The 55,412-nt window shown below is 40.8% G+C and carries 42 protein-coding genes and 2 tRNA genes (1 of these 44 running past the window's edge); 26 read left to right on the top strand and 18 right to left on the bottom strand.

Annotation, left to right across the window (positions count from 1 at the left end; genetic code table 11):
* Positions 1–1,158, bottom strand: a 1,158-nt coding sequence (locus tag SFU91_12345) for a hypothetical protein (protein ID MDX2129814.1), incomplete at its 3' end; no start/stop codon positions are given.
* 69 nt (positions 1,159–1,227) lie between these two features.
* On the opposite strand from SFU91_12345, the gene SFU91_12340 reads away from it, so the two are divergent.
* Positions 1,228–2,682 (top strand): FAD-linked oxidase C-terminal domain-containing protein, encoded by a 1,455-nt coding sequence (locus SFU91_12340; GenBank protein MDX2129813.1) that lies wholly within the window; start codon positions 1,228–1,230, stop codon positions 2,680–2,682.
* Positions 2,666–2,890: a DUF167 domain-containing protein gene (locus SFU91_12335; protein ID MDX2129812.1), complete on the top strand. Its 225-nt coding sequence runs from the start codon at positions 2,666–2,668 to the stop codon at positions 2,888–2,890. Before SFU91_12340 ends, SFU91_12335 begins: the two co-directional genes overlap by 17 nt.
* Before the next feature lie 41 nt (positions 2,891–2,931).
* Here the strand turns inward: SFU91_12335 and SFU91_12330 are convergent.
* A tRNA-Asp gene (locus SFU91_12330) sits at positions 2,932–3,005 on the bottom strand.
* Positions 3,006–3,170: 165 nt separating this feature from the next.
* Between SFU91_12330 and gltX the strand changes: the two genes are divergently transcribed.
* Positions 3,171–4,691 (top strand): glutamate--tRNA ligase, encoded by a 1,521-nt coding sequence (gltX, locus tag SFU91_12325; protein ID MDX2129811.1) that lies wholly within the window; start codon positions 3,171–3,173, stop codon positions 4,689–4,691.
* A gap of 88 nt (positions 4,692–4,779) precedes the next feature.
* Here gltX and SFU91_12320 read toward each other — a convergent pair whose 3' ends face one another.
* The gene (locus SFU91_12320) at positions 4,780–5,214 is read right to left on the bottom strand and encodes a hypothetical protein (protein ID MDX2129810.1); all 435 of its coding nucleotides are present in this window, start codon (positions 5,212–5,214) and stop codon (positions 4,780–4,782) included.
* A gap of 789 nt (positions 5,215–6,003) precedes the next feature.
* Here SFU91_12320 and SFU91_12315 point away from each other — a divergent pair.
* The 11 genes from SFU91_12315 to gap all read left to right on the top strand — a co-directional run bounded on the left by SFU91_12315 (position 6,004) and on the right by gap (position 21,100).
* Positions 6,004–7,143 carry a DUF4263 domain-containing protein gene (locus SFU91_12315; protein ID MDX2129809.1) on the top strand — a complete coding sequence of 380 codons (1,140 nt, stop codon included), beginning with the start codon at positions 6,004–6,006 and terminating at the stop codon, positions 7,141–7,143.
* A 348-nt stretch (positions 7,144–7,491) separates the two neighbouring features.
* Complete coding sequence (locus SFU91_12310; protein MDX2129808.1) at positions 7,492–8,352, top strand: Bro-N domain-containing protein; 861 nt, start codon at positions 7,492–7,494, stop codon at positions 8,350–8,352.
* 734 nt (positions 8,353–9,086) lie between these two features.
* The gene (gyrA, locus tag SFU91_12305; protein ID MDX2129807.1) at positions 9,087–11,582 is read left to right on the top strand and encodes a DNA gyrase subunit A; all 2,496 of its coding nucleotides are present in this window, start codon (positions 9,087–9,089) and stop codon (positions 11,580–11,582) included.
* Between the two features lie 85 nt (positions 11,583–11,667).
* Positions 11,668–12,516, top strand: coding sequence for an undecaprenyl-diphosphatase UppP (gene uppP, locus SFU91_12300; GenBank protein MDX2129806.1), 849 nt, complete (start codon positions 11,668–11,670; stop codon positions 12,514–12,516).
* Between the two features lie 21 nt (positions 12,517–12,537).
* Complete coding sequence (locus SFU91_12295) at positions 12,538–13,695, top strand: glycosyltransferase (GenBank protein MDX2129805.1); 1,158 nt, start codon at positions 12,538–12,540, stop codon at positions 13,693–13,695.
* Positions 13,692–14,996 (top strand): thymidine phosphorylase, encoded by a 1,305-nt coding sequence (locus tag SFU91_12290; protein ID MDX2129804.1) that lies wholly within the window; start codon positions 13,692–13,694, stop codon positions 14,994–14,996. The genes SFU91_12295 and SFU91_12290 overlap by 4 nt, the downstream gene beginning before the upstream one ends.
* 33 nt (positions 14,997–15,029) lie before the next feature.
* The gene (locus SFU91_12285; protein ID MDX2129803.1) at positions 15,030–16,307 is read left to right on the top strand and encodes a sodium:proton antiporter; all 1,278 of its coding nucleotides are present in this window, start codon (positions 15,030–15,032) and stop codon (positions 16,305–16,307) included.
* 170 nt (positions 16,308–16,477) lie between these two features.
* Positions 16,478–17,005 carry a peptidylprolyl isomerase gene (locus SFU91_12280; protein ID MDX2129802.1) on the top strand — a complete coding sequence of 176 codons (528 nt, stop codon included), beginning with the start codon at positions 16,478–16,480 and terminating at the stop codon, positions 17,003–17,005.
* Between the two features lie 24 nt (positions 17,006–17,029).
* Positions 17,030–17,527, top strand: a complete 498-nt coding sequence (locus SFU91_12275) for a peptidylprolyl isomerase (protein MDX2129801.1) — start codon at positions 17,030–17,032, stop codon at positions 17,525–17,527.
* 174 nt (positions 17,528–17,701) lie between these two features.
* Positions 17,702–19,891, top strand: a complete 2,190-nt coding sequence (gene glgP / locus SFU91_12270) for an alpha-glucan family phosphorylase (GenBank protein ID MDX2129800.1) — start codon at positions 17,702–17,704, stop codon at positions 19,889–19,891.
* Between the two features lie 165 nt (positions 19,892–20,056).
* Complete coding sequence (gene gap / locus SFU91_12265) at positions 20,057–21,100, top strand: type I glyceraldehyde-3-phosphate dehydrogenase (GenBank protein ID MDX2129799.1); 1,044 nt, start codon at positions 20,057–20,059, stop codon at positions 21,098–21,100.
* A 26-nt stretch (positions 21,101–21,126) separates the two neighbouring features.
* On the opposite strand, the gene SFU91_12260 is transcribed toward gap, so the two are convergent.
* Positions 21,127–22,068 carry a YegS/Rv2252/BmrU family lipid kinase gene (locus SFU91_12260; GenBank protein MDX2129798.1) on the bottom strand — a complete coding sequence of 314 codons (942 nt, stop codon included), beginning with the start codon at positions 22,066–22,068 and terminating at the stop codon, positions 21,127–21,129.
* 416 nt (positions 22,069–22,484) lie between these two features.
* On the opposite strand from SFU91_12260, the gene SFU91_12255 reads away from it, so the two are divergent.
* From SFU91_12255 to msrB, 4 genes are all read left to right on the top strand, one after another.
* Positions 22,485–23,516: a photosystem P840 reaction-center cytochrome c-551 gene (locus SFU91_12255; GenBank protein MDX2129797.1), complete on the top strand. Its 1,032-nt coding sequence runs from the start codon at positions 22,485–22,487 to the stop codon at positions 23,514–23,516.
* 64 nt (positions 23,517–23,580) lie between these two features.
* A complete protein-coding gene (thiO, locus tag SFU91_12250; GenBank protein MDX2129796.1) occupies positions 23,581–24,774 on the top strand; it encodes a glycine oxidase ThiO in 1,194 nt (397 codons plus the stop codon).
* Positions 24,775–24,979: 205 nt separating this feature from the next.
* Positions 24,980–26,557, top strand: a complete 1,578-nt coding sequence (locus SFU91_12245) for a glycosyltransferase family 2 protein (GenBank protein ID MDX2129795.1) — start codon at positions 24,980–24,982, stop codon at positions 26,555–26,557.
* 38 nt (positions 26,558–26,595) lie between these two features.
* Complete coding sequence (msrB, locus tag SFU91_12240) at positions 26,596–27,132, top strand: peptide-methionine (R)-S-oxide reductase MsrB (GenBank protein MDX2129794.1); 537 nt, start codon at positions 26,596–26,598, stop codon at positions 27,130–27,132.
* 367 nt (positions 27,133–27,499) lie between these two features.
* Here msrB and SFU91_12235 read toward each other — a convergent pair whose 3' ends face one another.
* Positions 27,500–27,886 (bottom strand): hypothetical protein, encoded by a 387-nt coding sequence (locus SFU91_12235; protein MDX2129793.1) that lies wholly within the window; start codon positions 27,884–27,886, stop codon positions 27,500–27,502.
* A gap of 462 nt (positions 27,887–28,348) precedes the next feature.
* Between SFU91_12235 and gatB the strand changes: the two genes are divergently transcribed.
* The 3 genes from gatB to SFU91_12220 are packed head-to-tail and all read left to right on the top strand — an operon-like array spanning position 28,349 to position 30,639.
* Positions 28,349–29,785 (top strand): Asp-tRNA(Asn)/Glu-tRNA(Gln) amidotransferase subunit GatB, encoded by a 1,437-nt coding sequence (gene gatB / locus SFU91_12230; protein ID MDX2129792.1) that lies wholly within the window; start codon positions 28,349–28,351, stop codon positions 29,783–29,785.
* Positions 29,782–30,249, top strand: a complete 468-nt coding sequence (locus SFU91_12225) for a RidA family protein (GenBank protein ID MDX2129791.1) — start codon at positions 29,782–29,784, stop codon at positions 30,247–30,249. The genes gatB and SFU91_12225 overlap by 4 nt, the downstream gene beginning before the upstream one ends.
* Before the next feature lie 9 nt (positions 30,250–30,258).
* Complete coding sequence (locus tag SFU91_12220; GenBank protein ID MDX2129790.1) at positions 30,259–30,639, top strand: hypothetical protein; 381 nt, start codon at positions 30,259–30,261, stop codon at positions 30,637–30,639.
* Positions 30,640–30,696: 57 nt separating this feature from the next.
* Here SFU91_12220 and SFU91_12215 read toward each other — a convergent pair whose 3' ends face one another.
* From SFU91_12215 to SFU91_12200, 4 genes are all read right to left on the bottom strand, one after another.
* Positions 30,697–31,896 carry an aminotransferase class I/II-fold pyridoxal phosphate-dependent enzyme gene (locus SFU91_12215; GenBank protein ID MDX2129789.1) on the bottom strand — a complete coding sequence of 400 codons (1,200 nt, stop codon included), beginning with the start codon at positions 31,894–31,896 and terminating at the stop codon, positions 30,697–30,699.
* Between the two features lie 4 nt (positions 31,897–31,900).
* The gene (locus tag SFU91_12210; GenBank protein MDX2129788.1) at positions 31,901–32,083 is read right to left on the bottom strand and encodes a hypothetical protein; all 183 of its coding nucleotides are present in this window, start codon (positions 32,081–32,083) and stop codon (positions 31,901–31,903) included.
* Between the two features lie 15 nt (positions 32,084–32,098).
* On the bottom strand, positions 32,099–33,517 hold the full coding sequence (gene mtaB, locus SFU91_12205; GenBank protein MDX2129787.1) for a tRNA (N(6)-L-threonylcarbamoyladenosine(37)-C(2))-methylthiotransferase MtaB: 1,419 nt from the start codon (positions 33,515–33,517) through the stop codon (positions 32,099–32,101).
* Between the two features lie 90 nt (positions 33,518–33,607).
* Positions 33,608–35,116 carry an acetyl-CoA carboxylase biotin carboxylase subunit gene (locus SFU91_12200; GenBank protein ID MDX2129786.1) on the bottom strand — a complete coding sequence of 503 codons (1,509 nt, stop codon included), beginning with the start codon at positions 35,114–35,116 and terminating at the stop codon, positions 33,608–33,610.
* 141 nt (positions 35,117–35,257) lie between these two features.
* On the opposite strand from SFU91_12200, the gene SFU91_12195 reads away from it, so the two are divergent.
* A complete protein-coding gene (locus tag SFU91_12195) occupies positions 35,258–36,391 on the top strand; it encodes a lipocalin-like domain-containing protein (protein MDX2129785.1) in 1,134 nt (377 codons plus the stop codon).
* A gap of 29 nt (positions 36,392–36,420) precedes the next feature.
* Here SFU91_12195 and SFU91_12190 read toward each other — a convergent pair whose 3' ends face one another.
* The 3 genes from SFU91_12190 to SFU91_12180 all read right to left on the bottom strand — a co-directional run bounded on the left by SFU91_12190 (position 36,421) and on the right by SFU91_12180 (position 43,000).
* Positions 36,421–37,038: a hypothetical protein gene (locus SFU91_12190; protein ID MDX2129784.1), complete on the bottom strand. Its 618-nt coding sequence runs from the start codon at positions 37,036–37,038 to the stop codon at positions 36,421–36,423.
* Between the two features lie 30 nt (positions 37,039–37,068).
* Complete coding sequence (locus tag SFU91_12185) at positions 37,069–41,643, bottom strand: S8 family serine peptidase (GenBank protein MDX2129783.1); 4,575 nt, start codon at positions 41,641–41,643, stop codon at positions 37,069–37,071.
* A gap of 121 nt (positions 41,644–41,764) precedes the next feature.
* The gene (locus SFU91_12180; GenBank protein MDX2129782.1) at positions 41,765–43,000 is read right to left on the bottom strand and encodes an aminotransferase class V-fold PLP-dependent enzyme; all 1,236 of its coding nucleotides are present in this window, start codon (positions 42,998–43,000) and stop codon (positions 41,765–41,767) included.
* A gap of 177 nt (positions 43,001–43,177) precedes the next feature.
* On the opposite strand from SFU91_12180, the gene SFU91_12175 reads away from it, so the two are divergent.
* A complete protein-coding gene (locus tag SFU91_12175) occupies positions 43,178–44,758 on the top strand; it encodes a radical SAM protein (protein ID MDX2129781.1) in 1,581 nt (526 codons plus the stop codon).
* Between the two features lie 87 nt (positions 44,759–44,845).
* Positions 44,846–45,142 carry a hypothetical protein gene (locus tag SFU91_12170; protein ID MDX2129780.1) on the top strand — a complete coding sequence of 99 codons (297 nt, stop codon included), beginning with the start codon at positions 44,846–44,848 and terminating at the stop codon, positions 45,140–45,142.
* A gap of 71 nt (positions 45,143–45,213) precedes the next feature.
* Here the strand turns inward: SFU91_12170 and SFU91_12165 are convergent, their stop codons facing one another.
* The gene (locus tag SFU91_12165) at positions 45,214–48,525 is read right to left on the bottom strand and encodes a hypothetical protein (GenBank protein MDX2129779.1); all 3,312 of its coding nucleotides are present in this window, start codon (positions 48,523–48,525) and stop codon (positions 45,214–45,216) included.
* 220 nt (positions 48,526–48,745) lie between these two features.
* Here SFU91_12165 and SFU91_12160 point away from each other — a divergent pair, with 220 nt between their 5' ends.
* Both SFU91_12160 and SFU91_12155 read left to right on the top strand, forming a co-directional pair.
* The gene (locus SFU91_12160) at positions 48,746–50,032 is read left to right on the top strand and encodes an acetyl-CoA hydrolase/transferase C-terminal domain-containing protein (protein MDX2129778.1); all 1,287 of its coding nucleotides are present in this window, start codon (positions 48,746–48,748) and stop codon (positions 50,030–50,032) included.
* 212 nt (positions 50,033–50,244) lie between these two features.
* A tRNA-Gln gene (locus tag SFU91_12155) sits at positions 50,245–50,316 on the top strand.
* Positions 50,317–50,380: 64 nt separating this feature from the next.
* Here the strand turns inward: SFU91_12155 and SFU91_12150 are convergent.
* From SFU91_12150 to SFU91_12130, 5 genes are all read right to left on the bottom strand, one after another.
* Positions 50,381–50,848 carry a transposase gene (locus SFU91_12150; protein MDX2129777.1) on the bottom strand — a complete coding sequence of 156 codons (468 nt, stop codon included), beginning with the start codon at positions 50,846–50,848 and terminating at the stop codon, positions 50,381–50,383.
* Positions 50,849–51,150: 302 nt separating this feature from the next.
* Entirely contained in the window at positions 51,151–51,375 is a 225-nt protein-coding gene (locus tag SFU91_12145; GenBank protein ID MDX2129776.1) for a hypothetical protein, read from the bottom strand.
* Between the two features lie 62 nt (positions 51,376–51,437).
* Positions 51,438–51,905, bottom strand: a complete 468-nt coding sequence (locus SFU91_12140) for a hypothetical protein (protein ID MDX2129775.1) — start codon at positions 51,903–51,905, stop codon at positions 51,438–51,440.
* Between the two features lie 127 nt (positions 51,906–52,032).
* Positions 52,033–53,538: an ATP-binding protein gene (locus SFU91_12135; GenBank protein ID MDX2129774.1), complete on the bottom strand. Its 1,506-nt coding sequence runs from the start codon at positions 53,536–53,538 to the stop codon at positions 52,033–52,035.
* A 124-nt stretch (positions 53,539–53,662) separates the two neighbouring features.
* Positions 53,663–55,412, bottom strand: partial view of a DNA methyltransferase gene (locus tag SFU91_12130; GenBank protein ID MDX2129773.1) — the 3' portion only. The gene runs 1,502 nt beyond the window's last position; the window shows 1,750 of its 3,252 coding nt (coding positions 1,503–3,252); its start codon lies beyond the right edge, outside the window — the gene reads right to left on this strand; its stop codon occupies positions 53,663–53,665.

Here is a 55,412-nt window from a genome sequence, read left to right as displayed (position 1 = left end):
TGTTTTTCCTTCAAGCAATTTGCCGAGCGTGTGTTCAACAATGTATTCCACAATGTATTCGGGCGTGTAGTAAACGCCGCCTGCTTTTCGCACTTCGGGTTTTTCTTCCACTTTGGCTTTGTGCCCTTGGGTAATGCGGATGACTTTTCCCAGAAATTGCTCATAAGCACTCCCCAAAATTTCCACACTAATCACCGAAAATTCATAAGGGCATTTGGGGTAATACAGGGCTTCGAGAATACCTTCTAAAGTTTTGTTTTCGATGATGAGGTTTTTGCTGAGTTTATCCTTCTTAAAATCAAACAGCCCGGAATTGTATTTCGCATCGGCTTCTAAGAAGAGGCGGTAAAGCCCTTCGTAATGAGTTTTTGCCTTTAAGGCTGTTTTCAGGCGTTCATATTCCTCTATCCCACGGTCTTCGGCAATGCGAAGGAAAATGATACGGTCGAGCGTTTGTTGAACGGCGAAGTTGATTTCATCTTCATTGAGCATTTTGTTGTGCTTGCTGATATCAATGGCAAGTGCGGTTCGCCAAGTATCGAGTGAGGCCAAAAAGTCTTTATCAACGGTTGCCGTTCCCTTTTTGTGTTTGTTGCCTTTTATGAATTGGTCGAAACTGCCTTTTAAGACGCGCTCCTTGCTAAAGACATCCCAAAGAAAATCGAATTTCTCAAGGTAGTTTTTGTAGGTAAGGTATTCGATGCGGGCTGTCGCGGCTTTATCAGTAGCATTGGGTTTTATGGTGCAGTCATAGACGGCGAATTCTTCAAAGTCGGTAATCACACTGATGGGGAGTTTCGCGCTCCAGCCATAGCGGCGAACTTGATAAGCGGGGTCGATAGCTTCTTTGACATGAACGGAGGGTTTTTTTGCTTCAACAAAAAAAAGTCTTTTTCCACCGCTCAGCCGGAAGGAATAATCGGGTGCCTTTTTTGCACCTGCAACAATGACTTTATCTTCATGAATGACTTCGCGGTAGGCTTCGGCATAACCGCCTTTATTGCTCACATCCCAGCCTAAGGCTTCAAAGAAGGGGTCGATAAAGTCGCGGCGGGTTTGGGTTTCGTTGTATTCACCGCGTTTGTAGCTTTCGTATTGTTCATCAAAGCGGGTAACGAGTTCCGAAATTAGGGCTTTGGCAGTATCTTTTGTTATCATTGTGTGAATTGGATCAGTCTATTCCCGCTTTAGCAGCAAGGGGATTCATTATTTAGTATCTAAATTATTGTGTTAAGTGTCTTAAACAAAATCAAATCCATCGTTGGGAGTGAGAATTTTCTCGATTCAGCACTCGATAAACACCTTTATTCCTACGACGCCACCCCGCTTTTTCGCGAACTCCCCGAAGCTATTGCTATTCCCCGCTCTGCGGAACATGTCTCCGCTATTCTAAAACTTGCGACGGAATCCGGCTTGCCCATTGTTCCTCGTGGTTCGGGCTCGGGACTTTCCGGCGGCAGCATTCCCAGCAAAGGTTCGCTTGTGCTGCTCTTCCCGCCAATGAATCGGATCTTAGAAATTGACGAAGTGAATATGACCTGCACGGTTGAACCCGGTGTCATAACAGCCGTATTGCAAAACGAGGTGGAAAAACACGGTTTGTTTTATCCGCCCGACCCCGGCAGTGCCACCATTTCAACGCTTGGCGGAAACATTGCGGAAAACGCCGGCGGCTTACGAGGACTGAAATATGGCGTTACCAAAAATTATGTCATGACTCTCGATGTCGTGCTCCCAAGCGGCGAACTTATCACACTTGGCAATCACTCCATCAAAGATGTTCAAGGCTTGAATTTGAAAGATGTTTTCATTGGCAGCGAAGGCACTTTGGGAGTTATTACAAAGGCTACTCTGCGGCTGCTTCCAAAGCCAAAGACCTCGCAAGTGATTCTCTTTCATTTCGATTCGATTGCACGCGTCGGCGAATTTGTCGCGTCGCTCGCACTTTCAAAAATCACCCCCGCGATGTTCGAATTTTTAGATAACACCACGATTCGAGCGGTGGAATCTTATACCAAAATCGGATTGCCGGAATCACTAACCGCTTTGGTACTCATCGAACTCGACGGTCATCCTGCTGAGGTTCATGACGATACCGCCACCACGCTCTCCATTGCAGAAAAAGCGGGTGCAACCTTCAGTAAATTGGCTGAATCGAACATCGAAGCCCAAAAACTTAAGCAAGCCCGGAAATCCGCCTTCTCCGCACTTGCACGGCTTAAGCCAACCACCATCCTTGAAGACGCGAGTGTTCCCCGAAGCCATCTTCCTGAAATGCTGTTATTCACCATTGAAAAAGCGAGCGAATTGAATTTGCTTGTCGGGAATTTCGGCCATTTGGGCGATGGAAACCTTCACCCCACTTGCTTGATAACCGAGCGCGATGCCAATGAAATCAAGCGAAGCGAGCAATTCTTCGAACAAATATTTGATAAAGCCGTCTCGCTCGGCGGAACTATAACAGGAGAGCACGGAACGGGAATCGCGAAAAAGAAGTATCTCGAAAAAGCGGCCGGACATACGCAAGTAGAACTCATGCGCCGATTCAAGGCCTCGATTGATGAAGCGAATATTCTTAATCCGGGGAAGATTTTCGACACTTCACATTTCTTTAAATCGAAATGCGAACGCCATATTCCGGCTTCAGGCGGTTATTCACCCCATCATGATCATCACCATTAAGGTAAAACCGAACGCGAAAAAGCAGGCTCTTTTTCCGCCCACAGAAACGGATTCGGTTTGGAAAGCCGCGCTGAAATCGCCGCCCGTTGATGGAAAAGCCAATGATGAATTGATTGAGTTGATCTCAGAACACTTTCATGTTCCAAAAGGGCATATTTCGATTAAAAAAGGAATTTCGGGGCGGATGAAAGTCGTGGAGATTAATTAGGAAAGATGATTATGGGGAAAGGCTTTAACGATGGGGATTTGCGGAGCTGACGGGGCTCGAACCCGCGACCTCCTGCGTGACAGGCAGGCGCTCTAACCAACTGAGCTACAGCTCCACTTATCCAAAAACTTTCAAAACAAAGGAATTCAGAAAGTTTCTTCAAAAAAGGAGTGCAAATATAGCGGTCAAGCGTTATTTTGCAAAACTTTTTCCAAAATTTTTCTTAACACAATCACATCTTGTCTTAAACGCGCGTCCATATCAAGCGCCACGGACACTTATGACTATGTCGAAACCGATTCGAACTCGATTTGCGCCGTCGCCAACCGGCTATGTTCATGTTGGCGGATTGAGAACCGCTCTTTACAACTATCTCTTCGCCAAAAAAAATGGCGGCACCTTTATACTTCGCATCGAAGACACTGACCAAACGCGGTTAGTAGAAGGCGCGGCCGAAAACATTGAAAAAGTCTTGGCTTGGGCAGGCATTGCCCCAAGTGAAAGCCCGCTCAACGGCGGAAACTATGGTCCTTACACACAGTCTCAGCGTTTAGAGATTTACAAAAAATATGCCCTTCAACTTGTCGAAGAGAAAAAAGCCTATTACTGTTTTATGCCTCCGGAAGAGCTTGAAGAGATTCGCAAACTTCAGCAAAAGCAAGGCATGCAACCCAAGTATAACCGTAAGTGGTTGCCTGAAGATATGGGCGGCTCAATGCCTGCAAGCATGACGCGCGAAGCCTTGGAAAGCGGTAAACCATTTGTCATCAGAATGAAAGTGCCGGATAATATCACCGTGAAAGTCGATGATGTGGTGCGCGGCTCGGTTGAGTTTGAATCAAGCACTTTGGATGATCAAGTGCTGCTCAAAGCCGATGGCTTCCCAACTTATCATTTGGCCGTGGTGGTGGATGATCATCTCATGCAAATTTCGCATGTGATTCGCGGTGAAGAGTGGCTTTCCTCAACGCCGAAACATGTTTTGCTCTACGATTTCTTCGGTTGGGAAAAGCCCGTTTTCGCTCACTTACCATTGCTCTTAAATCCAGATCGGACAAAGCTTTCGAAGCGGCAAGGTGATGTAGCGGTTGAAGATTACCGCGCGAAAGGTTATAGCAAAGAAGCGTTGATTAACTTTGTAGCACTTTTGGGGTGGAACCCGGGCGAAGGATCAACGCAAGAGATTTTTTCAATGGAGGAACTTGTTGCGCAATTTTCGCTTGAACATGTGGGAAAATCGGGCGCGATTTTCAATCTCGAAAAACTGGCGTGGATTGAAAAGCAGCATATTCGCCGCTCCACGAATGAATCGCTTGGAGAGCGGATTCTTCCCTTCTTGCAAGCGGAACTTGAAAAGAAACCGACTTCGTTGCCAAAAGAAACCATCACTTCAATACCCTATTTGGCTGAGGTGGCACACCAAATGAAGGAGCGCGTGGATTTTGTGCACGATTTTGTTTCATTTAGCAATTACTATTTCTTTGACCCCGAAACCTACCCCGCCGATGCCATCAAAAAAGATTGGACACCCGAAACGAACGCGTTGATTCTTGCCTCCGCGGAAACCTTGGAAGGATTGACCACTTTTACTGCGGAAAGCATTGAAACGGCCTTAAAGGCATTTGCAGAGGAAAAAGGCGTGAAGTTGGGGAAATTCTCCAAGCCGCTTCGCCTTGCCGCAACAGGCAGCACGATTGGTTCTTCGCTTTTCCACATGATGGAACTCGTCGGGAAAGAAGCAATCGTCAGGCGATTGAAACGAGCGGCAAAGGAGATTGAAATTTCGGGCGTGAATGTTTGAGAGATTGAATTTTTTGGCAAAATTAAATTGGGGCTTAGCGCCCCATTTCTATTTCAGTAATTATTAGGACGATTTACATTTAAACATTTTATTTTTTTCTTGAATACCGCATATAGGTAACATTCCAGCAATTCCAAAATTGAATTAAGCCGTCATAAGGAACAAAACCAAATTTATCTAAAACTATTGGCGATGAAGAAAAAGTTTTGATAACAAGCCTAGGGAAGACAATAACTTGAAGAGAACCACACTCACTTTCTCCCGACTGTACCCAAGCGGTATCAAATTTAACTGAAGCATTTGTTAATTCTGTGATAATTGAATCGGCTGCGCGTTTCGCATACGAAGAACCAAAATTAATATTATCAAAATTATCCAAGACATAAAAACCTGAATCAGCCTTAATTGGCAATTGAGAGAATGAAATTGTCTCAAAATGATAAATCATATCCGTTTCTGTATTGCAACTCATAAAAATGGTTACTATAAACACAAGAATAATGTCGTACTTTCTATTCTTCATATTATTTCTCCAATTTTAAAAAAATTAAAGAGTAAATTTAAAATTTCTAAATCTTGATTTGTAAGAATTTTTGCACAAGTTTGTCTACAATCACTCGATTAACCTACGCCGCAATTTCCAATACTCTTTCCGCATGACTATGAATGTAGGATTGATTTTAGAGAAATGGTCGCGAACTGTTTGGATTCCTTCTTTGGCAGACATAAGATTGTTTTTGTTCAATAAAGAATCACTTTGGATAGTAAGAAGTTCTTTAAGTATTTCCTCCTTACAAAGCAAACATTTCACAACTGCTTTGGACCCAAGCGAATCAACACTATTCAACATTCCGAGGAAACTTGTATAAAACGAAAAAATGATGTAGAACTTAAAGTAACCAATCGGCTCGTATTTACATTGATAATACTTGATGCGTGAAGTTAAACATAAATTGTATGAACATCTTTTGAAGATTCAAACGCCCTCAAAAATCCTCTTGCAAAATACTTTCCCCTTTCTTAAATTCTAAAATCCTTGTTCCTTCAATCGATTCTATACTGAAAAGCCTTAACCAATGAACACTGCACTTCATTTCGGCTATAAAGCAAATTCTTGTTTTAACAGCGTATCATTTTTGAGACAATTTAAGATATTGGTGTGAGTGCGAGATAAGAAGCGGTTTTACGAATGTTTCAATTTTATTTCATATTAACATTATAAACTGGGTGGTTATACGAATGTTTTTTGGGGATTTTGAGGTGATTTGTTTATCCTATTGCTAGCAGTAAGCCTAAACCAACACGAAAATAGATGGATAATTATAAAACTGTAAGCACTTCTCTTTACTCTGCTAGACTTGCAGAACCCATTGTTATTGAAGAAAACACAACGACAAGAAAGGTTCTTATTGTTGACCTAAATGACAAGAAAAAAGATGTTGGTGAAACAGTTGGAATTACAATAGTTCACCAACGTAAAAAGAGAAATGACGAATGGGAAAACATTGAAAGTATCAACTTAAACTCGTTAAAAGGTGGCGAAGGTGTTAAGATAAACCTTGATAGTAAAAACACAAGAAAGATTTATGACGAACTCACAAAACTTTACGCGTTAGTTGACAAAGAAGGCGTGAAATATGGTATTCAGGAGTTTTCAATTGCGAAAGCTGATGAGATAATAAAAGTCCCAAAAGACAGAAAAACGGTTATAGAAAGACTTTTAAAAGAAAATTACGGTCAAGAAGTTTGGAATGAGCTAATCTCTTCAAATCCTAACTTAGCAACAAAATTATCATTGGCAAGAATTCAGACAAACAGAAGAGCATCACTTAATACATTTAGAGAAAACTTAGAATCAAATAATGCGGTCGAATCTTTTTGGCAAGAGTTTTTTACAAATAATGTTTGGATTTTTGGATATGGATTAAATTACCAATTTCTGCACCTATTAGAAGACCAGCCAGACTACGGCGGCAGAACTTTTAAAGGAACTGGAAGCCAGAAGGGCGACTTTTTAATGCGGACTGATGCAGATTCGCATTTTACCGTTTTAGTAGAGATTAAAACACCCGCTACAAAACTTTTAAGCTACACTAAATCAGATCCAAGACAAGTAAAAAATCCAAGAAACGATGTTTGGTTACTTAGTTCCGACCTATTGGGAGCAATTTCTCAAATTCAAGTGAATTGTAGGACTTGGAGCATAGACTCTCAAAGAAGTGAAAACACAAGAATATTAGATAAAGACAACACATTTACAGTTGAACCTAAAGGTATTCTAATAATTGGCAATACAAATGAGTTGGTAAAGAAAGAAAGCATTGTAAGTTGTTTTGAAAGTTACAGACGAAACACAAAAAATCCTGAAATAATTACATTTGACGAGTTGTATAAGCGGGCGGAGTTTATTGTTAACAACAAGACACAAACAAAAACTGACAAAAAAATATAATTGATGAAGAAGGTAACCTCCCATTCAGAAATAAGGCCTACTGCTAACACGGGTTATGCGTCAGGCGGGCTGACGTGCAAACTTGGAGTTTTGTGTTCTTAATAGAAAATGAATTTAACAATATTATACATCTTTTTTTTATTTTATTTTAAATACATTCCGGTTTTGATTTTCATTTATTATTATATTTTAATTTTGATTTTCGTAGATCAAATTTTATCAATAATGAAACAAAATCTATCGGCCGACATTTTTGACTTAAAGACCAAATCGACCAATTGGTTTATCAGCTTACGAATTGACACAAGAAGAAATAAAAATTATTGAGAACGCATCCCATTAAATCACATGAGTAAAGAAACTGCAATCAAAATTTTTGAAGAAAAGCAGGTGCGCACCCTTTGGGATGCCGAGCAAGAGAAGTGGTATATTTCTATTGTGGATGTAATTGAAATATTAACCGGAACTGACCGACCAAGAAAGTATTGGAGCGACCTCAAAACCAAGTTAAAGAAGGAAGGCAGTGAGTTGTCCGAAAAAATCGGACAACTGAAAATGCAATCTTCAGATGGTAAATTTTACCAAACCGATGTAGCCGACACAGAGCAACTGTTCCGCTTAATACAATCCATTCCATCACCCAAAGCAGAGCCATTTAAATTGTGGTTAGCGCAAGTCGCAGCCGAGCGTTTAGACGAAATTCAAGACCCTGAATTAAGTATAGACAGGGCTTTGGAGCAATACCTGAAATTAGGGTATTCTGAAAATTGGATAAACCAACGGCTAAAAAGCATTGAAATACGCAAAGAACTAACTGATGAATGGAAAAAGAGAGGACTAAAAGAAGGCATACAATTTGCTACACTCACCGATATTATTATCAAGGCTTGGAGCGATAAAACCACTAAAGAGTATAAGGTTTTGAAAGGCTTGAAAAAAGAGAATTTAAGGGATAACATGACCAATACAGAGCTGATTTTGAATATGCTGGCAGAGGCTTCAACAAAAGATATTTCTGCCGCAACCAACCCAAAAGATTTTGAAGAAAGTAAAAAGGTAGCTAAAGAAGGCGGTAATGTGGCTAAAGTGGCAAGGATGGAACTGGAAGCGAAAACAGGAAAAAAAGTGGTGTCTGAATTAAATGCCAAAGATGTTTTGAAAGCACTCCCTCAAGCGAAGCAAATAGCCAAAAAGAAAAATGGGGATTAGCAATAAACGAAAGCCAATGCACAGACCAAATCTTGGCAAGGAGTGCGTCTGTCCCAACGTACAACCAAGAGACAATAAGGAAAAAAATAGAAGGATAGCCGCCAACATCAGTTTTCGTCAAGCTGGTGCTGTGCATTTTTGGTGCTTTATGCTTCTATTGATCTTTAATATGAATATGAAACTTTGTGCACCGAACTGAAAGTTAGCGAAGCTAAACACACCCGAGCGCATAGCCGATTCACCGCTATCAAAGAACGCATACCCTTTTGAAAATTGAACGAGAGTAATTTTTACCTTCGTTTTAAGAACGAGAGTAATTTTTTAGTATTTTTAGCCTCGTTGTGAGAACAAGAGTAAAATGATTTGCCTTTGCTACCACCCTAAACAGACACAAAATTCAAACTATTGTGAAATCTTCAAAGATTTGCCGGTGTGGATGTTTCGAGATTGGCTCAAAATAAATGACAAGGAGGGTTAACCAAACCTCTCTCTAAACTTAAAACCTATAACTTAAATAAAATCAAACCACCTCATTCTCTTAATCCAATTCTAGAGTCTTTTGGTTATAGTCCAACCCGTTTCTGCATTGCGAATTTCACTGAGAAGAAAATCATACTTTTTTTATTCTTCCGGTTTTCAAGACCTGCTTATTCCCCATTCTTCTTGTATATTTGCCGCTTGAAATTTTTATCGCCCAAGTGCTTTTTTTGGGCCTAACCTTTTGCACTTTTCACATGCAACGCGAAAGAATTGTACCGATTACAATCGAAGACGAAATGAGAGATTCGTACATCGATTACTCGATGTCCGTCATTGTTAGCCGCGCCCTTCCCGATGTGCGCGACGGCCTAAAGCCCGTTCATCGCCGAGTCCTTTTTGGCATGAGCGAATTGGGGCTTCAAGCCGGAAGGCCATATAAAAAATCGGCGCGTATCGTTGGAGAGGTTCTCGGAAAGTATCACCCGCACGGCGACACCGCCGTTTATGATACCATCGTTCGAATGGTTCAAGAGTTTTCGCTCCGCTATCCGCTTATTGACGGGCAAGGAAATTTCGGCTCGGTTGATGGCGATGCGCCCGCAGCAATGCGTTACACCGAAGTCCGCTTAAAGCGAATCACCGCTGAAATGCTGCGCGACCTCGATAAAAATACGGTTGACTTTGCACCCAATTTCGATGATTCACTCGAGGAGCCAACGGTAATGCCTTCGGCCTTCCCGAACCTTTTGGTGAATGGTTCATCGGGGATTGCCGTCGGTATGGCCACGAATATTCCACCTCATAATTTAACCGAAGTCATCAATGGACTCATTGCTTTCATCGATAACCGTGAGATTACGATTGAAGAATTGATGAAGCATGTCAAAGCGCCCGACTTCCCTACGGCCGGAATTATCTATGGATACGGCGGCGTAAAAGAAGCGTTCACAACCGGTCGTGGAAAAATTACGCTCCGTGCCAAAGTGAAGATCGAAGTCAATCAAAAGAACGACCGTGAATCGATTATCATCACCGAGCTTCCTTATCAAGTCAATAAAGCGCGGCTTTTAGAAAAGATTGCTGATTTGGTGAATGATAAAAAATTGGAAGGCATCTCCGGCGTCAATGACGAGAGCGATAAAGATGGCATGCGCGTGGTGATTGAATTGAAGAAAGGGGCTGTCACGCAAGTGGTGCTGAATAATCTTTACAAGCATACGCAAATGCAAGAAACATTTGGCGTGATTATGCTTGCGCTTGTTGATGGTGTGCCTCGCGTGCTTAATCTGAAAGAGATGATGCACTATTACATTCGGCATCGCCACGAGATTATTATTCGCCGCACGAAGTTTGATTTATCCGAAGCCGAAAAACGCGCCCATATTCTCGAAGGGCTTAAAATTTGCTTAGATAATTTAGACGAAGTCATTAAAACCATTCGTGCCGCAAAAGACGGCGACGATGCCCGCACCACCTTGATGGAAAGGTTCAAGCTCTCCGAAATTCAAGCAAAAGCAATTTTGGATATGCGCTTGCAACGCCTCACAGGACTTGAACGCCAAAAAATCGAAGACGAATATCGCGAAGTGCTTAAGCTCATCGGCGAATTGAAAGAAATTTTGGCGAACGAAGCACTTCAGATGAAGATCGTAAAAGAGGAATTGATTCAAGTGAGAAAAGACTTTGGCGATGAACGCCGCACAGAGATTATTTATCAGACCGATGAATTTTCGATGGAAAGCCTTATTAAAGAAGAAGATGTGATTATCACCATCACGCATAACGGCTTCATTAAACGCACGCCGGTGGACACCTATCGCCGTCAAGGTCGGGGCGGAAAAGGCATTTCAGGCGGTGCCACCAAAGAAGATGATTTTATCGAACATCTTATTATTGCCTCTACTCATCACTACATTCTCTTTTTTACGACAAAGGGAAAATGTTATTGGCTGAAGGTGTATGAAATCCCCGAAGCAAGCCGCACCGCGCGAGGCCGTTCGATAACCAATATTATTCAATTGGAAGAAGGGGAATCGATTTGCGCGTTTATCAGTGTGAAAGAATTTGTGGAGTCGCAGTTTATTTTGATGGCAACGAAGAACGGCATCATCAAAAAAACGCCTCTTACGGAATATTCAAACCCACGAAAGACGGGCATCATTGCCATCAACATTGAAGATGGCGATTCGCTCATCGAAGCCAAGCTCACGGATGGAAACCATCAAGTTATCTTAGCTAAAAACTCCGGCTATGCGGTTCGTTTCCACGAGTCCGAAGTTCGCCCGATGGGAAGAAATTCGATTGGCGTGAAAGGTGCAGAACTTGATGATAAGGAAGCCATCGTTGCAATGGTGACAACGCGCCACGAAGACATTACGCTTCTTACGGTAACGAATCTCGGCTACGGAAAACGCAGTGCGCTCGAGGAATACCGCATGACACGGCGCGGTGCAAGCGGCGTGATTACACTTAAGGAAAATGATAAGGTCGGCAGCCTTGTCACGATGCTTGAAGTCGCGGATTCCGATGATCTGATTATCGTGACCAACAACGGGATTGTCAATCGGCAGCATGTCGCGGATATTCGGGTAATGGGTAGAAATACCAGCGGCGTGAGATTGGTCAGATTGGAAGATGGCGATACCATCGCTGCTGTTGCTCGAGTTCCGAAAGAGGAAGAAGACGGCAATGAAACGCCTTCTGCTGCACCTGCACCCGAACCCGACGACTTATTTGGAGGAAAGGAATAACCTTCACCAAATTGTTTGAAAGGGGCTTCGTGCCCCTTTCTTTTTTGAACAAATGAATTGAGAATTTTAAGATAAACTCATTTTTATGAGCATTTGGCAAGCAATCATTCTTGGCATTATTCAAGGCCTTACTGAGTTTCTCCCGATTAGCAGCACCGCGCATTTACGCATCATTCCTGCGATTTTGGGGTGGGATGACCCGGGTTCGGCGTTTACGGCGGTCATTCAAATTGGCACGCTTGGTGCGGTCTTCATTTATTTTTGGAAAGATATTCTAACGATTGGCACGGCTTCGCTTCAAGGCGTCGCAAAGCGAAATCTCTTTTACAATCAAGATGCCACGCTTGGTTTTATGATTGTGATTGGTACCATTCCGATTGTCCTTGCAGGCCTTCTTTTCAAAAAACAGATTGATACAACGCTTCGATCACTTTATATCATTAGTTCTGCGTTGATAGTTCTTGCTTTGCTTTTGTGGCTTGCAGAGCAGCTTTTGGCAAAGAAATTGAAAGCGGGAGTTGAACTCAAAAGCTTGGCCTCTCTTGATTGGAAAACAGGATTTTTGATTGGGCTGGCGCAATGTATCGCGCTGATTCCGGGTTCTTCTCGCTCTGGCGTAACCATTACGGCAGGCTTGTATTTGGGGCTTTCGCGCGAAACGGCGGCGAGATATTCATTTCTTTTGTCATTGCCATCGGTATTTGCCGCTGGCATTTATCAACTTTACAAGGAGCGTGAGAGCTTGCTACACTCTTCGGAGAATATTACAGCATTGGTGATTGCTACGGTGGTTTCTGGGGTTGTTGGTTATCTTTCAATTGCATTTTTAATTCAATTTTTGAAAACGCGCACCACCCTTGTGTTTGTCGGCTACCGACTCTTCATTGGCTTTGGGCTTTTAATCCTTTTGAGTTTTGGCACCCTTCAACCCTAACGCTTTGTTTACCAAATTGCAATGGCACAATTGAGGTTTAGTTTTCAAGATCCAAAACCATTTGATGTTGATATCTGCTTTGTTTTTTTTGGCGATATCCGTTTTGATTCAAGGCTTCAAAATATTGTTCGATCATTCACCAAAAATTCCTTTCGCGTTCGGGTAGTACAAGCCGGGGATGAAGACGGGGCGTGGCGATATGAACAAGCTGAGATAATTTCAGTGAAGGTTCCCACGGAGCGGCGAGGCGTTGCGAAGTTTGGTTCATTCTACTTTTCAATTCTCCCGAAAGTCTCTTCAATACTCGCGAAAATTTATTGTGCCGAAGATGTATTCTCGTTGCCGGTTGCGGCACATGCGGCAAAAAAACATCGAGGGGAATTGTTCTATGATTCGCGAGAGATTTACTCGGCGATTGGCGCTCTTTTAGGGAAAAAGGTTCGTCAAAAAATTTGGAGCACGATTGAAAAAAGGTATATCCACAAAGCCTCTGTTTTTTGTACCGGCGATCTCGATGCCGACCTTTTAGCCACGAGCCTTTCCATCGAAAAACCCGAGGTCATCTACAATTACCCGAATCTTCAACCCATCAAGCGAACAAACTTACTCCGTCAGAAATTATTTTTGGAAGACTCAGCTACCCTTCTAATTTATCAAGGCATGATTTCCGACGGGCGTGGGCTTGAGATAATGATTCGCGCAATGCAATCGCTCCCTTCAACTTATTATTTTGTGCTCTTCGGTGATGGCAATTTGAAATCTTCGCTTCAGCAATTGGTTGAATCTCTTTCGCTTTCGGAGCGAGTTTTCTTTGCCGGTAAAGTCCCGTATGAAGAATTGCTTGATCATACAGCTTCCGCCGATATTGGCATTTCACTTATTGAGCCGATTTCAAAAAGTTATGAACTCGCGCTACCCAATAAGCTCTTTGAATATACTTTGGCAGGAATTCCATCGCTTGTGAGCAATTTACCTGCACTAAAAGATACTGTTGAAAAGTATAAGATTGGCAAGGTTGCAGAACATGATTCACCAACTTCAATTATTGAATCGATTCTTCATCTCAACAAAGAAAAAGAATATTACCGCGCCAACTGCCAGAGAGCATCTCGAGTATTAAATTGGCAGGCACAAGAAGTGCGCTTGATTGATTTTTTTAAATCCAAATTACCGCAATGAACCCGGTTGAATTAATTCGAAAAAAACGCGATGGCGGAAAACTAACCGCTGAAGAAATTTCATTTTTCTTTACCGAGTGCCAAAAGAAAAATATCGCTGAATACCAAGCCTCTGCAATGCTGATGGCAATTTTTTTCAATGGGCTAAACGAACTTGAAATGACGGCGCTTTGCCGCACAATGGTTCATAGCGGCAAAGTGGTTGATTTATCATTTCTGAAAATCCCAAAGGTGGATAAGCACTCCACAGGCGGTGTGGGCGATAAAACTTCACTCATTCTTGCGCCTATCGTTTCGTCGCTTGGTGTTGCGGTGCCGATGATTTCCGGCAGAGGGTTGGGTCACACGGGTGGAACGCTTGATAAATTAGAATCGATACCGGGCTTTCGAATAAACCTCTCTGAAAAGGAATACAAGGCGCAGCTCAAAAAGCTTTCGTGCAGCCTTATCGGTCAAACGGAGTCGATTGCCCCGCTTGATAAACTTTTGTATTCACTACGCGATGTAACCGCCACGGTTGAAAGCATACCGCTCATTGCGTCTTCGATTATGTCAAAAAAAATTGCATCAGGGCTTGATTCTCTTGTGTTAGATGTCAAGACGGGTCGTGGAGCGTTTATGCAAGAGTATGCGAAGTCGAAAGAACTTGCAGAGACCCTGATTAAGATTGGAAAAAGTTACGGGAAAAAGGTTTCTGCATTTATTACCGATATGAATGAACCATTGGGCTTTGCCGTTGGCAATTGGCTCGAAGTCCGCGAATGTGTTCGCGCTTTGCAAGGCGAAGATATTGCTGATTTGATGGAAGTGACTTACGCACTTTCCGGTGAAATGCTTCGTTTGGCAGGCAAATGCAAAACCCTTGAAAAAGGGATTGAACTCTCTAAAGACGCCATTCAAAGCGGAAAAGCGTTCGATCAATTTCTCAAAATTGCAAAAGCACAAGGTGGTGATATTTCGCCGCTGATTGATGAAAAAACCTATCCGAAATCTAAGTACACTTCTACGATTTATGCTTCGAAGACAGGTTTTATTGCTTCAATGGATTCGCTTGAAATTGGGCTTGCAGCCATTGAATTAGGCGCAGGTCGCATAAAGAAAGAAGATGCCATTGAGCCAAAAGCCGGAATCATGTTTCTCAAAAAATGCGGTGATAAGGTTCAAGTCAATTCCCCAATCGCTGAAATTTATTCTGATAAGAAATCATCGCTTGAATCGGTCTCGAAGAGAGTTCAAACAGCAATTGCGTATTCAAACAAAATGGTGGCCCCAAAATCCAAGATTTTGGAATACCTGAAGTAAACCTTTTCGTCAACTGAAATTCAAATCAAAAAAATGCCTGTTTGGTCGCTCATACCCTTTATAGTGATGCTCGGTTCAATCGCTGTATTACCACTCATTGCGAATCATTTTTGGGAATCGAACCGGAATAAGCTTTTCATTTCTTTGATTCTTTCATTTCCCATTGCGATATTCCTCATCCTACACGGCGAATTCGTTGCGCTTGAACACGCGGTGCTCTTTGATTATATCCCATTCGTGATTCTCTTGGGAGCGCTTTTTGTCATCACCGGCGGGATTCGAATCACCGGCGATATTGAAGCAACTCCGCAAGCGAATACCGCATTTATGGCTATCGGCGCTTTGCTTGCTTCCTTTATTGGAACCACAGGCGCGTCAATGCTTCTTATACGCGCATTGCTTCAAACCAATCAAGAGCGAAAGTTTAAGGTTCACACGGTGTTATTCTTTATTGGGATTGTGGCCAATTGCGGCGGGCTGCTCACGCCTTTGGGAGATCCGCCGCTTTTCGTGCTTTATCTTCGCGGAGTTCCTTTCGATTGGTTTTTTAAGCTCTTTCCCCTTTGGGGAATTGCGAATGGCGCATTGCTTCTTCTTTACTTTATCATCGATTCCTATTTCCACTCCAAAGAACCGCTCAGCGCAATTCAGCGCGATAGAACTCAGATTCAACCCATCCGTGTGAAAGGAGTGTTGAATTTTGTGTGGCTCTTGGGAGTCGTGCTTTCTGTTGCATTTTTTAACGAGCAATTTCTTCCTCACCTTAAAGCGCTGCTTGTTCTAAAATTTGGCCGCGAGTTTCTTATTCTTCTCTTTGCAGGTCTTTCGATGTATTTCACTGAAAAAAAGCTGAGAATCGATAACAACTTTTCTTGGGCGCCAATCTTAGAAGTTGCCTATTTATTTCTTGGAATCTTCATTACAATGATTCCCTGCATTCTTTTTCTTGAGGCCAACGCGAAGTCGATAGGCGTAGAAAGCGTTCGAGCTTTTTATTATGCGACGGGCTCGCTTAGCGCAGTTTTAGATAACACCCCAACGGCAGTGACATTTTACTCATTAGCCTTAGGTCTCGGGTTGCAAGATGCTTCGATGATTGCAGGCGTACCAGACAAAATTCTAGAATCCATAGCAGTGGCATCGGTTTTATTTGGCAGTTTAACTTATATCGGGAACGGACCCAATTTTATGGTGAAAGCAATTGCAGAAGAAAATGGCATTCGAATGCCCGACTTTTTCAGTTATATTTATCGCTTCTCGTTGGTGGCCTTATTACCAATTTTCATACTTTTGCAACTCATATTTTTTTGATTTTTAAGTTTAGAGTGTCTCTTTCCATTTTGCCGATTTTTTCCTTGAAGTGTTTCAACCGCGGGAGTTTCAACAACTCGAAATCGACTCCTTTTTTAATTCTAAAAGGTTTCCTTTTGGTTTTGTTTTTGATTATCGTTACAGGCTCAGGGTGTAATCGAAAAAATTTAATGACCTCGAGCAACAGTACCACGACTGCCGACTCAACCATTCTTCGAAAGTTTGAAATCAGTACCCGAGAAGGCGATATCATTATCGAACTTTTCAACGATACCCCCATTCACCGAGATAACTTCATCAAAATTGCCAATAGCGATTGGTACACGAATACGCAATTTCACCGCGTCGTTCCGGGATTAATTATCCAAGCCGGCGATCCAAAACTTCGTGACCCGCTTGATGAAGAGTTTTTGAAAATGGATAAAATGACTCTGCCGCCCGAAATTAAACACACCCATTTTCGTGGCACACTCGCCGCCGCAAGACGAGATGATGATGTAAACCCTAAGCGTGAATCCTCGGCGACGCAATTTTTCATCAACTTGAACGACAATCGATTTTATGATGGAAGTTATACCGTATTTGGAAGAGTTATTGAAGGAATGGAAATTGTTGATAAAATCAGTATGCTTCCCCGTAATGGTCTCGATAACCCATATAATCCAGTTTATCTGAGCATCAAAGAAATTGAAAACTAACTTTTTTAATCAAATCAAATCACTATGCCAAGTCAATTTGTAATTGAAACCAACCTCGGAAACATCGTCATTGAACTCTTTGATGATACCCCATTGCATCGCGATAATTTCGTGCGGCTTGTTTCTGAAAAGTTTTATGATGGGATTACCTTTCACCGCGTCATTTCAGGGTTTATGATTCAAGGTGGAGATCCGCTTTCGAAAGATCAAACCAAAAAGCACCTTCACGGTACAGGTGGACCAAGCCAAAGAATACCCGCAGAATTTAAACATAAGAATAAACGTGGCATGCTTGCCGCCGCACGCGATGGAAACCCCGCGAAAGCCTCATCCGGCAGCCAATTTTATATCAATGTTGCTGATAACGACTTCCTTGATTTACCGAGCAATGGCTATACCGTTTTTGGAAGAGTTCTTACCGGAATGGATGTTGCAGATAAAATCTCCGTTGCCAAAAAAGATTCTCGCGATAATCCGCTTGAACCGATTACGATGAAAGTTTATCCTTTTGTACAAGCGTAACTTCGCAAAGATTCTCTGAAAATCCTCCTAATTTGGGGGATTTTCATTTTATGAATCTTATCACGATTTTTGAATTGATTTTGAAAATTCAAATAATTATTGTTTTTAGCGTCCCAACCTTTTGAAGCACTTTGAGATTTTTCTAAACAATTATTAACCTTTTTTTTCAAAGTTATGGCTTCTAAACAAACCAAGTCTTCATCAAAACCGGTTAAATCCGTTTCTAACAAGTCGAAACCAAAGGGAACAGCATCGAGTGTTGCAGATCTTATTTCAGGCTTAAAGTCTTTAGCCAAAAATATGTGGTGGTCTTGGAATGTTGAAGCCCAAGAAGTATTTGAAGCGCTTTCACCACGGTTTTGGTCGCTCGATAATCACAACCCTTCTGATATTCTTAACAATGTTTCTGAACAAGAATTACAAGCCCGTTTAAGGGACCCTGATTTTGCAAAAAAAGTTGAAACCACCCTTAAAAACTTCAACGCCTATCTTTCCGATAAAAACACTTGGGCTTCTAAGAATGCAAAGGAATTCTCTAAAAACCCTGTTGCTTACTTCAGTGCCGAATTCGGGTTACACGAAAGTTTACCGATTTACTCAGGTGGATTGGGTGTACTTGCCGGAGACCATATCAAATCGGCTAGCGACCTCGGCTTAAATTTTGTTGGTGTCAGTTTATACTATCGTGAAGGGTATTTTCAACAAAAGCTTTCACACGACGGTTGGCAACAAGAAAATTATCCTTTGTATGCACCGAAAATTCTTCCGTTTGAACTTGTCACCGATTCTCTCGGCAAACCTTTAATCGTGAGTGTTGAAATCGGTCATAGCACCGTTTATTTGCAAGCGTGGGCTGTCCGTGTTGGAAGAGCAACTTTGTATCTATTGGATGCAAATCTCGAGCAAAACGAACACCACTACCGCGACATCACCAGCCGTGTTTATGGTGGCGATTCTACCACACGCATCAATCAAGAAATCGTTCTTGGCATTGGCGGCGTTCGATTTCTTCATGCGATGGGAATCAAGCCCGCCGTTTATCATATGAACGAAGGTCATTCAGCGTTTCTCACACTTGAATTACTTCGCGAAGAAATCCTTTCTGGAAAAGGGTTTGAAGCCGCGAAAAAAGCAGTGAAAGACCAATGTGTCTTTACCACGCATACACCGGTTCCGGCAGGTCATGATCGATTCTCATCCGATTTGATGCACTACTCGTTAGATCTATTTCTCAAAAAGCTCAACATCGGCTTTGAAACATTAATGGATCTCGGCCGAGAAGTTCAAGGCGATAAATCTCAACTCTTTACGATGACGGTTTTGTGCTTGAACCTTTCACGAACTGCAAATGGTGTTTCTGAATTGCACGGCGAGGTTTCTCGTAAAATGTGGAAATCACTTTATGGTGTAAGTGATCAGAAAAAAGTTCCAATTGGTCATATCACCAATGGAATCCATACCTACACTTGGATGGGCGAAAAATCTGTGCATTTTTGGGCGAGAAAATCAAAAGGCGATTTGGCGTTTTTCACTGATCGAAAAAAATTGAAATCGTTGCTTGATTCCATTAGCGACGAAGAGTTATGGGCTCATCGTTATACACTTCGCCGCGATGTCGTGGAGTTTGTTCGTCAAAGGCTCGATATGCTAAATCATAACCATATTCAGCAGCTTAGTTTAGGTGAAGAGCGAGTGATGTCTCCGGATGTACTCACCATTGGTTTTGCAAGACGCTTTGCCACCTACAAACGCGCCCCGCTCATTTTTTCAGATTTAAAACGCATTGCTGCAATTATCAATAATCCACAGCGTCCGGTTCAGATTATCTTTGCCGGGAAAGCCCACCCCAAGGATAATGGCGGAAAAAAATTCATTCAAGATATCTTCAACATCACCCGAATGACTCCGTTTTTGGGAAAAGTCGTTTTCCTTGAAAATTATGACATGAATGTCACTCGTCAGTTAATTTCAGGGGTTGATGTTTGGCTGAATAATCCCCTGCGCCCACTTGAAGCAAGCGGCACTTCTGGGCAAAAGGTCATCGCTCACGGTGGATTAAATTTCAGCGTCCTCGATGGTTGGTGGCGAGAAGGATACAATGGCAAAAATGGATTTTCAATCGGTAAGGATGAATCGATTGAAGATCAAGAGGCACAAACTCACCTTGATGCACTTTCTCTTTACGATACGCTCGAAAATCATTTGGTACCAACATTTTACAATCGTGATAAGAATGGAATTCCAAAAGAATGGATAAAAATGATTCGCCAATCCATTGAAACACTTCTTCCGGTTTACAACACCCATCGGATGGTTTCGGATTATATTATGAAATACTATAAATCAGGAGCTTCAAAGAAGTAAGTTGTAAGTTTCATTCTATAAAAAAGCGCGTCGATTCGATGCGCTTTTTGACTTTAAAGCTTTACAGCGCTTTCCTCCCGTGAAGCCAAAAAACTTTTGTATTTTTGCTTGCCCAAAGTGGGAAAAAAACAATATTCAATATCCTTAAAAGTTGAGGAACCAGTTATGTCAGTAAAAGTTGGAATTAATGGCTTTGGCCGTATCGGCCGCCTCGTGTTTCGCGCAATTGCCGAGCAGGGCTTGCTTGGAAAAGAGGTCGACGTCGTTGCCGTCAATGACCTTGTGCCGGCCGATAATCTCGCTTACTTGGTAAAATATGATTCAACGCAAGGCGGTTACAAAGGAACCGTAACAAGCGAAAAATCAAAACCCGAATTAGCAGAAGATGATACCCTTGTTGTAGATGGTCACAAAATTAAATGCTTGGCCGTCAAGGAAGGACCAGCCGCACTCCCTTGGAAAGACTTGGGGGTTGAAATCGTCATCGAATCAACAGGCCTATTTACCGAAGCCGAAAAAGCAAAAGGTCACATTACCGCAGGCGCAAAAAAAGTCATTATTTCAGCACCTGCTAAAAATGAAGACATAACGGTTGTTATGGGTGTTAATCATGAAAAGTATAACAGTGCCAATCATACCATTATTTCAAATGCAAGCTGCACCACCAATTGCTTAGCCCCGGTTGTTCATGTGCTCTTGAAAGAAGGCTTTGGTGTTGAAGAAGGATTAATGACAACGGTTCACTCTTATACTGCCACTCAAAAAACTGTTGATGGTCCTTCCAAAAAAGATTGGAAAGGCGGAAGAGCAGCATCCATTAACATTATACCTTCAACAACTGGAGCTGCTAAAGCAGTTGGTCTTGCAATTCCGGAAGTCAAAGGAAAACTTACTGGGATGAGTTTCCGTGTACCAACACCGACAGTATCGGTGGTTGATCTCACAGTTCGCACGGTAAAAGAAACATCGTATAAAGAAATTTGTGCAGCAATGAAGCACGCCAGCGAAACTTATTTGAAAGGAATCCTTGCCTATACTTCTGACGAAGTGGTTTCATCCGATTTTATTCACGATACCCACTCAAGCATCTTTGATGCCGGTTCAGGAATGGAATTAAATAGCCGCTTCTTTAAGCTTGTCAGCTGGTATGATAATGAATGGGGCTATTCAAATCGTGTGGTTGATTTACTGAAATACATTACAAAATAAACAATGGTATTGTGTTGAAGGCAGGTTTACCTGCCTTCTTCCATTTTCAGAACCCCGCATATTTTTACTTTTTTTTCCAACACACTTACTTCGATCTCATTTTCAACTTCATTTATTACCTCTCCATCAAAATGGATTCGATGCTTTGCTGAACTCATGACCTTTACCGACTTTACTTGATGATAGTGAAGTCCTTTATGAAAGAGATGCGTTCCTTTAAGAAATCGAATAATCCAAAGTGGGAGTTTCCAGAGTGGAAAATGAAGCAAGATTGATACATCTACAACGCCATCATCAATTTTTGCTTCCGGCGCAATCCTAAACTTTCCTCCTTCAGTATGTCCATTCCCAATACAAATCGCATAAACTTTTTCTTTGATCAACACCGTCTCACCTTCTTTTGTGGTTAATAGAATTTGCATCTCTTGCGATTGGTGCTTCCAAACCGTTTTCAGTAAGGCATATACATAAATCAATTCTCCTCGTAAATATAGCTTTGCCTGATTAGCATAGAATGCAATCTCCCCGGTCAATCCTATTCCCATCGAGTTTATAAACCGGCGATCATGTGACTTTCCATTCACAAAAAACTTTGCCTCTCCTAAATCACAATGTTTCCCATTTATCAATTTTTCTGGATCGATACGGGTATGAATAGATTCCTTTTGATGAAAATTTTTTGCGAAATCATTGCCTGAACCAATCGGCATCAAGAGTATTCCTGTCGTAAGATTATTGACTTCCCATTTTTGAATTGCTTCACTAATTGTCCCATCACCCCCTGCCACACCAACCAACATAATTCCTTCAGACTTTTGAGAGATTTCTTTCATCAATGTCGTTGCGTCACCCACGTTTTTCGTAGGAAAAAGTTCAACTTCCTCATTTTCACTTAACTTTTGAATTTTACCAATTGAATGGCCTCCGTTCGCAGTGGGATTGACAATAAATGGAATTCTTTTTTTCACTTATTTTTGAATGAATTCGATTGAAATAAGCTTCTTTAGGTTTGTTGATTAATCATTCTTAGAAACCGAAACAGCCGTTTTAATAGCTAATTATCAGTCTTTTGGGGTTTTAAGTTAATGTGTAAGTCTTAACATATTCAAAAGGAATATCATAAAAGCCACTGAAAGATGAGTAATTTTAAGAGATGGTACAAGCCCATTGAAAGTCTTATCAAAAATGAACAGTAAATCAAAATTCCTTTCGTTAGTGAAATGGCTTTTTGATTCATTTTTGAAGGAATCAAAACGAAAATAATTTTATCGCTGTTGTTTGTAACTGTTTAGTAGTTCTCGATTGAGTAAGTTCACCAATCGATGTCTTTTCATACATCAGGTTCCCTTTTGGGGTTCATTAACAATAAATTTCTACACATATTATGGATAAATCATCGCTTAAGCTTGCGGGTGCAGCAATTGGTGGTGCATTGGTTCTTTTCGTTTTGTACCTCGTCTCAGGGCTTTCTCTTGCTCCGGAAGGTCAATCCGTAGGCATCGTGGTTAATAAAGTGGGAGGTTCATTTTTCCGATGGGTATTGCTCTTAGCGGGTGCTGGTTGCACGCTTTGGGTTATGGGAAAAATGTCTCAACAAATTAACTCTGGTTGGTTTTTGCCAATCATTTTAGGAGCTGTTTTTTCGGTGTTCGCTGCTTGGATTTTCATCGCTACTTCAACTCGTCCGGCAGAAGCCGATGTACGTCTTTTGAAGAATGGCGATTTCGCACCAAGAACAATGAAGCAATTTAATGGTGAAGAAGAAACTCCTGCCGCGGTAGAAACGAAAGCCGAAGTAAAAGCGCCTGAGTCACTTTCTTCTGTTGATGCAGCTAAAAAGGAATTTGATGAAATCGTTTCAAAGTATGATTTCACCGAAAAGTATCGCTCTTTTGATGCAACCATTAATTCAGAATCAAAGGTAACTGAGTTTGTTACGGCAATGCTCAATTCAAAAAATTCAAAGGGTGAAGCGATCAAGGTTTCTGATGAAGATGCTTTCAAAATACGAAACTACTTTGTTCAAGAATTCCGCAAACGAGAAGAGTCGAAATCAGCACCGGCAGCTGAACCAACTTCTTCAGCCGACCCTGCACCGGCTCCTGAAGCTCCCGCAAGTGAACCTGCAACCGTTGAGGCACCGGAAGCAGAGCCTGCCACGGCTGTTACTGTCGCATCAACCGAAGCTGGTGCAGATGATGCCGCTCTATATAAAAAGAAATGCGCCGCTTGTCATTCTCTTACCGCAAATATGGGGAAAATGAGACAAAAGCACATGAAATCAGATGAATCAGCACTTAAGCTTGTTCAATGGATGCAGAAGCTCGCAAAAAATGATCGCTCCAAATCAATTTCTGATGATGAAGCGAAAAAAATTGCCGCATTTATTCGTACACCCGGCGCAAAATTGAACTAATTTTCACACTTAAAGCGGGTTTTCTTGTCAGGAAGCCCGCTTTTTATCTTCTACTTTTTTTGTAGTGAGTTTATCATCGAACCTTTCCTCCGTTTCCCCAAAAGTTTCCATTATTGGAGCCGGTGTTATTGGACTTTCAATTGGATGGAGACTCCAAAAAATTGGACTTCATACGCAAATTTTTGATACTTCCGAACACGGAAAAAATGCTTCTTGGGCAGCCGCAGGGATGCTCGCGCCACAAGCAGAAGTTGGATTCGAAGAAATTCCTTTCCTGAAATTGGGGGAAGAAAGTTTATCACTTTATCCAAAGTTTTTAGCGGAATTGTATTATGACTCGGGAATCTCGGTTGATTTTGATACTCGCGGAACTTTAATGGTTTCGCTCGACCGTGATGATAACCAATGGCTAAAGCGGCTTTTTCAATTTCGTCAAGAAATCGGCCTGCCCGTTGAGTGGCTTTCAGGTGAGCAAGCAAGGGAAAAAGAACCGTTGCTCTCTCCAAAAGCAGTCTCGGCAATATGGTTCGAGCGTGATGGACAAATAGATAATCGCCAACTTCTTGATGCATTACGAATTGCTTACTTGAAACTTGGTGGGATCATCAATTCCAATGCCAAAGTCACCAAAATTCTTCTTGACAGAGATCAACAACTGAAAGCTCTTGAAGTTGCTCGTGGAACAAATGAAAAAGAAGAAATTAGTACTTCTTCCGTCATTCTTGCTGCTGGTGCTTGGTCAAACCTTATCGATGGTTATGAATTCAAGTTCCGTCCTCCGGTTAGACCGGTAAAAGGTCAAATCCTCACTCTTAAAATGAATTCCGATTCAACGCTTTCGAAAGTTATCCGCACTGCTCGTTGTTACTTTGCTCCTAAGTTAGATGGACGGTTGGTACTTGGTGCCACGACTGAAGATAAAGGCTTTGACACAACAAAAACAGCAGGAGCTGCTCTTACATTGCTTGAGGAGGGATTCGCAGCAATACCCGCCATTTATGAAATGGAACTCATTGAGCATTTAACGGGCTTTAGACCCGGAAGTCGTGACAATGAGCCAATGATAGGAGAAACGGGAATAGAAAACCTTCTTTTTGCAACCGGCCATTATCGGCACGGCGTGTTATTAACACCCATAACTGCGCTATTTTTTGAAGAGTACTTTAGAAACCTCCTTACGCTTTCACAATTTAACCTTCCTTCCGCCCTTTTCCAGCCTTTTTCACCTAAACGATTTCTTCAATCACAGATTCATTAAAATTTTAGGGGAATTCTCTTTTTAACTAAAATTTTTCGTAAATTTGTATCCAATTGCCTTGATACTGTTATTGATTCAATAAAAGTATCAACCCTTTTATTGTTTCGGCGCGAATAAAAAAAAGCACATTTTAAGATTGTAGGTGGAATTACATCTACGATATTCAAAGATTTGATGTATTAATTCTTGTAACTTTAATTATTCTATGGAAGATATTCTGATAATTGGGACTTTCATCCTTTATGGGTTTTGTTTATTGATTATCTCTTTTTATGTCATCGGCCAACTCACATTAGCACATTTTGCTTATAAAAGCCGATATGAAAATCGAAATCTCAAAAAGGATCTCGACTTTCAAAATCATGAATCAATTCCATTTGTAACCGTTCAATTACCTCTTTTCAATGAACGATATGTTGTTGAACGCCTTATCGATTCAGTTATTCAATTTGACTACCCACTTTCTCGTTTTGAAATCCAGATTTTAGATGATTCAACCGACGATACGACGGAATTTATTCGTAGAAAACTCCAACACATTTCCATTCCGGGGCTTCAGATTTCACACATTCACCGAACCGACCGAACAGGGTTTAAGGCGGGGGCTCTCCAAGAAGGTTTAAAAGTAGCAAAGGGAGATTTAATTGCCATTTTTGATGCGGATTTTGTTCCTTCTGCTGATTTCTTAAAAAACGTGGTGCCTCATTTCACAGAGAATAATGTGGGAATGGTTCAAGCACGATGGGAACATTTAAATCGTGACTATTCTCTTTTGACAGAGCTTCAAGCGTTTGGGCTTGATGCACATTTTCTTGTTGAACAAACTGCACGGAATACAGCCGGTTTTTACATTAATTTTAACGGAACGGCTGGCATTTGGAGGCGTTCCTGTATTGATGACGCCGGTGGCTGGGATAGCGATACACTGACTGAAGATCTCGATCTCAGTTACCGCGCTCAAATGAAAGGCTGGAAATTTAAGTTTGTAGAAGATGTTTATGTACCCGCAGAACTTCCTGCTGACATGAATGCCTACAAAGCACAGCAATTTCGCTGGTCAAAAGGTGCCATTGAAACTGCCAAAAAACATTTTCTTACAGTCTGGAATTCGACACTTCCGTTTTATTTGAAATGGCAATCTTCACTCCACCTTACGGCGTGTATCACCTACCTCTGTATTTTGCTCTCGGGTATTTTAACAGTACCGTTAATGTTTATCAAAAACAATTATGATGGTTTTGATGCCGTTTTTATCCTTCTCTCCGTTTTCTCTCCCGGAATTATTTTTACATTGATTTTCTTTTCCGCTTCAGTCACGAATCCTTTTGCACACAGAAACTTTACCATCAGTCAATTTTCTCGATTATTTTTTAGTTATATGGCCTTTTCAATGGGTATGGCTGTTCATAATACATTCGCGATTATCCAAGGCTTTATGGGTAAAAAAAGCAGCTTCGTTCGCACGCCTAAATTTGGATTGCAACAGGCTGGTGATTCAATGAATAAGAAAACTTACCGTCCAAATAAAATTGCTTGGTCAACTATTGTGGAATTGGTTCTTGTTGTCTATTTCACATTTGGCGCTGCAGTCGCATTGGATTATGAGGAATTAAGTTTACTTCCCTTTCAAATTCTTTTTGCATCAGGTTTTTTGATGGCATCATTTTTTTCATTACGAGATATGAAATGGGATATGCCGGAAACTTTACAAGTACTGAAGAACTCAATCTTAAAGTCTCTTGTTAATTCTGGTATTCTTAGTGAAACACAGCGAAAATCCTAGTGTTTACATTGTCTCACAGTTTTTATAAATATTGCGAAATGTTACAAAACAAATCCTTTTTTCGTTTTTTTCCATTTTTCGTATTGGCAGCTGTTTTTGTGATTTCCTGTTCCCATAAAGATCCACAAAAAGCAAACATTGAGGAAGCAAAAACTGATACAATTAAAGCGAAGAAATCGGTATTCCAAAAAGTATCCAAAACAGATGCCGAATGGAAAAAGCAATTGACAGTCATGCAGTATTATGTGACCAGAAATAAAGGAACGGAACCTCCTTTTTCAAATGCTTACAATGATAATCATGAAAAAGGGTTGTATGTCTGTGTTTGTTGTTATCACCCCTTATTTAGCTCAGACCAAAAATTTGAATCAGGGACTGGATGGCCGAGTTTTTGGAGACCCGTTAGTGACAGTTCAGTTTATGAAACAGGGGATTACAGTCTTGGCATGATTCGCAGCGAAGTTCTTTGTGCCAAATGTGACGCTCACTTGGGTCATGTATTTGATGATGGCCCAAAACCAACGGGGCTTCGGTATTGTATGAATTCCGCCTCCTTGTATTTTCTAAAAAAATAACAAATACCCCCTTTTTTTCTATTCTATCTCTCTGACTCCACACTTCCCTAAACTTAGCATACTTCTTTTTATTTCCATCCTTTCCGTTAATCCTCATTTAGGGAAGTCCATTCTTCTATCCTGTTGATTTCGATCTTATCATTTGGTTTTATTTAATATCAATCACTTAGTAACCCCAATTTGCTATTATTTATGAAATTTAAGTATTCCTTTTATTATTTAATCTTAAATGAGAGAATTCGCTTAATTAATTCGGTTAATAATTTTTCTATTAAATAAATAAGGCGTTCAATTGAACGCCTTATCTTAAATCTCAACTCGATTTATCGAATTCTATGTTCTTTATTTATCTAAAAGGAATACAAAATTATAAAACAACTTTTGGTTCCTTTAATGAAATTTTCAAAGCTCTCACGCCAAGAATTTTACTTCCCCGGATCGACTCTGTGTTGCTTGTACCGGGTTGTAGATTGAATTCTTTCACATAATCGATTTGATAACCGCACCAATTCCACATCGTTGCAATTTCTACAAATCCGCTTGCCGCTTTTTTGTAATCATTTCTAATTTCAACGACCATTGATTGATCGGTAACTTGTTGATAGCGGAAATAAATTAAGTCTTGACGACCATCTTTCAACTGAACCCAATCGCTCCAAGCACCAGCCGGTTTTGTAGAATTTGTAAAACCGTAGTTTCCCGAAATGACTACTGCAAGTAGCAGAATAGCGAAGAATTTTGTTACACTTTTCATACGAACTTCTCCTTATTTCAATTATATTGTGCTTTAAATGCTTGCCTTAAAAATAATTGGTTTATTAAGGCATTTAATGAACTTATGATGCACAAATATACGCCCGAATTATGTTTTTGATGGCAATTTTGTTTTTTTTATCAATTAAATCTTATTGATTATCTTAAATATATGGCAAACTATTTTTCTCTAAAAAAGTGCGCTTTTTTGAAAAAAATGAGTAAAAAAAACACAATTTTATTAAATTTTATTTTATCATTAATCATAAGTTTACTTTATTTTTTTCTAATTTTTTTTAAAGTAACATTAATCGAGAATAAAGGTGATTCAAGATCAGCTTATAAGTCTGTTTAATTTTAAAGGGAAGATTTCAAAGTGATGCACTTCTTTGAGACATAAAACGCTCTAAAAAATCACTTTTTGTTCTATATTTACATATAACCTAACTTTATTGCGATCGATATGAATTATGAATTGGTTGTAGGGCTTGAAGTTCATTGCCAATTAAATACCAAAACCAAAGCATTTTGTGCTTGTTCGACAGAATTCGGCTCACCGGCGAATGTAAATGTGTGCCCAGTTTGTTTGGCTTTACCCGGTGCGCTGCCTGTCTTGAACAAATCAGTTGTTTACTCTGCAATTAAACTTGGACTTGCTACGGAATGCCATATCGCACCTTCTTCGATTATGGCACGCAAAAACTATTTCTATCCTGATTTACCTAAAGGGTACCAAATCTCCCAATACGATGAACCAATATGCTCTGAAGGCGTTGTCAGATTTGAATTAGATAAAGAAAAAAAGAGCGTAAAGTTGGTTCGAATTCATATCGAAGAAGATGCTGGAAAATCAATTCATGATATTGGCGAAGAAACCTACATAGACGCAAATCGATGCGGCGTTCCCCTTCTGGAAATCGTTTCCTACCCTGACATTCGAACCACAAAAGAGGCAAGTGCTTATCTTCAAAAAATTCGTCAAATCGTTCGATACTTGGGAATTTCTGATGGAAATATGGAAGAGGGTTCTCTTCGTTGTGATGCCAACGTTTCCGTTCGTCCCTTTGGAGCTTCTAAGTATGGCACTCGTGCAGAAATTAAAAATATCAATTCCTTTAAGAATGTTGAAAAGGCGATTGAATTTGAGATGAAACGTCAAATTGAACTTATAGAAAAAGGCGGGACGGTTGTTCAAGAAACTCGGCTTTGGGACGCAGATAAACAAGAAACTCGTTCAATGCGCTCTAAAGAAGAAGCGCATGACTATCGCTATTTCCCAGAACCTGATTTGGTTCAAATCATTGTTAATGATGAACTTCTCGCAGAGGTTAGAAAAGCACTTCCCGAAATGCCTGAAGTTCGTGCGGAGCGATTTGTTCGAGAGTACAAGTTACCGGCTTATGACGCTGATGTTTTAACCGTTGACCGCCAAATTGCAGATTACTTTGAAGAAGTCGCTGCGGTTTGCAATGACCCGAAAATGGCATCCAATTGGGTAATGGGGGAAGTGATGAGAACTCTCAAAGAAAAACTTATTGATATAACTTCATTTACATTGGACCCAAAGCGGCTTGGGGAGTTAATTAAACTTGTGAAGCTTGGGGTTATCAATGGGAATACCGCAAAAGAAGTTGTTTTTATTAAATTACAAGACGAATCCTTAACCCCGCAAGAGATTGTCAGCAGAGACGGTTTGGCACAGGTATCTGACACTTCAGCAATTGAAAAGGAAATTGCTGAGGTACTTATCGAAAACCCTTCTCAATTGGCGGAGTATCGCTCAGGGAAAAATAAGCTTTTCGGATTCTTTGTTGGCGAAACAATGAAACGAATGAAGGGAAAAGCGAATCCGCAGGTTATCAACGATATTTTAAAAAAGAAATTGGAATCGGCATCATGAAAGTCAGTGATAAGTTAAAAGATTTAGGGATAGAATTGCCCTTACCCGCTAAGCCCCTCGCAGCCTATGTTCCTGCAGTAATTACGGGAAACTTGTGTTTTACTTCTGGCCAATTGCCTTTGATCAATGGAACGCTGTTAGAAATGGGCGGTAAGGGAATGGTTGGAAGTGTTGTGAGTAAAGAAGATGCAAAATTAGCGGCAAGAGTTGCAGCACTGAATGCTTTAGCAGCGGCTGCGGCAAAAGCCGGAAGCGTGGACGCGATTAAAGCCGTTGTTAAAGTCACCGTTTTTGTTGCAAGTGCCGAGGGATTTCAAGAACAGCCGTTTGTTGCCAATGGTGCGTCTCTTTTCTTTTCTGAAGTTTTTGGAGAATATGGGGCTCATGCCAGAAGCGCTGTAGGTGTAAAGGAATTACCACTTGGAACAAGTGTTGAAGTTGAAGCAATCTTTGAACTGAACTAATTCATTTTTATGAAAAAAGCATTACTTATTGGAGGCGGAAGTCTAACGCTTATTGTGATTCTAGTTTTATCTTTTCTCTACTTCGGAAATTACAGCACTGGTGTTCGGGCGGGAACTGTTGTTAAAGTGAGTAAACGAGGTTACCTCTTTAAGACTATGGAAGGTCAACTAAATTTAGGGACATTTGGCGCTTCAAATAACTCATCCTCTCCCGTTTCCCAGATATTTGAATTTTCGATTGCTCCTAAACATGAAGATGTTTATAAAAAACTTGAAGAAGCAGCCCTCACAGGAAAACGCGTAAGAATCGATTACGAAGAAAAATACACCACTTTCTTCTGGGTTGGCGAAACCGCCTATTTTGCTACAAATGTAACAATTGAGCCATAATGCAATGAGCCACAATGATGTGGCTCTTTAGCTTTTCTTCAAATAAGTTTCCTTGATTTACTTCGCCTCAGCTTCTACTGTGGCAATAGCATTTAGCGCAACAGTTAATTCTGATAGTAAATCAGCTTTATCTTCGATTCCTACAGATAACCGAATCAAACCTTCAGTAAGCCCCAACTTTAATCTCCGTTCAATCGGAACAGCCACGTGGGTCATTTCCCAAGGGTAACAGACCAGACTTTCAACGCCGCCTAAACTTTCAGCAAATGTGAAAAGATGAAGATGCTTGATAAATCCCTCAACATTCTCTCTTGATCCCAAATCGATCGATACAATTCCGCCAAATCCTTTTGGTGTTTGGCGTTTGGCTAATTGATGAAATGGATTCGTTTCAAGCCCGGGGTAATAAACCGCTTGAACGGTGGGATGAGATTGAAGAAATTTTGCAACCGATAAGGCATTATCGCAATGACGCTCCATTCGAATCGCAAGTGTTCGAATCGATCTCAAAAGTAACCAACAATCGAAGGGTGATGGAATTGCACCTGCGGCCTTTTGGTTGAAGAAAAATTTCTTGAATAAATCTTCACTGTTCGTCATCAGCGCACCGCCAACGATATCGGAGTGACCACCCAAATATTTTGTGGTACTGTGCAACACCACATCTGCCCCAAGGAGAAGTGGTTGTTGAAGATAAGGGCTTGCAAAAGTGTTATCTACCGAAAGTAAAATTGCTCTTTTCTTTGCAATCAATGAAACCGCTTGAATATCCGTTAGGCGAAGCATAGGATTGGTGGGCGACTCCAAGTAAATCATTTTGGTTTTAGGGGTTATTGCTTCTTCAATTTCTTCAATCCTTGTGGTATCCACATAGGCGAATTCAATTCCATATTTTGCGAGCACTTGATTGAAATAGCGAACTGTTCCGCCGTAGAGATCGTCTCCGGCTATGATATGATCGCCCGGCTCAAAAATGCTCATTAACCCGGCTAATGCAGCTAAACCTGAACTAAAGGCATTGCAAAAAGCGGCCTCTTCAAGGCTTGCAAGAGCACCTTCTAATTGTGCTCTTGTGGGGTTCTGAGCACGTGAATACTCAAATCCACCTCTTGTTGTGTTAATACCGTCTTGTTTAAAGGTAGTGGCGGTAGAAAGCAATGGAACAACAGCACCGGTCTCTTTATCCGGTTCTTGGAAGACATGAATTGATTTTGTCGAAAAGCCCAAGGGTTGAATGATCTTATTTGAGTTGTCCATTGAATTAAATTTCTTGATCGTTATTTTTTATTTGCTTTTTTTCAGCTTCTCTTTTCTTTTTTTGACCGTATGTTTCCGACTCTTTATCAAAATTAAACCTCGAAAAAAATCGAGCATTGGGTTGAAGCAAGTAAATAATCGCCGTCCCGATTAGTACAGCGAAACCAATAGCAAACCACTCCATCATGTTCTCCGTTACAAATTAAGTAGCAATAACTTCAGCGTCTAAAAAAGTGCCAATGACATTTAAGTCAGAATCAATGGCGGTTAATTGAACAGGTTTTCTTTTTCGAATCAAGTGCTCTTTTGCCCACGCTCTACTTGGTACTTCAACCCCAACCCTTAGATAATTAGGGGTATGACCAAAGCAAAGCGTCTTTCCTTCAACCTCAGAAAATCCAATTTCAGAATTTAATTCAGTATCATCTGAGAATTCATTTTCAAAAAGCACTTCATCAATTTGATTGATGAATCTTGACACATATTGCTTCCATTTGAAATATGAGAGCTCTGTCAGTTTCTGATTTCGAGCTTTTTTTACTTCTGGGCGAATATCTTCAAATATGTTCTCATCGATGAGTTCAGCCGCATTGGTATTAGGCCGTTTCGAAAAGGTAAACACATGCAAATAAGAGATCGGAAGAGACTGAATAAATTCAAAGGTCTCTTCAAAATGTGCATCGGTTTCTCCCGGAAATCCCACAATCACATCAGCACCAATACATACATTCGGGATTTTATTTACCACTTCGAAGACACGTTCTTGATAAAGTTCTTTGGTGTATCGGCGGCGCATTCTTTTTAAGATTTCAACAGAGCCGGATTGCATTGGAAGATGAAAATGAGGCACAATTCGCTTTGATGATGATATGAAATCAATCATTTCAGAGGTTAAAAGATTGGGTTCAATCGAACTGATTCGAATTCGAGGAACTTCCACTTTTTCAATTTCTTTAAGAAGATCAAAAAAAGTGTATAGGCCTTCTGTGCCATCAGGCAGATTTCCAAAGTCTCCAATGTTGACACCCGTCAGCACGATTTCTTGATAACCCGCCTCCTTTAGAAGGTTCGCTTGAAAAATAATTTTATCGATTGATTCAGAGCGGCTTTTGCCTCGAGCAAGCGGAATGGTGCAATAGGAACAAGTGTAATTACACCCATCTTGAACTTTGAGGTAAGCCCGCGTTTGGTCTTTTGAATTTTCAAGTGAAATGCTGTGTCCGAATCCAAATCCTGAAACTGTTTCGATATCGCTCACAAGAATTTTGGTCTCGCCTGTTTTTTCAAAATCACCAAGAAGTGAAGCCATTTCAAATTTTTCTTTTGCCCCGAGAACCGCATCGACCCCTTCAATCGATGCGAGGGCTTCAGGTTCTAATTGTGCGTAGCAGCCAACAACCGCCACGAAAGCTTCGGGTGAGGCTTTTAAGGCTTTACGAACCACATTTCGGCACTTCACATTGGCTTGTTCCGTCACACTGCAAGTATTGATAATCGTGAGATCCGATTTTTCTCCAAACGGAACCAACTGATACCCCTTTTGAAGATATTCCTGTGCTAAGGCCGAAGACTCTGCAACATTAAGCTTACACCCAAGTGTGTATGTAGAGATTCGTTTCATTTAAACATTATTTCTTTCCTTTAAATTCAACAAAACAAAAAGAGAACTTCAAATTAAGAAGTTCTCTTTTGTTTACGATTTGAATTCAATTTAATAATACTTCCGCTTTTCCCATCCTGATTCCTGTACTTGAGTATGCCCGTTCTGAGAAGGACTTGCAAGCCCATTTGAATTTGGCTTTTGAGATTTTAACAATACTGACATTGCTGCGATCGCGCGCAACTCTTCCTCTGATGGCGATTCCCTTTTGCGATCATTCCAATAGTTTTGCACAAAATGCGTATCGAATTTTCCGCTTCGAAAGGCCTCGTGCGACAAGGCAAAAAGACAAAATGGAATTGTGGTTTCAACACCGCCAATTTCATATTCTTTAAGTGCACGAATCATCTTGTTCATTGCTTTTTCTCGGGTTGAATCCCACGCACAAAGTTTCGAAATCATTGGGTCAAAGTGGATTAAGATTTCATCGCCTTCCACAACCCCTGAATCGGTGCGAATACCGTTTCCATTGGGCTCAACATAATGCGAGAGTTTACCGATTGAGGGTAAGAAATTATTCTCACAGTCTTCGGCGTATACACGGCATTCAATGGCATGTCCATTGATTTTCACATCTGCTTGAGTAAATGAAAGCGTCTCTCCTTCGGCTACCCGAATTTGCTCTCTAACCAAATCAAGGCCGGTAATCATTTCCGTTACCGGATGCTCTACTTGCAAGCGTGTATTAACTTCTAAGAAATAAAACTTGAGATGTTTATCAACCAAAAATTCACAGGTTCCTGCATTGGTATAACCCACCACTTTTGCAAGGCGAATGGCGCAATCACCCATTTCCTTTCTCATTTCAGGTGTTAGGATTGAAGATGGCGCTTCTTCAATCACCTTCTGATGCCGCCTTTGAATTGAGCACTCGCGCTCATTGAGCCAAACGCCATTTCCGTGTTCATCGAGCATCATTTGAATTTCGATATGGCGTGGGTTTTCAAGATACTTTTCGATAAAAACGCGACTGTCACCAAAAGCCGCTAAAGCCTCTGCTTGTGCAGATTCAAAAAGGCGTTGAAAATCTTCGCCAGATTCCGCCTTTTTCATTCCTTTTCCCCCACCGCCGGCAGAGGCTTTAATCAGTACCGGATAGCCGATTTTATCGGCAACTGACTTGGCTTCAATTGGGTCTGCAATCGCCTCTGGAGAACTTGGTGCAACCGGAACATTTGCTTTGACAGCTAATTTTTTGGCTTCAATTTTATCTCCCAACGCGTGAATGACGGTTGATTTGGGGCCAATAAACTTAATACCATTTTCTTCACATAGTTTTGCGAATCCCGCATTTTCTGAGAGAAAACCATAACCGGGGTGAAGAGCATCGCAACCGGAAAGCTTTGCGATTTCAAGAATCTTCTCTTGTCTTAAGTAGCTTTCGCGGGATGAAACGCCTCCAATACAATACGCTTCATCGGCAAAGCGGTGAAACCGCGAGTTTTTATCTGATTCAGAATAAACGGCAACACTAGGAATGGAGAGTTCTCGGAGGGTTCGAAAGACGCGGATGGCAATTTCGCCACGATTCGCAACAAGCACTTTTTTAATCTTCGGCATACTACAAAAGCCTTTCATGTTGAAGCGATAAGGTTTGCAAAAAACCGCAAAATTTTACCGCTAAGGTTTTTTGAAATTATTTGAATGTACAGTGTCGTTAGAACTTACGACATCAAATTTACAAAAGCATTTCACTAAGTCATGAAAAAATTGACCTCATTTCAAAGACCGAATTGGACCTTTTTCACCATTCTATTTTCCTGCATTTTTGGGATTGCAATCTATGCCGCCTGCAATGAAAAACCACGTTTTGAATTTGCTACTCCAACGACGCCGCTTTCCTTTCCCAAAGACTTGGCCTCTCACCCTGAATACCAAACGGAGTGGTGGTACGTCACAGGGCACTTAACATCGGAGGCCGGAAAATCGTATGGTTATGAGCTCACTTTTTTTCGAGTCGGATTGAAAGGCGAATCGGAAGGAATTGAAGCAAAGCAAATTTACTTAGGGCATTTTGCGCTCAGTGATATAAGCACGCGGAAGTTTTACTTCACTGAAAAGCAATCACGCGGGAAATTTGGCGATGCCGGCGCCTCCGCCGAATACTTTAAAACCTATCTTGGAAATTGGTCGATTCAAGAGTTGGGAAATTATATGCTCCTACAGGCTGAAACGGATACTTTCTCATTGGCATTAGTTTTAGAGCCTTTAAAAAAGCCTGTGCTTCACGGGAAGAATGGATACAGTCAAAAGGGACCGGAGTCATCAAATGCTTCGATGTATTTTTCTTACACAAGACTTAAAACCACAGGCGCAGTTACAGTACTTGGAAAGCGGGAAACGGTTCGGGGTGAGAGTTGGCATGATCACGAATTTGGAACCAGTCAGCTTTCGCAAGGTGTATTGGGATGGGATTGGTTTTCTCTTCAATTTGAGAATGGTACAGAGTTAATGCTTTATCAATTGAGGGAAGAATCGGGGATGTCGCCATTTTCTTCCGGTACATTTATTCAAGAAGATGGAACAACGATTTCACTTACTGCCGGCGATTTTGGAATTAAACCAACGTTATTTTACGAATCCTCTAAAAGCGGCGCACGATATCCGAAGGCTTGGACGGTCTCGATACCGAAGCTTTTGATGGAACTTGAAATTCAAACGAACATTGAAGATCAAGAACTCTTGACCAATGCTTCAACGAGAGTTACTTATTGGGAAGGAAGTGTTTCTGCAAATCTTAAAACAAATGGTGTAAATCCAAATTCGAGAGAAATCAGAGCGAAGGGTTATGTAGAGTTAACCGGATACGCCAAGCCATTCGAACAAAATTTTTAGGAGAACTCAATATCAATCTAATTTTAGTATTAGTGAGTTGATACTTTTGTTGATTCCATTAATGAATTTGCTTGCTTTGATACGAACCCTTGATACCCCCATTTTCTTTCAGCAAGTTCAAGAACGGAGAATGCAACCCCATCACGCATTTCTGGTTTAGTAAAAATTTGCCTGAGAGGCGATTCCGTTTCTCCGGTGATTTCGCCCGTAAATTCGAGACCTTCATGTGTTAACCTTTGAATTGCAAACTCTATATTTTCAACATTGATTGCAATGTGGTGAAGTGTTTGATCCCCAAATTTTTTTACCCATCCCGGAATCACGCATCCCGCTCCGCGCGCTCCCTTGAAGGCTTGATCAATGAAAACAGCGGGCTCTCCGGGAAATCGATACACTTTTGCCCACCAATTATCATGTTCAATTACGCCTAAGGTTAAATCTTCAAAGAACCCAATTTGAAGAAACTCTTTTGCACGCAATTCCACATTTTCCGTTCGAATCGTAATGTGGTCAATCAGTGGCTTTAGCCCAATTCCCATTTTTTGTAAGGTATTGGCAACCTTTGAAGCAGCTTGGTTATGAAGGAGATAATCCTCAACATAAGTTTGAATTAACTTATCAGCGGCGAGATAACGCTCGTTATTCATTCATTTCTCACTTATCAAATTGAAAAATAATCATCGAATAATAATCAATTTACCTTGCTTTTCAGGGAGGGAAGGCGACGTGATTCGGTATAAATAAACACCTGAAGAAACCGATTCGCCGGAGTTGGAATCTAAAAACCACTTCACGCCACCAAATTCATTATTAAACGAAAGGGTTTTTATGACTTTTCCAAGCGTATTATAAATGTAGAGATTACCTGATTGTGTGAGGTTCGCAAACATGATATACCCTTTGCCACTTGACGATTTATAAGGATTAGGGTAAGTATAAACTTGTTCAAGAGATGGAGCGGCACTATTAAATGAAACTTGATTCCCACCAAAAGCTGTATCGATGGCCTGTCCGGATAATGAAATAAGATTGCGAATCGTAAGCGTAATCGATTCTCCCGAACCAGTGAGCGGTCTGCCTGATGTTGAAATGCTCACCTTTCGATTTCCCTCAATGATACGGATTTCGCTTAGCTCAACATTTGAGGTAAATGTATAATTGGTTTTTATCAAAGCTTCCGTTTCCCGAATCGGAACATTGAACGTAAGATCCACTTGATTCGGAGATATCACTTTTTTTTCAGTGATATAAAGTCTTCCTTGCACTTCGTTCGCAATTAATACTCTTCTTGATGAATTAAGAGAATCAATTCTCGCCCCGGAGACACTCTTCAATCCATTTACTCGAATGTCATATTCACCATTTTGAATTTGATTTCCCGCAAAACCCAATACCAAAATTTTTCCACCCTTTGAAGAAATTACACTTGTTGGGATCAATGAATCATTGCTTTGAAGGCGAACGACGACAATATTCATCGGATTTATTTCTTCAACATTAACCGGATCTGAAAATTCTAGGCTAAATGTGTTTGAAGATTCTTTTACAACGGAAAGGAGACGCAACGGCAATGCTGGCTGAACAAAGAGAAAAGAGGTTGTGTCACTTTCATCAGTAGCGCTAAGGGAAGTCACTGCATAAACAAAGTACTTCCTTGGGTTCCGCTCGACAGTCGAATCAAGCCAAGTTGTATCGCTTGTTGTGACAAGAGGCTGAAGTGAAAAAGGGTAAGTTGGAAAGTCAGTGAATTCAGAACGATATACTTTATACTGCGTCGCATTTTGCCCTTTCCAATTTAACTTTATTTTAGATAGCGAAAGCGGCTCGGCATTGAGTCCGGTTGGCGCTAATGGCCCTTGATAGTTTTGATACTCTACAGCATAAGTTCGGAGATTATCCGAAAAATAAATTTCGTTTAGACCATTTGCATCGGCATCAAACACTGCAATGTTTTGTGCCGTTACATTTGGCAAATGCCAATAAGGCTTGAATTTTGATTGCGCCTCTTCCCACTTCAAAACATAAATGTTGGGATAAAAGAGAACTACTGCTTCGCTTGTTCCATTTTTATCAACATCAACAAGTGATAATGCAGCATTACGAAATTGTCCGTAGAAGCCACGCTTCCAAATCCGTTCGTACTTGTTATTTGAAACCGCTCGCCACAATTCAAGAAAATAAATCGGTGCTTCAAAATCGCGCAGTTCTGTTTGACCGATTTGATTTCGATATCCAATCAAAAATTCTTTTTTTCCATCACCATCAACATCACCGGTACTGATTAAAGTAGCCGTCGAAAAGCGGCCGGAGCGATACAGAAAGGTTGTGTCAAAGGCTTCTCCAATTCCGCTATATTCATAAATGAAAAAATTTCCATCGGCATCACTCATCAGCAATTCGGGTTTTGAATCCAAATCAAAATCTTCAATCGCGACCCGAGGTTCTTGAAAGAGTGGGCGCGCCCCATCTTTACTAATATCGACAGGGTTTTTCAGCGTTGCTATCTTCTCGTATCGAGAATTTAGAATAAAATATGTGGTATCATTTCTTGCAATCAAATGAGATTCCCCATTGCCCTTAACATCTCCGAATCGTGCACCCCAAAAGTTGAAAGTAAGTGTATCAGCAAATCGTATTGCTTGAAACGGACTTGAAGTTGGGGTATTTTGTGAATAGACAATACTTCGTCCGCCTCCCATCGCCAAAAGTTGGTAGTACGAAGCGGAATCACGAATATCCATCGGCAGAAATACAGCGGCGGAGTCAATCGCCTGAAATCCTTGACCCGTAAATTCAAATCGCTTTAACTGACCGAATGATGCACCAATTTCAGGACGAGCTTCGCTGATCACGACTTCCCTTCTACCGTTTCGATTATAATCCACGGCTTTGTTCAAAATCCATCCGGCAGGTAGCCTCAATTGCGGTTTTTCTCGAAAAAGAAATTGTCCAAAAGTCGGTTGTTGAAGTTTTTCTGAAGTGATAGAAAAATTTACCCATTCACCGATTTCCTTTACCCCGGTTCGGTTTATAGCCTCTACCCTTCCCCGATAAAATATTCCGGGTGATAAAGTCGATGTTGAGATAAAATCAAAATGATTTTGCGCTTCAGTTGGAAATCGAAACAGCCGCTCCTCTTCATTCAAGCCATTGCTTTCAATTCTAAAAAATGCGCTACTAAGACCTTTCGTTTTGAAAGCGACCAAGAGTACCTCTTCATCATTCCGATAAACAGGTTCAACAGTAAGGTTTGAAATCAATGGCCTCCTTGAATCAATCGTGACGCGAATTCGGTTTTCGATTCTTCTTCCGTTTCGCTCTTTAACCAGCAAACGAATTGTATAATCTGAATCGGGTAGTGAGATGATATTCCAAGTCGCAAGCGTATCGACGATACGAATTTGATTCACTTCATTGGTTATAGTTGTCCAATCATTTGCGCCTGAAATCCCGGGTTGAAAAAACACTTGGTATGATTCAAAATTCGGTGAATTTGCCGTTCCAACTATTGAAATATTTCCCTCTGTTTGAGAAAGTCCTGAGTCATACAATGGAAAATTGATTTTCGCAATTGGCGTTGCTCGCATTTGCACGGCAAGCGCTGCATCAAGTCTGCCTGAGGCCGTAAAGTGATCCCAACCAATTGATTCAAGATCTCTTGCTGTCCCTACAATTGCACCCCGGACTTGCTCCGGAGAAAAGCGGGGATTAATTGAAAGAATGAGTGCTGCTACTCCTGCAACATGAGGAGCCGCGGCGCTTGTACCGCTAAAGAAATCGGTATAGTAGCCGTCATAAAACGGAACTGTTGTTGGAATGCCACTTCCCGGCGCACAAACCGCAAGGCGAATACCAAAAGTGGTAAATTGGGTAAGAAAATCATTTTCATCCGTTGCTCCAACGGCCATTCCTTCCATATAACCTGCAGGATAACGCGACTGATCTCCGCCGGCATTCCCTGATGAAAAGCACATAACCACGCCGCGCTCATACGCGTATTCAATTGCATCTCTCATGATCGGTGAATAAACGACATCGCCGAAACTCATATTGAGCACCTGAATGCCATTATCGGCGGCGTAAATTATCGCTGAAGCAATATCATAGTCATCTGCCAAGTCACCTGCGAAACCACCGCTTGCCGAGAATACCCGCAAAGCCACAAGTTTGCAATTTGGTGCAACACCGCTTACCCCAATTTGATTTGAAGAAACAGCGGCAGCAATTCCAGCGCAAGCCGTACCGTGAGAATTATCATCAAAAGGATCGGGGTCTGCGGTTTGAAAGTCGGAGAAACCAACCAGATTATCGACATTGAACGGTTGATCGACAAAATCCCAACCAATCACATCATCGGGATAGCCATTTCCATCTTGATCGATTTCATCGAAATCGCCGGTTATTCCATTGGCATCCAATTCAAATGTAAGCGGATTCCTTCGCTCCTTGAACGACCAAGGCTCAAAACGCCCATTACGATTGATATCTTCAGGTGTGTTAATCCAAATATTATCTAGTAGATCGGGGTGAGTGTAGTCTATTCCTGTATCAATAATTCCAATTCGAACATTTGGGCTACCACGAGTGATTTGCCACGCTTTTTCAATTCCAATTTTTCTGAGATTCCACTGACGCGGAAAAAGCGAATCATTTTCAGCAATTGATTCACTTAATGGATTTTGGTTCTTCGATTCAAGGGTTTGTTCTCTTTCATCTGCAGGGGTATTGTCTAAAGAAATTTGAAGGGTTTGGTAAACATACTCAACCCCTTCTAGCTGCTTTAAACTTACGATTGCAGCATCAAGAGCACTTTGAGTTTTATCTTTTAATCGAATGGAAAATATGCGTTCGATTCCTTTTCCTCTTTGGGAGTTGTAAGATTGCAATTCTCTTTTTGAAGAATGCGACGAAATTGACTGAACCGATTCAATTTCAAGACGCGTTTTTTCAACTTGTAGAAATGTGGCTTCGGGGCTTTTTGATTTCGACTGATAACCAAATTTACCTTTAGCGTATTTCGTTACTTGATTCTGAAATTCACTTAGAGTTAATCGATTCACAGAGTTGCGAAGCTTCACAATAATCTTTGATCCACTTCTCGAAAGCCGATTTTCTTTATGGAATTTTTTTCTCGCGCCTTCTTCTCTGACACCCCGCTTCGCAAGTAATGGTGAAGGCAACTGAGCAATGACAGTACTTGAAAAAACTGTGCAGAGAATGAGAAAAGAAAAAATGAGTTTATTGGAGTTCATGAAAAATCGGCATGATAGCAAAACTGAAAAGGTTGAATTTATAAGGATGAGCAACGAAATCAAGGGATAAATCCTGTCCAAATGACTTCACAGTGAAAAACTAAAAATGAATGAAAAGTCATTACAATTGTTTCAACCGCTCCATCAAATTGGAGATGTCATTATTATCCTGATAAATTCCAAATCCAAATCTTAAGCGTCTTCCCCGTCGATCAATTTCAACTTTTAATTCACTAAGCCTTTTTTCAACTTCCTCCGCATGTTCCAAATCAAAAGTGATAAAGTGACCGCGATAGCTCTTTTCCAATTGAACGAGGTTAAAATCAATTATCTCTCCGCTTGCAGTTTTCGATGAATCTTTTGGCAATGCAGGAATAATGGTTTGAAATGGAAGTTTTTTGGGCTGATATTTTAAGAGTTCACTTAGAAATTGACTTTGAAGCCCTTTTACATACTGATGAATCATTTCAACCGTTATTTTCTCTTTATCAATCTCTTCCATTACCGCGTTAAATCGATATACTCCCGATGGGTCGAAGGTTGAACCCCAATAACGAAATGCATCGTTACTGTATGAGACTTTCTCCTCAGGGCCTTCACTCAAGCTTCCAAAACCGGCAAACCAGCCTGTATTGATGGGCCGATGTGAACATCCCTTTGGAATACAAAGAAAACAAACGCCTTCGCCCGACATTGCATATTTATATCCGCCTGATAGATAAAAGACGCGATTTGAAAGCAGAGCTAAATCCGTAGGTATAGCCATAAACCCGTGATAACCATCAATCACAATCAGGGTTTCAGGTGCGTTCACTGAATCCACAATTTTTTTGAGATTCTGAACCACATACCCCGAATTAAAAAACACCTGACTAAAGAAAACCAAATCATATTGCTTTTTGGCTGCTTCTAAAAACCTTGTTTCAAAAGTTTCGAAAGGCTCAGTGGAGATACGAGTGACATCAAGCACCTTCTCTTCTTCCATTCGTAGTATTTGACGTGTGAAAGAGTGAAACTCTGAATCCGTCGTTAAAACTTTCAGTTTCTTTCCCTTCTTAAGTTGTTGCCAATTCAGGGATGAAAGCAAGCGCACCACAAATTCGTGTGTATTCGGTGCAAAAGCGATTTGTTCATGATACGGCCAATTCAGTATTGAAGAGATATGTTTTTGAGCTTTTGGAATTTCATTTCCAAAAATTTCATCCCATTTACGGTCGCGCATTTTTTCGGCAAGTTGCCAATATCGCAATTGACCTACTTTCGCCACATTTGGCCATAGGTGATGGCTATGTGCCGCGAAATGCAGATGATCCCCCAATTGACCAATGAAGTCACTAAAAAGTGGTTTGTAATTCATCGCCGTGATTGACTCTTAAAATAAACTTGAATTCAAATTGAATCCAAAATAAGGAATAGAAATCTTTCTTTCTTTCGCTATCTTAAATGAAATGAACGAAAAAACCGACTCAACTTGGTTTGTACCTCTTTACCACATTGGTGCTTATTGGTTGAACGGAAGAAATGGAGGAATACTATGAACGAAAGTCCCAACTCAATCGAGGTTGCGGGTGTAGAAACCCTTGGCAAAATTGAAAGTGACGCTTCACTTTCAAAAACATACTCGGTAGCGCACAGTTCTGCCGACCATACCGAAAAACCTTCCCCACACTTACCATTTACATTTCGACAAGACCTTGAACCCATCGATTCCATTAAGCCTCTGAAACTTTTGTTTATTACGCCTAAAGGAAAAAAAGAAGAGGATACAAGTCAAAAAGCCTTGTTTTCAATGGCAATTGGGGTTCTGGTGAGTATCACACCGAAACAGCATCATATTGAAATAGTCGATGAGCTTTTTGGAGATGAAATTCCTTATGATAAAGATTTTGATTTGATTGGCCTCACTGCCCGTACAATGAATGTGACACGAGCCTACGACATCGCCGATGAGTTTCGCAGGCGGGGCAAAAAAGTTCTGATTGGCGGGGTTCACGTGTCTTTCAATTATGATGAAGCAAAACAACATGTCGATTCCGTAGTATGCGGTGAAGCAGAAAATCTTTGGGCGTATGTGATTCAAGATGCGTCGCGTGGTGTTCTCCGCGCCCGTTATGATGCAAAGGAATTTCCTCCGGTGAAGGAAGTTCCGGTATTGGATTATGAACGTATTTTTTCTGCCAGCAAACGAGGCAAAGTCGATGCACGGAAATCCATTCCGATTTATATGACGCGTGGCTGTCCTTACACATGCTCGTTTTGTGTAACACCTAATTTCACCGGCCGTTTGTATCGCATTCAATCGCAATCGACCATAAAAGAGCAAGTTGAGAGCGCTAAAAAAATTTGGTTTGAAACATCTAAATACGGTACAAAGCCGTGGTTTATGTTTACAGACGAAAACTTAGGCGTTAATAAACAGCGCATGTATGAAATTCTTGAAGTATTAGAAACCTGCGATATCAAATTCAGCACTTTTATCAGCATGAATTTTCTTGAAGATGTTGAAAGTGTTCGCCGTTTGGTTCGAGCGGGGTGCGTTATGGCACTTGTCGGATTTGAATCTGTCAATCAAGCAACGGTTGACCAATATGATAAATGGAAAATGAACACCGTTGGAAAGTATTCCGAAATCATACGTAATTGCCGAAAAGAGGGGTTGAATGTTCAAGGCAATTTCTTAACCAACCCAGCAATTGATACTTATGAAGATATGGCAGCTGTTGAAAAATTTGTGAGTGAAAATTATTTGATGATGCCCATTTATTCAATACTGACGCCTTATCCCGGCACACAAATGTATCGTGAATACAAGGCGAAAGGGTTGATTGTCGATGAGGATTGGGATAAATACACCGCGCACAACCTTGTGATTCGCTGCGATAAATTTGACCCGCTTGAATTTCAGGTTCGTTATATGAAGCACTTCATCAATTTTTACAAGTGGAGCACCATTTTTAAGCGCGTTTTCTTTAACCCAGAGAAAATGATTAACCTCGTGACAAGTCTCATCTTCAAGAGAAATTTAAAGGATCAATTGAGGAGCATTGAAAATGGGAAGAAAGCACCTATTCAAAAAGTCAAAGCGTTAGAAGTTCAACCGCTTGAAACTATATAAAATTGTCTGGTGTGCGGTTGGTTTTTTGGTTTATTCCTCTATATTTGCTTGCCCATTTTGGGTAAAACAACAAAATCATTTAGTACAATGAAAAAGACACTCACAGTCCTTTTAATCGCAGCAGTCATGACTTGCTCGCTCAGTTCTTGCTTTACAAACCAACATATTGTTGGCGAAGGACCAAAAGGCAATACAAAAGTGGAAGAACGCCAATGGTATGTTCTTTGGGGTTTAGTACCACTTAACAAAGTTGATTCTCAAAAAATGGCTGGTGGTGCTGCAAATTATGAAGTCAAAACAACACATTCGTTTTTAGATGTTGTAATCGGTCTTTTCACCTCGGTTGTTACTGTTTATCCTCGAACAGTTGAAGTTACCAAGTAATTGTTTCTTTAAATGAAGTGAAAAAGCCCCGACTTTCGGGGCTTTTTCTTTTTAAACTTTATGAAATAATCTTAGAAATCGCCACCAATTGAAATGTGATATACCGGCATTGAAGTGCCATTTAAATCCCATTTCCACGCCATATCAAATCTTAAGATAAAATAGAAAAGCACGGTTCTAAATCCCCACCCAAAACCCGCAAGCAAATCTTGTAACCGACCATTCGATGAGATTTTCCACGCTTCCGTATTTGTCCAAGCGGAACCTACATCGGCAAACAAAACGCCTTGCAAGTAATAGAATGGAATCGGGATTGGGCCAAGGGCTAAGTACTGTAGAAATGGAAATCTAAGTTCAAGATTGGCAAGTGCAAATTTAGTTCCGTTTGCCGCGTTGAGTGGATGACCTCGAAGCGGAATCGCGGGTGTGGTGAAAAGAAAATCCTGAACTTCCGAAATGGGAATAACCTGCTGAGAAAATTGACGATTAATCCAATTTTCAGTTCCTCCAATAAAAAATTTCTGGGGATTGGAACCGATGCTATACGCACCGGAAAAGCGCACCACAAACGAATAGTATTGCCAAAAATTAAAATAAGTTCGGTAATCGGCTAAAATAGAGCCGAAGGATATTCCGCTTAAAGCGGTTCCACTGAGCCTTACAGCATAACGGGTGCCATCGATTGGAGAATAAAGAAAGGGACGCGTATCGTCGTGCGTGTAAGTGAGGCTTGGGTAAAGGATATTTCGCGTGTCGTTTCCGATGTTTTCTTGGGTGTTTTCTTTTGTTAACCACAAGTAACTTAGCCCTGCATCAATGCGGTTTAAGCGATCAATCGGGTAAGACACATTGAATTCTGCTCCATAAGTTCTAAATCTGAATAAAGAGGAAGAGAAGGCATCCTGCCCTAAAACAAGAAAGCGTGCCGTGTGATAAAGGTTCACCGCATAATCCATTCGATTTCCTAAATAAGCATATTGAAGCCCGTAGTTGCTATTCTGCAAATCGAATTGAAGGTTTGTAAAAATGGAGAGTTGATGATCGCCGAGCAGATCGCTGAAAGCAAAGAGTGCAGAGCCTTGTGCTCCCCAAATGCCATCGATTCCCGCGCCACCGTAAATAATATCGGGTGAAAAGTTAAGTTTATAACGCCTTGGACGATATTCGCCGCCTTCATCAATGTTATTGCGTCTGCGCCGATTTTCATCCTCGATTGTTAATTGGTCTTTTGCGGTATCCTGCTGAATTTTCCGCTCTGCCTGCGCCATAAACCCACGATCAAAGACGAAATTCTTTACATTCACTTTTGGTGCACTATACACACGCTTTGAAGAGTCTTCTATCGCAGCAGCTCGTGCGATAGCCTTTGCACTGTCTTCCTTTGCTGGGCTTGCAATTGGCACTCGGTACGACCCATTTCCTATCATTTGACGCATCGCTGAAGTCACTTCCGTAAATCTTTTGGTTTGAGAAGCAACCATCTTCCCGCCCCAATTCGTGGGTTCTAAGAAACCCTCAGCGGTTAGGAAGTTCAACTGCCGGTCAAAAGGCATACGCAATAGATAAATATCAAAGCCACCATAGTCTAAACCCACCGCAATGAGTTTGCTGCCATCGGAGGACATCGATATTTGCCGAATACCGGTTAATAGATTTGTCACCGGTCGAATTTTGGGAATCGTGGTTGAACGGTCGGTATTGATCAGTGGGGCTTTCTCAACAGTTGCTAACTCAAGTTCATACACATTGAGCACGCCGTTCAAATCAGAAACAAAGAGCATTTTTTTGCCATCGGGAGAAAGTACGGGCGATGTTTCATCAATGCCTTTTGTAGCGGTGAGACGCTTCAAACTTCCTCTGAAATTTGAATTTTGATCAAATATTAACTCGTACAAATCTAACTGTGAATAATCATGAACGCGCATATCTTCATTTAGTGCTGGGATTACATAATCGATATCCGGAATCGGGTCGCCTTGGATGAAGGTATAAGGCGAAGTTTTCAAACTGTCTTGACGATCAGAAGAAAAATAAATTTTCTTTCCATCCGGCGACCATTGCGGGTCACTATCGGAATAAATATCGTTGGTCAGGTTTGTGATTTGCTTTGAATTAAAATCATAGACATACACATCGCTTTTGTAGTTGTAAAGCCCAATAAAAGCGAGCCTTCCGCCATCCGGAGACCAATCAACCGAGTATATCCCGTTCATATTAAATGTGTACTTCTCGATCTCTTCTGTTTCAACATCAATGACCATAATGGCATCTTCGCCACCGGCTTTGGTGGCAAGCGCGATTTTTTTCCCATCCGGAGACCAAGTTAGCCCGGGAGTAAGGATCTTTAGTTCTTCGAAATCGCGGGAGCGCTGACCGCTGATTACTCGCTTGGCTTGCTCGGGATTGACGGTAGAGCCGACATAGATATCGAAATAGCCGCTGCGGTCGGTGATGAAGGCAAACCGGTCACCTTGCGGTGAAATCGCGGGTGAGGTGTTGTAATTGCTACCATCTTTACGATGATCGGTGAGGCGTTTCATAATCGTATTGATGTCTTCGCGCTTGGCAATTTCAGGCCAATAGGTCACTTTCATTTCCCGAAGCCACCGCTCTGAAAGCTCTTCAACATTTAAGCCCAGCGAGCCTTTGAAAGCCACATCAATGCTGCGAGACGCTCGCAACCGACCCATTATTTCGCCAATCTTTTCGCGACCGTATTTTTGAGAGACATAACGCCACACCGATTGACCACCGCGGTAAGCAAAGTAGCCCGAGAGATATGGAATCGGGGGAAGGTAGTTGTTGATAATGGCGTCGGTGATGAACATATCGGAATTGGTATCCCACTCTAAGGGTTGATACTCGGCAATTCCTTCGTTAAACCAAAGCGGGATTTGAAGCTGAACATTATTGCGAATGGCTGATTGGATGGACCCACCATATATCATATCATTCACTACGGCGTGAATGAGTTCGTGATGAATGACATGACGGAACTGCTTGTAATCGCCGGTAAAGGGAACAACAATGCGATTTTTATAAAGCTCCGTTACCCCACCAACGCCCTCGGAGAGATACTCTTGAATGACATTATTCTGTTGAAAATCGGTTTGGGAATTAAAAACAATAAGCGCGATTCGGTTGGTGATTTCATATTTGAAATCTTTGCGAATGGTAAAGTATGCGGATTCGAGGGCATCGGCGGTGAAGCGTGCGAGATAGTCGCCTCCTTCACTGTAATACACATCGAAGTGCTCAGATTGCAACGAATACCACTCAAAATTTTTGTATTGAACTTTGTTTTTTCCAAAGAAAAAATACTGCGCGTTTGACTCCGCGAAAAAGAGTGAAAAAAGCAGGGTTGCAAAAAGTAATTTTCTCATATTTCTAAGATCACTCAATCTGTTCGTTACGATAAAACTGAATTAACAAAAAAAACTTGGACTGTTTGGTGATTCAGACAATCTTATTCATAAACCGTTTAAATCACTTTTTTCATTTGAAGGTTCTCACTTTATCTCCAAAACTTCACAAAAAATAAATCTTGGTGGTTTCATTTTTATGTATTTTTGAGAAGTTTCGTTAAAATGAAAGGAGTACTTTATGAAAACCGTTACCGCCTCTGAAGCCGTGCGTCATATCCATTCAAACGCACGAATTTTTATCCACACCGCTGCAGCCACGCCAACCGTGCTTTTACAAGCACTTGATGAACGCGCCAACGATTTGCAAGACTTGGAATTTATTCACCTTCATACCGAGGGAGTTGCCCCACAAGTGAAGGCTGAGTATGCCAATCGCTTTCGCGACAGTTCGCTCTTCATTGGCTCTAATGTACGCAAAGCCGTTCAAGAAGGCCGTGCTGATTACATCCCAATTTTTCTTTCTGAAACCCCACTTCTCTTTCGCCGCAATATTTTGCCGCTCGATTTCGCTTTAATTCAAGTTTCACCGCCCGATAAACACGGCTTTTGCTCGCTCGGCGTTTCGGTCGATTGCTCAAGAGCTGCAGTACAAACGGCCAAGCATGTGATTGCGCAAATCAACCCGAATATGCCTCGCTCTCACGGCGATGGAATTATTCACATCAGTGAAATTGATTCTTTGGTTGAGGTCGATACGCCCATTTTTGAAATTGCACCGGAACCCTTAGACGAGCTTTCACTTGCAATCGGTAAAAACGTGGCTGAAATCATTGAAGACGGCGCAACGCTTCAAATGGGTATCGGCAATATTCCGAATGCCGTGCTTGCTTCACTCACCAATCACAAACGCTTGGGTATTCATACCGAGATGTTTTCGGATGGGATTATTCCGCTTGTGGAATCGGGCGTGATTACGGGTGAAGAGAAACGCATTCATCCCTATAAAATTGTCGGAACCTTTGCGATGGGCACGCGCAAGCTTTATGACTTTATCGACGATAACCCGCAAGTGGTGATGCTTGATGTTCAATATGTTAATGATACCGCCGTCATTCGCCGTAATCCGAAAGTCACGGCAATTAACAGTGCCATTGAGATTGATTTGACCGGACAAATTTGTGCCGATTCGATTGGGGCGAAAATGTATTCCGGCGTTGGCGGGCAGATGGACTTTGTTCGCGGGGCGTCGCTTTCGGAAGGAGGGAAACCGATTTTCGCGCTTCCTTCCACCACATCCAAAGGGGAAACGCGCATTGTACCTTATTTGAAACAAGGCGCGGGCGTGGTGACCACACGGGCACATGTTCATTATATTGTCACGGAATACGGCGTTGTGAATTTGCACGCAAAGAGTTTGCGGGAACGCGCTGAACTTTTAGCTTCTATCGCACATCCCAATCATCGCGAGTCGCTTTTGGCTACAGCGCATGAACGCTTTGGGGTGAAGTCTTTTTCGACGGTATAAATCAAAGAAAAATATGGAAAGAGTATTGACAATTTCAATCACTCTTTTATATTTGTGGCTTCAAATTTTGTGTTCATTGAATTTTTGGATTGGCTCTTTGAAACTTTAGAGCGTACTTGGGGGGTTACTCCTAAGTCTTTCTTCTCTACTTGCACCCGAAGCGACCTACTGTACAAAGGCGTGATTCGGTTGTTTCGAGGGTCAATCCGTATTGAGGTGTCGCCAAGTGGTAAGGCATCGGACTTTGAATCCGACATTCCTAGGTTCGAATCCTAGCACCTCAACGAGAAAGCTCGCAATTTGCGGGCTTTTTTTATTTGGAGAAATTCCCTTTGATTCAATCCTTAATTAATCATTCACCACATTATTCTCATCTTTTTCCCAATTGCGGGGGTTCTCACGAATGTATTTTTTAACTCTGTGAAAACCCTCCTCATCTCTTATGATGCGTTCATAATAATTGCGTTGCCAAACGGAAATGCCGGGGGAATTACGGATTTGATTGATTCGTTTGGCGGAAAATGTTTTCAATTGGCGGATGATTTCGGGTAATGGTTTTGGGGCGGGTACCATTGTTGGGGCAGGTTCAGAACCTGCCCCAACGGGGTCGATTGGGGCGGGTTTGGAACCCGCGCCAACAATAATTATGATTCCGTGGATGTGGTTGGGCATGATGATGAATTCATCCAATTGAATATTTGAATTGTGATTGGGTAAATCGTGCCACGTGAATTCAACAATTTTACCGAATTCATTCAACACCATTTCTTTTTTTACCACCTTGCCGAATAAAGATTCGCGATTATGGGTGCAAATGGTTTTACAATGTGGAGCCGAAAGTGGTCATTTGATTGAAGAGCGCAACGTTACGGGCGTGGCCCGTTTCGGATCTGCTGGACATAAGTGTATGGATTATGTTGATGAAATAAGAAAAATAAAGAGAAAAGAAAATGTATAGTAAAAATAATGAAAAAGGATAACTAAGGAAAACGGTTAAGCATAATTAATATTAGAAAATAAGTTTCATCATTTCAAATAGCATGAAGACTTAAATTCACTTCACAAAAAGAAGAAGAATTGAAAACCAACTAAATAAAAACATCAATTTACTTTAAACATTATAAAGACACGATTGTTTGAATTGCATCTTCAAGTTGACTGATTGCGTTATCGAGTTCTGAAATTGAATCTTCTAGCTTTTGTCCAGTACTTGATGACTGCAAACCTTCAGATAAGTTATCATATTTATCTTGTTCTGAGTCTCTAATTTCCTCAACAATTAAGATCGATTTTTGAATTAAATCGATTGCTGCTTTTAATCGGTTTCTGTCTTGATTATTCATCTGTATTTCCAATATATTTTTTTTGAAAATATTTATTTAGGAAAATCTAATTGTCAGCACGATTAAAGCCTTTTGAATGATTTTGTAATGGATTTTAATAATACTTCCAATTTTCCACCCACATTAGCATAACCTACTATGATTTCATCAGCAAGTTTAACCATAAGTAAATTTCGCTTTTCGGCGTTTTGGCTGCTTACTCGTTTTACCGATTTAACAAACGGTGTGATGATTAAAAGTCTGCCTTGTTCAAGTGGTTTTTCAAACTCAGGTTCTAATTTGTCTTTTAGTCCTCTTGCCAATGCCAATATGATGGGCTGTTTTCCTTTGAGCAGATAATGCAACACATCTTTTTCTATTTGGCTGTGAAAGCCGCTGATAACACAATTGCCTTTTTCTCTTTGCTCAATTGCCCAGTCATAGCATTTCAATACTACAGAAGCAGGAATTTTACGGCTGCATAAAAAAGCTGTTTTAGATTGCTTTAGCAGTTCTATGTTACCTATTTGTTCTTTTATTTGTAGCAGCATCTTTATCTTTATGTTCAATTACTACTTGGACACTATGTCCAACCTCTTGTCCAAGTTCAGAACTTATAACCACTTTAATACCTGCAACTCGGACATTATGTCCAAGCTATTGTCCAAGTTCATTAACTCATTCAGTTACAACATATTTATAATTAGGAGAATTTGCATCTTCTCCATTATCATGTATTAAATCAAGATCTTTCATTGCTGCAAGATGTCGTTGGGCAGTTTTATATCCAATGTTAAAATGAGCTGAATATTCCCTTGTGCTTACTTCTCCCACTGTTTTAAGCCATTCGTAACCACTTAGTTGAGCATCATTTAGCTTTGCTACGTTAGGATTATCAGCCGCTTTTTTTGCAGCCTCAATACTTCTTGGAAATTTCATAACCATATACGGGGCTTCATAAGAAACTAACGGCAAAGGCAAATTATGCTTTGTGGGCAAGTCTTTAATGGTTTGAAATCCTAAACCCCTTTGTTCAACCAACTCCATTTGGTCAAAAACATACATTATCTTGGGATTTCGACTTAATGAAGGAGCATTGAACCGCTTGATTTGTTCCAACGTAATTGGTTTAACCGGTTCGCCCGGGCTTTTAATGATAATGGCATCATCATTAATTTCAAAATAAATAGGAGCACCATCTATATCATAATCTCTATGAACAATAGCGTTAATGATAGCTTCACGTAAAACGACTAAGGGGTAATCGTAAGTAACTTTCCTTTCGGAAGCAGAACGGTCTATCTGTTTGCCAATATGGGTTACATACCATTGTTGAATTTTGTCTGCCTGAGAAATAAGCGGGCCTTGAATGGTTTCAATATCTTCTCCTCTACCTTTGGTTTTATACGTAGCTCTAATCAGCGCATTTTGGTAAATCAATTGCGGACGTTCGCCAAACAAGAGCAACCCTAAACCTGTGGGCAAATACTTATCATCTTTAAACTCCAAAACACCCAACTGAGTAAGTATTCTGTAAAATTTAGGAGTGTTAAGCTCGACATTTAGCTTGGCTTTGTTAATGAATGCTTCTAAATGCAGGTTCGACAAATCATCCAATTCAGCCCGTGGCTCCGTTCTTTCTTTTTCCGACAATACCACCGTGGGTATTTTCTCTTTTACTTTCTTGGCTCTATCTTCCGCTTCTTCAATAAATTGCTTGTTAGCATCACGAATTTGTTTTTGCAGGTCAACGTCAAACATTTCTACTTCAACGCCATTGTCGAGCAAATATTTTATACCCTTTCTATCTACTGATGGATCTGGGTCTTCAATGCCAATCCAAACTTTCTTAATGCGGGCATTTACAATTCTTTCTGCACAGCCCAGTTTAGGGTGATTTCTTGCTCCCGGAGCACAAGGTTCAAGTGTTGCAAATAGTATTGAGCCCTCCAAAGGATTGCTACGGTTCTTTCTTTCAAGTAATGTAAATTCTGCGTGGTCTCCGTGGCGAAGCTCACCCCTGAATGCAGTTTCTTCTGTGCCATCAGGTTTGATTAAAACTGCTCCTACTTTTGGGCTTACCTTATCTTTCCTTGGCTCTTGAATAGACTTATTCATTTCCGCAATAGCCAATTCCATATAGAGTCTTGGATTAAATGCTTTGTCTTCTTTTTTCTTTGCCATCTTATCTCTTTTTTTTTAAGCTAGTCATAGCATTTCAATACCACCGAAGCAGGAACTTGTCGGCTGCACAAAAAAGCTGTTTTGGGGAGCTTTAAAAGGTCGGTATTTCCAAGGGTTTCTTTTATCATGCTTCGTCTTCGTTTTCAAGTTCCTTACCCATTCGGTATTTAATATCGTAGTTGATGATAAAGTCTAATTCTTCATCGGTAAAACCGTAGTACTTGGCTAAAACTGTGTCGATTTCGTCTATGATGGGTTTGGATTTTTTTATATCAAAGTTCACTTCAGTTGTATTAATAATTTCTCCTAAACGAACTCTATTTTCAGTATTATCAAAATAACTTTCAAGCAACTGTGAAGCGAGTGAATTAAATTCCTCAAACTTGTTTTCTAAATTAAAGACCGGCAGCAAATCTACTTCTCTCGAAACCACATCCATACAGTTAGAGTTTGAAATCCAATACCAATAGAAAAGTTGGCTATTTAACAAACATAGAGCGATACTTAAATTTTCTCTAACCAACGTAATTTTCTTATAATGAGAAGAAAAACTTTGGTCAATTGCTTTTCTCCAATATCTTCCACCTGAATGGTAAAAAACATTTGAACCAATATTTGAATAAAAAAAACTAAGCTTTTTATTGTGACTTAACATCTTCTTTAAAATCTCAATTTCAATCTTTTTAGAAAATTTAGGATAATTATTCTGAAACTTTACCGAATTTATAAATTCAACATAATTCAACAAATCGAAAATATAAGCTCGATTTTTATTTTCACCATCATACCAACGAGTGTAATCGGTAACAAAGTTTGATTTAGAATCGGTTTTTGTTAGAATTGATATTGTTAAATTCATATCAACCCCAGCAAATAATTTTCCTGGTCGTGTAGAGTAGTTTGAGTGCCATTGGCTACTAAATTTTTTAGAATATAAATTTTGCAATTCTTTCATTGCCTCAGTAGAAACAGAAGCAATAGGAACTATCATCCCAAGTTTCCCCATTCTATTTAATAAATTTGAGCTTCTTTCGATTACGAATGAGTATAAGTTGTTTGTTGGAAGAGTCTCAAAATTGGTGAGTTTATACCTGTCAGCTATTGACATTTTGGTTTTGCTATCTTTCTTTGTATAAACAACATACGGCGGATTCCCAATCACCACATCAAAGCCGCCCTTTTCCTGCACTATTTCATAAAACTCTGCAAACCAATGAAAGGGTTGATGCGATTGTAGCCAAGCCTCATATTTCAAGCCATCTGCTTGTTTATGAAGCAATTGATTGAGTTCGTGGTTTAATTCTTTCAGTCGCTTATTGAGTTCTGATTTAGCTTTTTTGAACTCCTGAAAATCATCGCCATAAGTCAATTGAATTTCTTTGTAACGTTTAAAGGCATTGGACACAATCTCACATTTTTCGTTTATCCGTTCTTCTTCGCCATCAAAATCAAGTTTCCATTTAAGTCCCTTTCGCAGCTCTGTTTCTGTAGCAAAACCCACCAACGTATTTCCTGCACGGATATTAAAATCAATATCAGGCAAAGGTTCTAAGCCTAAATTGGGTTTGCGGTAATCGGCTTCTACAGTAGCAACGAGTTTGAGGAATAAACGCAGTTTGGCAATTTCCACCGCTTCTTTCATAATGTCCACCCCATACAAATTTCGCAGGATGATGCTTTTGTAAATGAAGTATTGCAGGTTGGGGTGTTCGGGGCTTTTTACCTGTGCCAGCGTTTCTTCAAAAAACTTGTATTTGCCTTTTGGTGCTTCGGCAACAAAGTTTTCCATCCGTTGCAGGCAGCTTTCATACAAGGGTTCTAAAATGTTCATTGCCGCAAACAAAAACGCACCAGAGCCGCAAGTAGGGTCAATA

This window comes from Chloroherpetonaceae bacterium (genome assembly GCA_033763895.1).
Taxonomy (GTDB): domain Bacteria; phylum Bacteroidota; class Chlorobiia; order Chlorobiales; family Thermochlorobacteraceae; genus JANRJQ01.
Note: the sequence above shows the minus strand (reverse complement) of the source record. Positions and strands in the feature narration are given on the sequence as shown.

Coding starts and splice junctions, on each gene's coding strand:
- SFU91_12335 (MDX2129812.1), top strand. CDS start 2,666: ATGATCATCACCATTAAGGTAAAACCGAACGCGAAAAAGCAGGCTCTT.
- gltX (MDX2129811.1), top strand. CDS start 3,171: ATGACTATGTCGAAACCGATTCGAACTCGATTTGCGCCGTCGCCAACC.
- SFU91_12320 (MDX2129810.1), bottom strand. CDS start 5,214: ATGAAGAATAGAAAGTACGACATTATTCTTGTGTTTATAGTAACCATT.
- SFU91_12315 (MDX2129809.1), top strand. CDS start 6,004: ATGGATAATTATAAAACTGTAAGCACTTCTCTTTACTCTGCTAGACTT.
- SFU91_12310 (MDX2129808.1), top strand. CDS start 7,492: ATGAGTAAAGAAACTGCAATCAAAATTTTTGAAGAAAAGCAGGTGCGC.
- gyrA (MDX2129807.1), top strand. CDS start 9,087: ATGCAACGCGAAAGAATTGTACCGATTACAATCGAAGACGAAATGAGA.
- uppP (MDX2129806.1), top strand. CDS start 11,668: ATGAGCATTTGGCAAGCAATCATTCTTGGCATTATTCAAGGCCTTACT.
- SFU91_12295 (MDX2129805.1), top strand. CDS start 12,538: ATGGCACAATTGAGGTTTAGTTTTCAAGATCCAAAACCATTTGATGTT.
- SFU91_12290 (MDX2129804.1), top strand. CDS start 13,692: ATGAACCCGGTTGAATTAATTCGAAAAAAACGCGATGGCGGAAAACTA.
- SFU91_12285 (MDX2129803.1), top strand. CDS start 15,030: ATGCCTGTTTGGTCGCTCATACCCTTTATAGTGATGCTCGGTTCAATC.
- SFU91_12280 (MDX2129802.1), top strand. CDS start 16,478: ATGACCTCGAGCAACAGTACCACGACTGCCGACTCAACCATTCTTCGA.
- SFU91_12275 (MDX2129801.1), top strand. CDS start 17,030: ATGCCAAGTCAATTTGTAATTGAAACCAACCTCGGAAACATCGTCATT.
- glgP (MDX2129800.1), top strand. CDS start 17,702: ATGGCTTCTAAACAAACCAAGTCTTCATCAAAACCGGTTAAATCCGTT.
- gap (MDX2129799.1), top strand. CDS start 20,057: ATGTCAGTAAAAGTTGGAATTAATGGCTTTGGCCGTATCGGCCGCCTC.
- SFU91_12255 (MDX2129797.1), top strand. CDS start 22,485: ATGGATAAATCATCGCTTAAGCTTGCGGGTGCAGCAATTGGTGGTGCA.
- SFU91_12245 (MDX2129795.1), top strand. CDS start 24,980: ATGGAAGATATTCTGATAATTGGGACTTTCATCCTTTATGGGTTTTGT.
- msrB (MDX2129794.1), top strand. CDS start 26,596: ATGTTACAAAACAAATCCTTTTTTCGTTTTTTTCCATTTTTCGTATTG.
- SFU91_12235 (MDX2129793.1), bottom strand. CDS start 27,886: ATGAAAAGTGTAACAAAATTCTTCGCTATTCTGCTACTTGCAGTAGTC.
- gatB (MDX2129792.1), top strand. CDS start 28,349: ATGAATTATGAATTGGTTGTAGGGCTTGAAGTTCATTGCCAATTAAAT.
- SFU91_12225 (MDX2129791.1), top strand. CDS start 29,782: ATGAAAGTCAGTGATAAGTTAAAAGATTTAGGGATAGAATTGCCCTTA.
- SFU91_12220 (MDX2129790.1), top strand. CDS start 30,259: ATGAAAAAAGCATTACTTATTGGAGGCGGAAGTCTAACGCTTATTGTG.
- SFU91_12215 (MDX2129789.1), bottom strand. CDS start 31,896: ATGGACAACTCAAATAAGATCATTCAACCCTTGGGCTTTTCGACAAAA.
- SFU91_12210 (MDX2129788.1), bottom strand. CDS start 32,083: ATGATGGAGTGGTTTGCTATTGGTTTCGCTGTACTAATCGGGACGGCG.
- mtaB (MDX2129787.1), bottom strand. CDS start 33,517: ATGAAACGAATCTCTACATACACACTTGGGTGTAAGCTTAATGTTGCA.
- SFU91_12200 (MDX2129786.1), bottom strand. CDS start 35,116: ATGCCGAAGATTAAAAAAGTGCTTGTTGCGAATCGTGGCGAAATTGCC.
- SFU91_12195 (MDX2129785.1), top strand. CDS start 35,258: ATGAAAAAATTGACCTCATTTCAAAGACCGAATTGGACCTTTTTCACC.
- SFU91_12190 (MDX2129784.1), bottom strand. CDS start 37,038: ATGAATAACGAGCGTTATCTCGCCGCTGATAAGTTAATTCAAACTTAT.
- SFU91_12185 (MDX2129783.1), bottom strand. CDS start 41,643: ATGAACTCCAATAAACTCATTTTTTCTTTTCTCATTCTCTGCACAGTT.
- SFU91_12180 (MDX2129782.1), bottom strand. CDS start 43,000: ATGAATTACAAACCACTTTTTAGTGACTTCATTGGTCAATTGGGGGAT.
- SFU91_12175 (MDX2129781.1), top strand. CDS start 43,178: ATGAACGAAAGTCCCAACTCAATCGAGGTTGCGGGTGTAGAAACCCTT.
- SFU91_12170 (MDX2129780.1), top strand. CDS start 44,846: ATGAAAAAGACACTCACAGTCCTTTTAATCGCAGCAGTCATGACTTGC.
- SFU91_12165 (MDX2129779.1), bottom strand. CDS start 48,525: ATGAGAAAATTACTTTTTGCAACCCTGCTTTTTTCACTCTTTTTCGCG.
- SFU91_12160 (MDX2129778.1), top strand. CDS start 48,746: ATGAAAACCGTTACCGCCTCTGAAGCCGTGCGTCATATCCATTCAAAC.
- SFU91_12145 (MDX2129776.1), bottom strand. CDS start 51,375: ATGAATAATCAAGACAGAAACCGATTAAAAGCAGCAATCGATTTAATT.
- SFU91_12140 (MDX2129775.1), bottom strand. CDS start 51,905: ATGCTGCTACAAATAAAAGAACAAATAGGTAACATAGAACTGCTAAAG.
- SFU91_12135 (MDX2129774.1), bottom strand. CDS start 53,538: ATGGCAAAGAAAAAAGAAGACAAAGCATTTAATCCAAGACTCTATATG.